Source organism: Paenibacillus sp. sgz302148, from assembly GCF_056120465.1.
The window spans coordinates 1-57,671 of record NZ_JBVYOJ010000005.1 but is presented as its reverse complement, the minus strand read 5'-3'; the positions used below and the strand labels follow the sequence as shown (position 1 = coordinate 57,671).

The 57,671-nt window shown below is 53.1% G+C and carries 44 protein-coding genes and 3 riboswitches (1 of these 47 running past the window's edge); of the genes, 30 read left to right on the top strand and 14 right to left on the bottom strand.

The features are described from left to right. The 8 genes from AC0LWM_RS09030 to AC0LWM_RS08995 all read left to right on the top strand — a co-directional run. On the top strand, positions 1 to 125 hold the final stretch of the coding sequence (locus AC0LWM_RS09030) for an aminotransferase class I/II-fold pyridoxal phosphate-dependent enzyme (RefSeq protein ID WP_474674839.1). It extends 1,072 nt beyond the left edge of the window; 125 of the gene's 1,197 nt are visible here — the last part of the coding sequence; the start codon falls outside the window, past its left edge; the stop codon is at positions 123 to 125. A gap of 60 nt (positions 126 to 185) precedes the next feature. Continuing rightward, positions 186 to 1,322: a DNA sulfur modification protein DndB gene (locus AC0LWM_RS09025; protein ID WP_474674591.1), complete on the top strand. Its 1,137-nt coding sequence runs from the start codon at positions 186 to 188 to the stop codon at positions 1,320 to 1,322. Further along, entirely contained in the window at positions 1,322 to 2,488 is a 1,167-nt protein-coding gene (locus tag AC0LWM_RS09020; protein WP_474674590.1) for a DNA sulfur modification protein DndB, read from the top strand. The genes AC0LWM_RS09025 and AC0LWM_RS09020 overlap by 1 nt, the downstream gene beginning before the upstream one ends. A 259-nt stretch (positions 2,489 to 2,747) precedes the next feature. Then, entirely contained in the window at positions 2,748 to 3,647 is a 900-nt protein-coding gene (locus AC0LWM_RS09015; protein ID WP_474674589.1) for a 5'-3' exonuclease, read from the top strand. A gap of 84 nt (positions 3,648 to 3,731) precedes the next feature. Then, positions 3,732 to 4,787: a helix-turn-helix domain-containing protein gene (locus AC0LWM_RS09010; protein WP_474674588.1), complete on the top strand. Its 1,056-nt coding sequence runs from the start codon at positions 3,732 to 3,734 to the stop codon at positions 4,785 to 4,787. A gap of 259 nt (positions 4,788 to 5,046) precedes the next feature. Then, positions 5,047 to 9,708 carry a phosphodiester glycosidase family protein gene (locus AC0LWM_RS09005; protein ID WP_474674587.1) on the top strand — a complete coding sequence of 1,554 codons (4,662 nt, stop codon included), beginning with the start codon at positions 5,047 to 5,049 and terminating at the stop codon, positions 9,706 to 9,708. Positions 9,709 to 9,923: 215 nt separating this feature from the next. Next, positions 9,924 to 12,326: a phosphodiester glycosidase family protein gene (locus AC0LWM_RS09000; protein WP_474674586.1), complete on the top strand. Its 2,403-nt coding sequence runs from the start codon at positions 9,924 to 9,926 to the stop codon at positions 12,324 to 12,326. 108 nt (positions 12,327 to 12,434) lie between these two features. After that, positions 12,435 to 13,706 carry a methyl-accepting chemotaxis protein gene (locus AC0LWM_RS08995; protein ID WP_474674585.1) on the top strand — a complete coding sequence of 424 codons (1,272 nt, stop codon included), beginning with the start codon at positions 12,435 to 12,437 and terminating at the stop codon, positions 13,704 to 13,706. A gap of 343 nt (positions 13,707 to 14,049) precedes the next feature. Here AC0LWM_RS08995 and ilvD read toward each other — a convergent pair whose 3' ends face one another. The 3 genes from ilvD to AC0LWM_RS08980 form a co-directional block, all read right to left on the bottom strand. Then, positions 14,050 to 15,735, bottom strand: coding sequence for a dihydroxy-acid dehydratase (gene ilvD, locus AC0LWM_RS08990; RefSeq protein ID WP_474674584.1), 1,686 nt, complete (start codon positions 15,733 to 15,735; stop codon positions 14,050 to 14,052). A 348-nt stretch (positions 15,736 to 16,083) separates the two neighbouring features. Next, on the bottom strand, positions 16,084 to 16,356 hold the full coding sequence (locus AC0LWM_RS08985) for a hypothetical protein (RefSeq protein WP_474674583.1): 273 nt from the start codon (positions 16,354 to 16,356) through the stop codon (positions 16,084 to 16,086). 71 nt (positions 16,357 to 16,427) lie between these two features. After that, on the bottom strand, positions 16,428 to 16,724 hold the full coding sequence (locus AC0LWM_RS08980; protein ID WP_474674582.1) for a DUF3055 domain-containing protein: 297 nt from the start codon (positions 16,722 to 16,724) through the stop codon (positions 16,428 to 16,430). Positions 16,725 to 16,987: 263 nt separating this feature from the next. Here AC0LWM_RS08980 and AC0LWM_RS08975 point away from each other — a divergent pair, with 263 nt between their 5' ends. Continuing rightward, entirely contained in the window at positions 16,988 to 18,004 is a 1,017-nt protein-coding gene (locus AC0LWM_RS08975; RefSeq protein ID WP_474674581.1) for an HRDC domain-containing protein, read from the top strand. Between the two features lie 111 nt (positions 18,005 to 18,115). Here AC0LWM_RS08975 and corA read toward each other — a convergent pair whose 3' ends face one another. Beyond that, positions 18,116 to 19,051: a magnesium/cobalt transporter CorA gene (gene corA / locus AC0LWM_RS08970; protein ID WP_474674580.1), complete on the bottom strand. Its 936-nt coding sequence runs from the start codon at positions 19,049 to 19,051 to the stop codon at positions 18,116 to 18,118. A 429-nt stretch (positions 19,052 to 19,480) separates the two neighbouring features. Further along, positions 19,481 to 19,598: riboswitch (SAM riboswitch) on the top strand. 121 nt (positions 19,599 to 19,719) lie between these two features. On the opposite strand from corA, the gene metA reads away from it, so the two are divergent. The 4 genes from metA to AC0LWM_RS08950 all read left to right on the top strand — a co-directional run bounded on the left by metA (position 19,720) and on the right by AC0LWM_RS08950 (position 24,314). Then, positions 19,720 to 20,637, top strand: a complete 918-nt coding sequence (metA, locus tag AC0LWM_RS08965) for a homoserine O-acetyltransferase MetA (RefSeq protein ID WP_474674579.1) — start codon at positions 19,720 to 19,722, stop codon at positions 20,635 to 20,637. Positions 20,638 to 20,744: 107 nt separating this feature from the next. Then, on the top strand, positions 20,745 to 21,902 hold the full coding sequence (locus tag AC0LWM_RS08960; protein WP_474674578.1) for a PLP-dependent transferase: 1,158 nt from the start codon (positions 20,745 to 20,747) through the stop codon (positions 21,900 to 21,902). 700 nt (positions 21,903 to 22,602) lie between these two features. Further along, positions 22,603 to 23,736 carry a cyclic dehypoxanthinyl futalosine synthase gene (gene mqnC / locus AC0LWM_RS08955; RefSeq protein ID WP_474674577.1) on the top strand — a complete coding sequence of 378 codons (1,134 nt, stop codon included), beginning with the start codon at positions 22,603 to 22,605 and terminating at the stop codon, positions 23,734 to 23,736. Positions 23,737 to 23,951: 215 nt separating this feature from the next. Next, the gene (locus tag AC0LWM_RS08950) at positions 23,952 to 24,314 is read left to right on the top strand and encodes a hypothetical protein (RefSeq protein ID WP_474674576.1); all 363 of its coding nucleotides are present in this window, start codon (positions 23,952 to 23,954) and stop codon (positions 24,312 to 24,314) included. 31 nt (positions 24,315 to 24,345) lie between these two features. Here AC0LWM_RS08950 and AC0LWM_RS08945 read toward each other — a convergent pair whose 3' ends face one another. The 3 genes from AC0LWM_RS08945 to AC0LWM_RS08935 are packed head-to-tail and all read right to left on the bottom strand — an operon-like array spanning position 24,346 to position 25,413. After that, on the bottom strand, positions 24,346 to 24,594 hold the full coding sequence (locus AC0LWM_RS08945; RefSeq protein WP_474674575.1) for a hypothetical protein: 249 nt from the start codon (positions 24,592 to 24,594) through the stop codon (positions 24,346 to 24,348). Between the two features lie 2 nt (positions 24,595 to 24,596). Then, positions 24,597 to 24,935, bottom strand: coding sequence for a hypothetical protein (locus tag AC0LWM_RS08940; protein WP_474674574.1), 339 nt, complete (start codon positions 24,933 to 24,935; stop codon positions 24,597 to 24,599). A gap of 1 nt (position 24,936) precedes the next feature. Further along, positions 24,937 to 25,413 (bottom strand): RNA polymerase sigma factor, encoded by a 477-nt coding sequence (locus AC0LWM_RS08935; protein ID WP_474674573.1) that lies wholly within the window; start codon positions 25,411 to 25,413, stop codon positions 24,937 to 24,939. Positions 25,414 to 25,787: 374 nt separating this feature from the next. Further along, positions 25,788 to 25,976, top strand: a riboswitch (cyclic di-AMP (ydaO/yuaA leader). Positions 25,977 to 26,063: 87 nt separating this feature from the next. Next, positions 26,064 to 26,248, top strand: a riboswitch (cyclic di-AMP (ydaO/yuaA leader). A gap of 130 nt (positions 26,249 to 26,378) precedes the next feature. Between AC0LWM_RS08935 and AC0LWM_RS08930 the strand changes: the two genes are divergently transcribed. The 8 genes from AC0LWM_RS08930 to AC0LWM_RS08895 all read left to right on the top strand — a co-directional run bounded on the left by AC0LWM_RS08930 (position 26,379) and on the right by AC0LWM_RS08895 (position 36,463). Next, positions 26,379 to 26,819: a hypothetical protein gene (locus AC0LWM_RS08930; protein ID WP_474674572.1), complete on the top strand. Its 441-nt coding sequence runs from the start codon at positions 26,379 to 26,381 to the stop codon at positions 26,817 to 26,819. A gap of 117 nt (positions 26,820 to 26,936) precedes the next feature. Then, complete coding sequence (locus AC0LWM_RS08925) at positions 26,937 to 27,014, top strand: potassium-transporting ATPase subunit F (protein ID WP_474674838.1); 78 nt, start codon at positions 26,937 to 26,939, stop codon at positions 27,012 to 27,014. 25 nt (positions 27,015 to 27,039) lie between these two features. Beyond that, positions 27,040 to 28,719, top strand: a complete 1,680-nt coding sequence (gene kdpA, locus AC0LWM_RS08920; RefSeq protein ID WP_474674571.1) for a potassium-transporting ATPase subunit KdpA — start codon at positions 27,040 to 27,042, stop codon at positions 28,717 to 28,719. Positions 28,720 to 28,738: 19 nt separating this feature from the next. Next, complete coding sequence (gene kdpB / locus AC0LWM_RS08915) at positions 28,739 to 30,775, top strand: potassium-transporting ATPase subunit KdpB (RefSeq protein WP_474674837.1); 2,037 nt, start codon at positions 28,739 to 28,741, stop codon at positions 30,773 to 30,775. Between the two features lie 30 nt (positions 30,776 to 30,805). Beyond that, entirely contained in the window at positions 30,806 to 31,411 is a 606-nt protein-coding gene (gene kdpC / locus AC0LWM_RS08910) for a potassium-transporting ATPase subunit KdpC (protein ID WP_474674570.1), read from the top strand. Positions 31,412 to 31,583: 172 nt separating this feature from the next. Beyond that, positions 31,584 to 33,908, top strand: coding sequence for a universal stress protein (locus AC0LWM_RS08905; RefSeq protein ID WP_474674569.1), 2,325 nt, complete (start codon positions 31,584 to 31,586; stop codon positions 33,906 to 33,908). 255 nt (positions 33,909 to 34,163) lie between these two features. Further along, positions 34,164 to 35,234 carry a F510_1955 family glycosylhydrolase gene (locus AC0LWM_RS08900; RefSeq protein ID WP_474674568.1) on the top strand — a complete coding sequence of 357 codons (1,071 nt, stop codon included), beginning with the start codon at positions 34,164 to 34,166 and terminating at the stop codon, positions 35,232 to 35,234. An 11-nt stretch (positions 35,235 to 35,245) separates the two neighbouring features. After that, positions 35,246 to 36,463, top strand: a complete 1,218-nt coding sequence (locus AC0LWM_RS08895) for a GNAT family N-acetyltransferase (RefSeq protein WP_474674567.1) — start codon at positions 35,246 to 35,248, stop codon at positions 36,461 to 36,463. A 65-nt stretch (positions 36,464 to 36,528) separates the two neighbouring features. Here the strand turns inward: AC0LWM_RS08895 and AC0LWM_RS08890 are convergent, their stop codons facing one another. Genes AC0LWM_RS08890 through AC0LWM_RS08880 form a run of 3 tightly spaced genes read right to left on the bottom strand, consistent with a single transcriptional unit; the run spans position 36,529 to position 39,944 of the window. Continuing rightward, positions 36,529 to 38,112: an extracellular solute-binding protein gene (locus AC0LWM_RS08890; protein WP_474674566.1), complete on the bottom strand. Its 1,584-nt coding sequence runs from the start codon at positions 38,110 to 38,112 to the stop codon at positions 36,529 to 36,531. A 55-nt stretch (positions 38,113 to 38,167) separates the two neighbouring features. Further along, a complete protein-coding gene (locus AC0LWM_RS08885; protein ID WP_474674565.1) occupies positions 38,168 to 39,046 on the bottom strand; it encodes a carbohydrate ABC transporter permease in 879 nt (292 codons plus the stop codon). A 1-nt stretch (position 39,047) separates the two neighbouring features. After that, on the bottom strand, positions 39,048 to 39,944 hold the full coding sequence (locus AC0LWM_RS08880) for an ABC transporter permease (protein ID WP_474674564.1): 897 nt from the start codon (positions 39,942 to 39,944) through the stop codon (positions 39,048 to 39,050). Positions 39,945 to 40,122: 178 nt separating this feature from the next. On the opposite strand from AC0LWM_RS08880, the gene AC0LWM_RS08875 reads away from it, so the two are divergent. Then, entirely contained in the window at positions 40,123 to 42,390 is a 2,268-nt protein-coding gene (locus AC0LWM_RS08875; RefSeq protein WP_474674563.1) for a helix-turn-helix domain-containing protein, read from the top strand. Positions 42,391 to 42,443: 53 nt separating this feature from the next. On the opposite strand, the gene AC0LWM_RS08870 is transcribed toward AC0LWM_RS08875, so the two are convergent. Both AC0LWM_RS08870 and AC0LWM_RS08865 read right to left on the bottom strand, forming a co-directional pair. Continuing rightward, entirely contained in the window at positions 42,444 to 43,277 is an 834-nt protein-coding gene (locus AC0LWM_RS08870; RefSeq protein WP_474674562.1) for a metallophosphoesterase family protein, read from the bottom strand. A gap of 45 nt (positions 43,278 to 43,322) precedes the next feature. After that, on the bottom strand, positions 43,323 to 44,249 hold the full coding sequence (locus tag AC0LWM_RS08865; protein WP_474674561.1) for a metallophosphoesterase family protein: 927 nt from the start codon (positions 44,247 to 44,249) through the stop codon (positions 43,323 to 43,325). Positions 44,250 to 44,438: 189 nt separating this feature from the next. Here AC0LWM_RS08865 and AC0LWM_RS08860 point away from each other — a divergent pair, with 189 nt between their 5' ends. The 5 genes from AC0LWM_RS08860 (at position 44,439) to AC0LWM_RS08840 (ending at position 51,266) form a co-directional block, all read left to right on the top strand. Continuing rightward, complete coding sequence (locus AC0LWM_RS08860; protein ID WP_474674560.1) at positions 44,439 to 46,229, top strand: cache domain-containing sensor histidine kinase; 1,791 nt, start codon at positions 44,439 to 44,441, stop codon at positions 46,227 to 46,229. A 128-nt stretch (positions 46,230 to 46,357) separates the two neighbouring features. Beyond that, positions 46,358 to 47,668: an ABC transporter substrate-binding protein gene (locus tag AC0LWM_RS08855; protein WP_474674559.1), complete on the top strand. Its 1,311-nt coding sequence runs from the start codon at positions 46,358 to 46,360 to the stop codon at positions 47,666 to 47,668. A gap of 82 nt (positions 47,669 to 47,750) precedes the next feature. After that, positions 47,751 to 48,632, top strand: a complete 882-nt coding sequence (locus tag AC0LWM_RS08850) for a carbohydrate ABC transporter permease (RefSeq protein WP_474674558.1) — start codon at positions 47,751 to 47,753, stop codon at positions 48,630 to 48,632. Position 48,633: 1 nt separating this feature from the next. Next, complete coding sequence (locus AC0LWM_RS08845; protein WP_474674557.1) at positions 48,634 to 49,518, top strand: carbohydrate ABC transporter permease; 885 nt, start codon at positions 48,634 to 48,636, stop codon at positions 49,516 to 49,518. Positions 49,519 to 49,589: 71 nt separating this feature from the next. Continuing rightward, complete coding sequence (locus AC0LWM_RS08840; RefSeq protein ID WP_474674556.1) at positions 49,590 to 51,266, top strand: response regulator; 1,677 nt, start codon at positions 49,590 to 49,592, stop codon at positions 51,264 to 51,266. A gap of 17 nt (positions 51,267 to 51,283) precedes the next feature. On the opposite strand, the gene AC0LWM_RS08835 is transcribed toward AC0LWM_RS08840, so the two are convergent. Next, positions 51,284 to 52,204, bottom strand: a complete 921-nt coding sequence (locus AC0LWM_RS08835; RefSeq protein WP_474674555.1) for a response regulator — start codon at positions 52,202 to 52,204, stop codon at positions 51,284 to 51,286. Between the two features lie 5 nt (positions 52,205 to 52,209). Then, positions 52,210 to 53,490 (bottom strand): sensor histidine kinase, encoded by a 1,281-nt coding sequence (locus tag AC0LWM_RS08830; RefSeq protein ID WP_474674554.1) that lies wholly within the window; start codon positions 53,488 to 53,490, stop codon positions 52,210 to 52,212. Positions 53,491 to 53,655: 165 nt separating this feature from the next. On the opposite strand from AC0LWM_RS08830, the gene AC0LWM_RS08825 reads away from it, so the two are divergent. From AC0LWM_RS08825 to AC0LWM_RS08815, 3 genes are read left to right on the top strand one after another with little or no spacing between them, the layout of a single operon-like run. Beyond that, on the top strand, positions 53,656 to 54,930 hold the full coding sequence (locus AC0LWM_RS08825) for a cation:dicarboxylate symporter family transporter (RefSeq protein WP_474674553.1): 1,275 nt from the start codon (positions 53,656 to 53,658) through the stop codon (positions 54,928 to 54,930). 47 nt (positions 54,931 to 54,977) lie between these two features. Then, the gene (gene aspA, locus AC0LWM_RS08820; protein ID WP_474674552.1) at positions 54,978 to 56,396 is read left to right on the top strand and encodes an aspartate ammonia-lyase; all 1,419 of its coding nucleotides are present in this window, start codon (positions 54,978 to 54,980) and stop codon (positions 56,394 to 56,396) included. Between the two features lie 53 nt (positions 56,397 to 56,449). Then, positions 56,450 to 57,214: a TSUP family transporter gene (locus tag AC0LWM_RS08815; RefSeq protein ID WP_474674551.1), complete on the top strand. Its 765-nt coding sequence runs from the start codon at positions 56,450 to 56,452 to the stop codon at positions 57,212 to 57,214. Positions 57,215 to 57,671: the final 457 nt, after the last annotated feature.

Below are 57,671 nucleotides of genomic sequence, written 5' to 3'. Positions count from 1 at the left end.
GCCAAGAGGGGGAAGGTTACGTACGCATAGCGCTAGTTCAGGAAGAAGAAAGGCTGGTAGAGGCGGTTCGGCGGATCGGAAGCTTTCTCAGGAAAATCGCGGCTGGATATGAAAATACAATTTAATAATTGTTACAATTCCTATATAATTTGAAATAACCAGATCAGGTTGAAAGGAGCTAACAAATGGATACGGTTTCATCGTTATCGGAATTGATGGATGCCCATAAATCGGCGTCCTACCTCGAAATCCCGGGAGCGGCGGCGAATACGTTCGGTCAGCGGACATTGTCTACGACGCTGCCTATGAGCAAGCTATTTTCGCTTTACGAGGTCGATTTGGAAGTACAGCGGGCGATCATTCCGCAAAATTTATCGAAACTGATCGATTACGTCATGCTTTATCTCGAAAATTTGCAGGCGATTTATTTCCCGGGCATCATTTTGTCCGCAAGAGGCGCAGGCGAATATGACGAGGAGAAGAAAGTTTACCGATTGTCGGCGATCGAGAAGTTGTACGTCGTAGACGGCCAGCATCGTCTGGCCGCATTCCGTCGATTGATGGAAACTTTGCAAAGCTCGATGACTCGCGCGAAGGACCGCCGGGAATACGACCGTATGGAGGAAATTACGGAGAAGCTTCGCAAAATCTACGAGTTCCCGATGTCGGTCATGATTTATTTGGACATCAACGCGCGCCAGGAGCGGCAATTGTTCTCCGACATCAACAAGCTGCCTCGCAAAATCGGCGGCAATTTGGCCGTATTGCGCGACCAGCGGCGTTTCTACCATGTCGTGGCGACGCAGGTGGCGGCTAACGAACCGGGCATTGAGGCGTTTTCGGTCGACATGTTCTCGGAACGGGGCAAGGATCCCGACTATTTGTTTTCGTACCATTTGCTGATTGAAATATTGGCGGCCTTGTTCGAAGGTCGTCTGAAATCGGCGGCCCGCAACAACGGGTATGCCTTTGAGGAAAGCGAAGTGGCCGAACGCGTCGGGCAGGCGAACGCCTATATCGAGCGGATGTTCCACTACTTGCCGCACCCTGGCAACAACCGGACTTGCTGGACGGAGAACGTTCAAATCGCACTCGCATTGTTCATGCACGAGGAAGCGACAAGAACCGGCACGTTCAACCGGTATACGCTGGAGCACGCGATGAAAATTTTGCCGCATATTCGCTGGGACGATATTTACCAAGGCGACGAAAGCCACCGGTTGCCGCGTCGTTCGAGAATTATGAAAGCTTACCAGTTTATTAAAGACTTCTATGAGCAAAATCACTTGTTCCTGATCAGCGATAAGGAGGATGCCGGATAATGGACGGATTGCGTTTACAGATGACGATACACCCGCTGTGCGGACAATTCGGGCTCTCGACGATTTCGCTGCGGGTGCAGGATTTGCTAAATTACACGACGATCGACCCGATGGTCCAGCGCAAACTGAGCGCGATGCAGCGCCGTAAAATATCGAACTACTTGCAGGAGCGCGAGCTGGACCATGTGTTCTTCGGCCCGGTGACGCTATCGCTTCGCGATGTCAGCCAATTGATGAAGGTACAGAACGAGCTGTACCTGCGCCATGGCTCCAAGCTGAGCATTTTGGACGGCCAGCACCGTATTCTGGCGTTAGGTTACGTCAACGAGCAGATGCTGAAGGAAGTGCGGCGTTATGAACGCAAGGCGGCTTCGCTAAAAGTGAAACAGCGCCGTCAGCCGGAAGATCAGGCGCTCGCCGAGGAACTGACCCAGCTTGAGGGACTGGTCGAGCAAATGGAGGCAAGACGCCTCGACTTGATGGAAACCGAGCTGTCGGTCCAAATCTATATCGGGTTGTCCGAGGAAGGCGAACGCCAGCTGTTCGGCGACATTAACTCGAAGATCATGCTCGTCAGCAAGGAGCTCGGGCACTCGTTCGACTCGACCGATCCGCTCAATATCGTCATCCAGCAGATTGCGGACCACAACGTATTCCTAAAAGGTGCCGGCGTGGAGCGCCGCAACAACTTGACGGCGTTCAACCAGAATTTCACCTGCTTCAGCTGGATGTATTCGGCGGCGACGATGCTGTTCTCCGGCAGAATGCAGCCGTCCTACGAGCTCGCGCGCAAAATTCGGCGCGACCCGTCGTCGTACATTGAAATATTGCACCAATTTTATAACGCGATACTGCCGTTCATGCCGGAGCAGCCGGGGCAGTCGCAGTTTACGTCCGCCAATCGCGCCGTTCAGGAGAGCATCGCTTTGTACGCGCATGATTACTTGTTTGCGGGCGGGGAATACAACAAAGGCTGGACGGCTTGCCTGAACATCTTCGAAGGGTTCGACTGGACGCAGGACAACGAGATGCTAAGCGAGCATTTCGGCAAGCTGGATAACGGCAAGCTGAATCTGATCCACGAGAAATCGCTGAAGAAGCATACGAGAATGGTGCAGCTGTTCAAGCAAATGAACGAGGAGCTGTCGGAAGAGGAAGCGTCGTAGCTCGTTCGCGAATAGGAGCCGCCTGGACGCAATAATGAAAGATGAACGAACTCGGATGAAGAACGCAAAGTTCTGAGCCCGGGTTCGTTTTTTATGTGCTCGTTTTTTTGCGGCGGGGAAGGTTCTTGCTGCTTCGAGGTTCGACGGTTCGCAAAGTTTTTTTGGTGTTGTTTGCCATTGTCGGATCAGGGAGGGAAAGTGGCGTTTTGTGTCGAAATCATATACTAAGCACAAAAAGATAAAGGAGATCTACGTTCCCATGACATTGGAAAACAACGGAAACAACGCAAAAGAACCTTCGCTGTTGATCGTCGACAGCTTCGCTTTATTGTTCAGAGGATTTTACGCGCTGGCGCTAAGCGGCAACTATATGAAAAACTCAAAAGGCTTATATACGAGCGGGTTGTACCAATTTACCCGTTATTTGCTCGATGCGGTCAAGAAATTCGAGCCGACGCACGTCGTCTGCGCTTTCGATATGGGCAAGGAGACGTTCCGCAACACGCTGTATCCGGACTATAAGGGCAACCGCGGCGAACCGCCTATGGAACTGATTCCCCAGTTCGACCAGCTGTGGGATTTGGTAGAAGCGTTCGACATTCCTTGCATCGGCCAAGTCGGGTACGAGGCCGACGACATGATCGGCTCGATGGCGAAGCATTATTCGGCTTCGGGGATGAAGGTACGCATCTTGACCGGCGACGGCGATTCGCTCCAGCTGCTGAACGATACTACCGAGGTCATCATGTTCAAGAAAGGGTTCGGCAACTACGAGGTTGTTACCGTAGACAATCTGTTCGAGATCAAAGGCGTCCAAAGCCCCTATCATATTATCGAAATGAAGGGACTCATGGGCGACACGTCCGACAACATTCCGGGCTGCCCGAACGTCGGACCGAAGACGGCGATTAAGCTGCTCGAAGAATTCGATACGATTGACGGCGTGTACGAGCGGATCGATGAAGTGAAAGGTAAGCTGAAGGAGAGATTGCTGGAGCATAAAGAGCTGGTCTATCTATCCCGCGACTTGGCGACGATCCGAACCGACGTGGCGTTTGAGTGCGAGCTGGATCAATGCTTGTGGCAATGGGACCGGACGAAGCTGATGAACAAGCTGGAGGAGCTGGAGTTCCGGGCTATTATTCGAACGATCGCATAATGTAAAAATATTGATAAGTTTTTCGCGCAAGGATACTTTTCACTCCTGATTTATGCTACGTTCGAGGCATGGAGGAGAGGTTTTATGCTTTATATTTTGACAGCATGCGAAGACATCATGGTAAGGAATACGATTGCGCGGACAGCTGAAGCATGCGGACATGCCATTGTCGGAGTAGCAGAAAGCCCGGAAGAAATATGGACGGAAATCGAAAGAGGCTGGCCGACCGTTCTCCTATCCGATATCGGTTCGGTCCAAGTGGACGGATTGTCGTTGATCCGGCAAATCGATGAACAGCTTCTGCCGATCGTTACGATCGCCGTGAGCGGCAAGAGCTGTCCCGAGCTGATCCGGCAAGCGATGCGAGGCGGTGCGGTCGATTTTCTGACCCTGCCGATTGAAGAGGAAGAACTTGCATGCGCGTTTCAACGAGCTGCCAAGCGTTCCGAGGAGTTCCGCCGCTCTAGCGGCTTGTTTCAGCGGGTCGAGCTTTTTTTTGACCGCTTGAACGACCTGAGCCCGGCTGCGATGGTACGAGAACAGGCCGAAATCGTCCAGAGCATGCTTTCCCCATCGGTCTGGCCAAAAAGCGCGAGCTTCGGCATGCTGCGTATGTTTGCCGCCAAATGGCATGATTGGCTCATTGTGCACGGTCTTGTGCAAGAACCGCCTGCCCGGGGAGCGGACGAAGCCGTCGAAGACTATTTTCAGCGGATAGCGGAGCTGTGGATTGCCCGCTCGACAGCGCCGGTTGACCATAACGGGAAGCTCGTGATCAAGATGGCTTGCGATTACATTCAGCAGCACTATATGGAGTCGTTCACGTTGTCGGAAATAAGCGAGCGGTTCGGGATGAGCGTTTCGTACTTCAGCGCCCAATTCAAACGTTCGACGGGCCGTTCTTTTGTTGAATACGTCAATTCGGTTCGAATACGGAAGTCGCGCGAGCTTCTGCTTCTGCCGAACGTGATGATTTATGAAGTCGCGCATGAGGTCGGCTTCGCCACCGTGCAATATTTTAATAAAATGTTCAAGAACGCGGTCGGCATGACCCCAAACGAATTTCGCAAAAAACTAGGCGTATACTGCTACATTCCTTTATATACGCTGACCTTTTTATATGACTCCGGCTTCGGATGAAGCCGATCGATCGCATAATCAACCCAATAAACGCAATGTCCTGGATCAAGGGGCACTGCGTTTTTTTGCGTTTTAAAGATTTGGTTAAGAAGAAAATCAGCGAATAAAAAGTCGATTCGTTTCATTACTTCGCGCTCTTCTGATTTTATACTGGTAGTTGTTACGGGAGGTGGTAGGCCTACTTTTTCACATTGCAGAATAGAATGGAGAGATCGTTAAGAAGGAAATTCGAGAAAATAGAAGGAGGCAAGAGAGAAAGATGAGTAGATTACGCCGCGTGATGGCATTATCCTTTGCTTTATTGATGGTTTTTACGGTTGCAGCTCCATTCGGGAAGGCGCGGGCGGAAGAAACGCAACCTGCTTTCGGACAAATTTTGGACGAGCGGAAAATGGAAATTGGTCCTGGGGCCGCGTATTCCTGGTATGATATGAAACTGCCGCAAGGTTCTGAGAAGGTGCACACTGTCGAATTCGATCCGAAAAACCCGGCGCTTGATTTGCAGCCCGGGATGACGGATGGCAAAGTATATGGCATGCAGGGCGTCACGAAAATGGCAAACGATGCGGACAAAGAAGGCAATCGGGTTATCGCCGCGATCAACGGGGATTTTTACGATATGTCGACAGGCGTGCCGCTTGGCTTGTTCATGGGGGACGGCGAAATATTGACGAGTCCTCCCGCGCCGTGGGATTGGCTTGCATTCGGCTTGAAGAATGACGGAACGACCGTTTACGGATTCAGCCCAACCTTAAAAAGAACGCTGACGATCGGAAGCAAAACGGTGGAGATTTCCCACATCAACCGGATGCGGGAAAACTCGGAAGCGCTCATGCTGTATACGCCGTCTTTTTACACGTCGACGATGACGAACGACCTTGGCGACGAGGTCGTGCTGGACGTGCTCGAGGGTGAAGTCAAGAGCGGGCAAACGATGCGGCTGAAAGTTTCCGGCATTTACAAGGACAAAGGAAATACATTGCTTGAACCGGGTAAAGTCGTATTGTCCGCCTCCGGACAATATCGTGCCGAGCTTGCCGGTCTGCAGATCGGCGATGAGCTTACCGCTAGCTTTGAGCTCGAAGATAAGTGGAAAGACGTAAAAATGGCGATCGGCGGCGTGTTCATGCTCGTGAAGGACGGCGTGGCGCAAATACATGAGGACAAAACATTGCATCCGCGGGTCGGCATCGGCACAAAAGCGGACGGTTCGATCGTCATGATCGAAATCGACGGCAGGGCGCCGGGCTTCAGCGAAGGCGTATCCTATGACGATCTAGGCAAAATTATGAAGGATATGGGCGTCGTCAATGCACTTTGTCTGGACGGGGGCGGTTCCTCAACTTTCGTGGCGAAGCTTTCAGGGGAGCCGCTGCGGAAAATTTTGAACCGTCCGTCGGACGGAAGCGAGCGTAAAACGGCCAACGGCCTGTTGCTTGTTAATAAAGCGCCGGAAGGCCCGGCTGCCAAGCTTGTCGTTCGGCCGAATATGGAACGGGTGCTCGTGGGATCGTCCGTATCGTTCAAAACGGCCGCGGTCGATGCCAACGGCCATCCGACCGCTTTCGACGGAACGCCGGCATGGACGGTGGATCCGGCGATCGGCGCGTTTGACGGAGCAGACATGTTCATAGCCGGCAGCACTGCCGGGATTGCGAATATTTCCGTAACGGCAGGCGGCTTGACGGGCAGCGGCAAGGTAGAGGTTGTCGATGCGTTGACGGAGCTGAAGCTTCCCGACGCGGTCAAAACATTTTCCTCCGGCCAGTCGGTGCCGCTTTCGGTGACCGCTTTGCGCGACGGGCAAGTCATTCGCGCGGATAACGCGAAGTTCGAATGGCGGACGGAAGGCCCGATCGGCTCGATCGACGCAAACGGCGTATTTACGGCGACGATCGAAAAGGGAGTAAACGGCAAAATTTATGTCAAATATCAGAACGTCGAAACGTCGATGGACGTCAACGTTGGACTTCCTCCGGTCATCCTGGAAGATTTCGAGAATGGTGTCGGCAATTATTTGACGACTGCCGGCGCAAGATACAAATCGGTAACGCTGAGCGAAGAGACGAATGAGGATTTCGTCCGATTCGGCAACAAAGCGGCTAAGCTTGAGTACGATTTTACAGATACGATCGGCACTTCAGGAGCCTATATTGCGGCCAAGGACTTGAGCACGAATATTCAAATTCCCGGTTATCCCGAAAAAATAAGCGTATGGGTGTACGGGGACGGCAAAAAGCATTGGCTTCGCGGACAAATCCGCGACGGCAACGGCGGTGCGGTAGGCATCGATTTCGTCGATCAAACGGTCGGCGTTGATTTCACCGGCTGGCGGTATTTGGAGGCCGTTGTGCCCCAAGGCAGACCGCTGCCGCTGCGCATGGACCAGCCGATACGTTACATGGAAACGAAAAACGACAACAAAACGAGCGGAGTCCTCTACATCGACCAGATTCGGGCCGTTTATGGGCCGGTGAGCGACGACATGGATCCGCCGGTAATCAAGGATTTGTCGCCTGCCGAAGGCAGCACGGTGCATACGAATACGCCAAAAATTCAGGCGTTCGGTGAAGATTTTGGGTACGATCCAGCCACCCATCCGGGGACTACGCTGATCGATCCGGACAAAATCCGTCTTTATGTTGACGGTGCGCTCGTGCAGCATACGCTGTACCCGCCGAAAGGGCAAATTCATTATACGCCGAATGTTCCTTTGGCGGATGGGGTTCATCTGGCAAAGCTCAAGATTAGGGATCTTTCCGGCAACATAACGGAAAAAGAATGGATGTTCACGGTAGATACGGGATCGTCGAAAATCATGTACGACAGTCCGCAAGCCGTATATGCCGGCAATGCGTATACGGTCGATCTTAAAGCTTTCCAAGCTTCTAATATTAGAGACGGTCATATCGAATTCGGTTTTGACATGTCGAAGGTAGATGAGCTTCAAGTTATTAAAGGCGACAAACTTACGAATGATCAGCTTACTTCAATAGTCGATCCGGCTGCAGGAACGGTTCGTGTGCAATTCAGCAATTTGTATGAAGCAGGACTGACTGACCAGGATTTGATCGGGCAAATTCAATTCCGGGTGAAATCGGATGCGGCAGGTACGCTGAATGCCGTGTTCCGCTCCGGGGCGATTACGTTTAAGGATCAAGGAAATACGCAATTCGGGTTTTTCGGCTTGCCGGTTGCAGCCGAGATCAAGAACCATCTGAAGCTGACGTGGGACGAATTTGGCGTCGTAGAGGGCCTCACGACTACGCTTAAAGTTACGGGCGAGGACGGAGTGCCGATTGCAGATGCAAAAGTCGCGCAGGTGAACGGACCCGAGATCGGGATCACGGATGCGAACGGTTTGCTGCGAACGAATGTTTTGACCGCCGAAGTGAAGGAATATCGATTGCAAGCCATGAAAGACAGCATGTACAGCGCCGTCGAGAAGTTCAAAGTATCGAAGATGGCGGGAAGCCCTACGCCGATGAATGTCGCCGTTACAATGGGGGCGGATCCGACGACGTCTCGGGCTTTCAACTGGCATACGAATACAGCTATTGAAGGTACGGTAGTCGAAGTGGCGAAGCTGGACGGATTTGTTGACTTTGCTCAGCCGAATGTGCTCAAATTTACCGGCAGCAGCTATATGTTCAATACATGGGACACGGGCACGGTACGTGTGCACAAAGCCATTGCCGAAGGACTTGAACCGGGGACAACATATACGTACCGCGTCGGCGACGGAGCAGGCAACTATAGCAGCCAAGGAACGTTCCAAACGGCTGCGGCGAGCGGCGAACGGACGAAGTTTATTTTCCTCGGAGACTCCCAAGCGACGAATGAAGCCGGATTTAAGCTTTGGGGCGACATTTTGAAAAAAGCGATGGCCGACAATCCGGATGCCGAATTCGTCGTGCAAGGCGGAGATCTGGTGGAAGACGGCTTCAAAGAAAACGAGTGGAACATGTGGTTTGCCGCGGCGCAGGGAGAGCTGATGAAAACGACGGTCGTTCCCGTTGTCGGCAACCATGAAGTAACGGGAACAAGGAAAAACGACGATTTTCTGGCGCACTTCAATCATCCGCAGAACGGAATCGACAGCTTGAAAGGAACAAACTTCTCGTTTGATTATAAAAACGCCCATTTCGTTGTGCTGAACAGCGAATATGATTTTGAGCAGCAAAAAGAGTGGCTGCGCAACGACTTGGCCCATACGGACAAAAAGTGGAAAATCGTCGCGTTCCATCGCGGACCTTACGGCAGCATGTATGATTCCGCCCACATTCGGGACGCATGGGTACCGATTTTTGACGAGTTCCATGTCGACCTCGTCATGAACGGGCACGACCATATTTATTTGCGCACCTATCCGCTGAAAGGCGACGAGATCGTGCCCGACGGGGAAGGAACAACCTACATTGTCGGCGGCTCGAGCGGGCCGAAGTTTTATCAGGTCGTTGAACGAAGCTGGCAAAAGGTGACGGACGGCGAGCAAGTTCAAATGTATATCTCCGCTGAAATCGACGGCAATGAAATGCGATTCGTCGTGCGGACGATCAATGATCGGATCGTCGATCAGTTTACGCTCATGAAACTTCCGCCGCAATCCGTGACGATCGATCAGAAGAATGTCAGCGTGGCGGTCGGGGAAAGCGTCAAGCTGACTGCGACAGTTATGCCTGAAAGCGCCTATGACAAAAGCGTGATCTGGTCGGTTTCCGGCGAATCCAAGAAGGGAGTCGTCCATATTAACCCGGATGGTACGGTTATGGGGGATAAGCAAGGAACGGCAACGATTCGCGCGGCTAGCACGATAGATCCGTCCAAGTATGCGGAGATTACCGTCACGGTGACGAAAAAATCAAAGCCGCCGAAGCCGTCAAAGCCAGGGAAGAATGACGACGACAATCAGCAAGAATAAAACCGGAAGTAGCATGGCGTAATAACGGAGAAGCAATGTAACACAGAAAGACGGGGCTGTTCCTATGGAACAGTCTCTTTGTGTTAATAAGGCGATATTTGCAGGAATCGAGAACTAACGCTTCGACGGGATGGTATATTTTAACTATCCTGTCACGTCGAATTTTGGCATAATAGGGAGATAGAGATTTTACTAGCATACGAGGCGGGGAGTAAATGAAAAAAAAGTTTGTTTCGGCGGCTATGGCTGCTTTCGTCATGTGCAGTACGTCGATGGGAGCATTAGCCGGCGATGCGCGGGAAATGAACAGCGTTTCGAGTCCATCGAGCTATTCGGTCAATAAAGCCGAGGTTGAGCTATGGGCATTTGAAGGCAGCGGGGCCGTACGCACGCCTGTCGTTGCGGGCAACGGCACGATCTATGCGTCCACGGAAAGCGGGATGCTGTACGCGCTGGATCGTGAAGGCATTATGAAGTGGCGCGTACCGACGTATACGAACCTGACTTCGCCGGTGTTGGACGGAGGCGGAAAACTATGGTTTGGCGGAGCCAACGCCAGATTGCTGCAGTTCGATCAGGCGGGCAAAGGCGGCGAGACCCATATCGCTTTCTTCGAAGGCAAGAAAGACGGGCAGCTGCCTTCCGTGCCGGTACTGGATTCGGAGGGGAATGGTTATCTGGCCTACGGCAGCCGGTTGCTGGCGTTTGATCCGAAAGGCAAATCGATTTGGACGTTCGCGCTGCCCCATGGCGCGGAATACCGCGGCGTCTCGATCGGCGGAGATGACACGATCTACGTTAGCGCCATGACTTCCGACCGAGGATACGTCTTCGCGGTCGATACCGCCGGACGGCTCGTATGGGAGTATGAAATCGGCGGGACAAGCCCTTTGCAACCCATAAATCCCGTGATCGCCCAAAACGGAACGGTTTACATCATTACGGGAGAGAAGCTGCTCGCTTTGAAGGTCGACGGTACACTGTTATGGGAGCGGGAAGCGTCTTATGCATCCCGTACGCTTATGACGCCTGCGATCGGTAAGGACGGCACGTTGTACGTCACTGCGGCGAACGGCGGATTAACGGCGGTTCATGGCGGAGACGGGAGCGTCAAATGGTCGGCCGGCGGCAGCGGATCGCAGCAGTTCGTCGCATCCCCCGTCATCGACAGCACCGGAACGATATACATCGCAGCGTCGGGAGGCGAACTTGCCGGTTACGATGCGAACGGCAAGCTGGTATACGCTTATAAAGGAAGCGCGGGCAAAATCACCGGCAACCTTGCCATAACGGCGGATGGCAAGCTGCTGTACGGAACGGCGGACGGCAAGCTTCACGCGATCGGCCCGCGCAAGCCGGTGCAGGTTCAGCTGCCGGCGAAAGAAGAAAGCGTGGAAATCGGCGATACGTATTTCGTCACGGATAAAATGAAACTCAGCGCCGACGTACCGGTTTCATTTACTTCAAGCAATCCGAAGGTTGCCAAGGTTGATGGAAAAGGTAAAGTCACGGCGATTGCCGTAGGGAAAGCCGATATTGCGGTAAACGTGGCAGACAAGCTGTATGAGGGCTCCGGCATCTTGAAGCTGAACGTCGTGAAGCCGCAGCCGCCGGTGCTGGCCTTTCAGCCGCGAGCAGCTTCGGAGAAGGTTTCGGTCGGAGGCAGGACGTTCACCGTCCAGACGGTGCTCATTCCGAAGGGAATGCCGGTTGCGGCCGGTCTCGCCGATCGCAAGGTAGGCAAAGTCGCCGATCTGTCGTCGATCGCCAAGGCGTATAACGCGGACATTGCGATCAACGGGACGTTCTTCGAGGCATACGGCGGCATTCCCGAACCGTGGGGAACGGTCATTTCGCAAGGCCAAGTCGCGCATGTCGGCAATGTCGGGTCCGCGGTAGGGTTTACGCGCGACGGGCAAGTACTGTTCGACACGCTGCGGGTGAAGATCGAAGGCGGCGCGGGCGGCTCGTATTCGTGGCCGAACAACTGGTACGCCTACTTCGTCAACAGGACCCCGTCTCCGAACGGCAATGCCGCCATTTTGTTCACGCCGCATCGCGGAGCGAAGCTGGGCTTCGCTTACGGAACGTCGGTTGTCGTGCAAAGCGGCAAAGTGACCAAAATCGTCAAAAACGAAGATGTCGCCATCCCGGCGGACGGCTTCGTGCTCAACTTGACCGGATCGGAGCGGGTGCTTGCCGACCGGTTCAAGGTTGGCGGGGAAGCGGAGTATCGCCTTCGCTATGAGAACAAGGACCGCAAGGAGCTCGATTGGAGCAAGGTACAGACGGCGTTTGGCGCCGGGCCGCGTCTGGTCAAGGACGGCAAGAAGGCGGTTGATCCGAAGGCGGAAGGGTTCACCGAAACGAAAATCTTGTCGAGCGGAGCGGGGCGAAGCGCCATTGCGGTGAAGAAGGACGGTACGATCCTGCTCGCGACCGTATCCGGCGCTACGATCGACCAGTGGGCGCAAGTGATGCTGAAGCTGGGCGCATATCAGGCGATCAACCTCGACGGCGGCGCCTCGTCCGGGCTGTATTTCCAAGGTAAAACGCTCACGAAGCCCGGCCGGCTTATCAGCAACGCGATCATCTTCGGAACGAAGCTGAACAAATAGATTAGTTTTGACTCCAATGGGTGCTGTGACATTTGTCACAGCATTTTCTTGTTTGATGAGCTACATTGATGCTAGCCATGAGGATACATAGACGGGGGATACATAAGAATGAAGCTTAGCATCGTCAAAAAAATGGTTACCGGCATCGTTGCATTATCGATTACGACCTACGGCTGCAGCGCGTTTTTTATTTTTTTCCTTAAACCGCTGATCGCGCCGGATATGCGGGATTTGCTGTACATTCCGATCATTCTTGGGCTTGGCATCTTCTGGACGGGGTTGCTCGGATGGCTCGCCGCCCGGTGGTTCATCGGTCCGTTACTGAAGCTCGCCGTTGTTGCCGACGAAGCGGCGACGGGCAACTTGAAGGTGGAAATTCCGAGCCGCCGCTCCGACGATGAACTGCGCAAGCTGAGCCTGTCCTTCGACAAAATGATCGCAAACCTCCGCCATATGATCAAGGAAATGACGGGCAATGTCGCGCTCACCAGGCAAAATGCCTCGACGCTAAGCGCCGCGATGAATCATGCCGCATTGCGGATCGAGTCGATCGCCGAAACCGTCGATTGGATCGCAAGCGGCGCCGATGCGCAAGCCGAATCGGCCAAATCGATGCTAGCATCGGTCGAGCGTATGGCCGCGGCCGGCGAAGTTATTGACGAGAAGGGGCGCCGTACGCGCATGTTATCCGAAGAAATGGTTCGCGCCATTGAAGAAAGCGGAAGCGTCGTACGCTCGTTGTTGAATGGAATGCGGGAGCTGGCGTTGTCGAACGGCGAGTCGATGCAGCTTGTCGGCAAGCTGAACGCGAAGGCGCAGCAGATCGGCGATATTTCGCAAGCGGTGGGCGGCATTGCCGACCAGACCCACTTGCTCGCCCTTAACGCATCGATCGAAGCGGCGCGGGCCGGGGAGGCGGGCAGAGGCTTCGCCGTTGTCGCCGGCGAAATCCGCAAGCTGGCCGAGCAAAGCGCCGTAGCCGTCAAAGACATCAATGAGCTGCTGGGCCAAATCGAAACCGGCGTAACCAGCGTCGTTACGAAAATATCGGCGCAGGAAGACATCGCCGTCCGCGAGCAGGAGCACGGCGAAACGGCGAACCGCATGTTTGAGCGGTTGAACGAGGCTGTGCTGGAGACGGCGGGGGCGATCCACGAAATCGCCGATGTCGTCTCGGGGCAGAGCGGGTTGTTGAAGCAAGCGCTCGCCGAAACGAAAGAGATTTCGCAAATTGCCGATCGAATTTCCGTCGGCGCAAGAGAAGTCGCATCCGCGGTTCAAGATCAGACGGCGATCATGCAGGAAATCGCTTCTTCCTCGGACATCCTGCGCGGCGAAGCGGACCAGCTGCAATCGGAAATCGCAAGATTCCGGGTTTAGCAGCAATAGCAATACGAAATGCCCCCGATGGTAACTTCTCGTTACCGGTCGGGGGCATGTTTCATTCAAGCATTAACTGTAAAACATGTTGTTAATTTCATTGTTGTTGGTCATTTTGGGCTGATTAACTGGAAAACATGTATTTAATCCGGCGAGAAACTAGGCCTTTGGTGAAATAGAGAGAATTTAACTGCAGTATTTCCCGTTATTTTCATCCATAAGCGATTCTCACAAGTAATAACTGCATGTTTTCCCGTTATTTATCCCAGTGCGACCGTTGACGCATCAAGATGTCTAGATCACGCTGACGCTAACGGCAACGGAGCACGATTTGTTTCGTAAATTAGATTTTCATAACGCCGCCGGTGCTGGCCGACGTCACGAGCTTGGAGTAACGGGCGAGGTAGCCGGTTTTTACTTTTTGCTCGAAACCTGGCCATGCCGCTTTCCGTTTTTCCATTTCCTCGTCGCTGATTAGCAGTTCGATTTTGCGGTTCGTCAGATCAAGCTCGATGATATCGCCGTCTTGTACGAACGCGATCGGTCCGCCTTCCGCCGCTTCCGGCGAAATGTGGCCGATGCTGATGCCGCGCGATGCGCCCGAGAAACGTCCGTCGGTAATTAGGCCGACTTTGGCGCCGAGGCCCATGCCGACGATTTGCGACGTTGGCGCGAGCATTTCCGGCATACCCGGTCCGCCTTTAGGGCCTTCGTAGCGGATAACGACGACGTGGCCTTCTTTGACTTTGCCGTTCGCAATGCCATGCAGCGCATCTTCCTGCGAATCGAAGCAGATGGCAGGGCCTTTATGGTAGCCGCCAACCGATTTGTCGACCGCACCCACTTTAATGATGGAGCCGTTTGGCGCCAGGTTGCCGAACAATACGGCAAGGCCGCCTTGCTCGCTGTGCGGGTTGTCGATCGTACGGATGACGTCCTTATTTTGAATTTCGCAGCCTTCGACATTTTCGCGGAGCGTTTTGCCGGTAACGGTAATGCATTCGCTGTGCAGCGAACCCGGTTTTTTCAGCAGCTCGTTCAGGATGGCGCTCACGCCGCCCGCATTGTGCACGTCTTCGATATGGTAATCGGATGCCGGGGCGATTTTCGCCAAATGCGGCACGCGCGCAGCTACTTCATTGATCCGTTCGATTGGATATTCGAAGCCGGCCTCATAAGCGAGGGCAAGCGTATGAAGTACGGTGTTCGTCGAACCGCCCATCGCCATGTCAAGCGCGAACGCGTTGTCGATCGCTTCCAATGTCACGATGTCGCGAGGCTTCAGATCCATCTCGATCAGCTTCATCAGCTGTTTGGCCGATTGCTTCACGAAATCTCTACGTTCCGGTGCGACGGCGAGAATGGTGCCGTTGCCCGGCAAAGCGAGGCCGAGACCTTCGGCAAGACAGTTCATCGAGTTGGCCGTGAACATGCCCGAACAGGAGCCGCATGTCGGACAACCGTATTGCTCCAGCTCCTGCAGTCCTTTTTCGTCGATTTTGCCGGCTTGGTATGCGCCGACGCCTTCGAATACGGAAGACAGCGAAATCGAACGCCCGTCGGACGTTTTGCCGGCTTTCATCGGTCCGCCGCTGACGAAAACGGTCGGAATGTTGACGCGCAGGGCGCCCATCATCATGCCCGGGGTAATTTTGTCGCAGTTCGGGATGCAGACCATGCCGTCGAACCAGTGCGCGTTAACGACCGTCTCCAGGGAGTCGGCAATAATTTCGCGGCTCGGCAGCGAATAACGCATGCCGATATGGCCCATGGCGATACCGTCGTCGACGCCGATCGTGTTGAACTCGAACGGAACGCCGCCCGCTTCGCGGATCGCTTCTTTGACCAGTTTGCCGAATTCTTGCAAGTGAACGTGACCGGGTACAATGTCGATATAAGAGTTGCAGACGGCGATAAACGGTTTCCCGAAATCTTCTTCTTTGACGCCCGCGGCACGCAACAAGCTGCGGTGCGGCGCACGGTCGAAGCCTTTTTTGATCATATCGCTTCTCATTTTAGCGTTAGCCATGACAGAATCCTCCTATGAATAAGTCCATTTCATTAGATTCTATCATTTTTGTTCCAAAAATAAAATAAAAAATGCCTTGGGGCTTGATTCCAAACTTTTGCCATACGCAATCCGGAGAGAAGATGGATTCGTCGCGCAATACCGCAACTGCGATACGAGATGAAAAGGGATTCGTCGCGCAATACCGCAACTGCGATACGAGATGAAAAGGGATTCGGGGGGGAACAGGCTGCCTGGAGCAAGTTGGGAGTACGGCTTAGAGCAGCCGTTAGAACGACAAGAAGGGCCTCCCCGGGAATAGGGACTGCCCTTCAAATCACACGCGTTATGAAGCGTTCTTTGATTCCTTCACCAATGGCCCCTGAACGCATCTTCGGGCGGCCCGTCTTCATCCGGATATTCGCGAGGCATCGATTCGTGCAGCGTTTGATTCTCGTAGGAGAATGCATTGCCCGATCGCTGGTCGTCGCGCCACGGCGTGCTTTTGCCAAGCTCGGACGAGACGATGGTTGCGCCGTAAGGGCCCTCGGGAAATTCTTCGCTCGTCAAATCGTTGCGCTGCGATTCGACGGTTGCAAGGTCGGTGTATTGCTGTTTTTTTTCGCGCAAAAATTTGGGCATGGCATGGCACCTCCATCAAAAAGGACTTGATGCCATTGTTCCCTGATCCCGGAAAACTATGCGGCCGCTCGTCAGTCCGTGAAATGCACGGTGCCGACGACAAGCGACAAGAAATCGGTTAAATCAACCGCTTCTTCCTCCGTCAGCTTAAACGTATATTCCAGGTAGCCTTCTTCCTCCAGGTCGTCCGGTCCAATGATGGCCGTTTTGCCGGATTGAAGGTCGGTTACAAGCTTCTTGCCGTAGAAACGATTCGTTGTCGTAATCGCCAGGTCGAATCTCCGCATGCTATGGCCGATAAAACAGACGTAACGGGTCGACGTTTGCTCCGTGCTGTCCGATAAAAAGTCAAATTCAAATCTCGACATCCGGTTCACTCCTTCTGAAAGTCATACAGATGATTATACATGAACGGCAATGAGCGGGCAAAGCACTTCCTATACATACGTTCCGGACGCGAACGATTCGAACCGTCAATTGGATCGGAGAGAGATTGGGATTGTAAAATATGGAACCGTATGCTATGATTTCATTATATTCATCAACCCGGAGGAAGCACCTCTTCTACGACTCAGTAGGAGAGGTGCTTTTTGTCGTTGCGATGGATAAACGACCATAAGGAGGGCATGGAATGAATCTGATTTTTATGAACAGCTTGGAGAAGAGGGTGGATGAAGATCGCGTCACGACGGCGCAGGTGTCGATTTGCGAGCAGCAGGGCATATGGCACGTATTCTGGAACGAACCGCGGGAGAACGGGCAGGAGGAGCAATCAGTCTGGTTCGAGGGCGCTTATTGGGACGAAATGATCACCGTATTCCGCCACCGCATCGCATTGAAGATCGGCGAGGGCTACCGCCCGGTGCTGGAGAGCATGCTGGACGAGCCGTCGCAGAGCAATCGGGGCAAATATACGCAGGCGCTGCAATTTTACAGCGAGACGAACGGCAGCGAGGAGCTGTACGAGCAGCTTCGCGGGTGGCGCCGGACGCAAGCGGCGAAGGACAGCAAAGTGCCGTACATTCTCGCTTCCAACCGAGAGCTGCGGATGATCTGCGCGTTTCTGCCGCAGACGCCGGCGGAGCTGCAGCAAATTCCCGGCTTCGGCGACAGCAAGGTGAAGCTGTACGGCGAAGCGATCATCGAGCTGACACGCGCCTACGAGCGAACGACAACGTTCCCGCTGGATTGGGTGCGCCAGGAGGTCGATCCGCAGCAGTTTCTGCAATGGCAGCAGAAGCAGCGCGAGATGAAGTACAGAATGGAGATGGACAAGCAGGTCGACAAACGCAAAATACTCGAGGGCATGCGGCGCGGCGAAAGCTTGAACGAGCTGCAGCAAGGCGTGTCGATGCCGAGAAGGGAACTGCTGCTCTGGATCGAAGAGCTGGACAAGGAAGGCTACGACACGGAGCCGCTCGTCGAGGTTGAGCTGCAGCGCGTCCCGATGGCCGAGCAGGAAGCGGCGTGGAAGGCACTGGAGGAGGAGGGCGACCGGTACTTGAAGCCGCTCCTGAAGAAGGTGTACGGCGAAGAGGAGCTCAAGGGCAAAGATCTCGATCAGGCCTACGAATGGCTGCGTCTGATTCGTCTTCGTTACCGCCGGGAGAAAGCGCTGCACGATCAGGACGCTGCGCAAGCGGGATGAGCGATTTCCCCAAGTGAATCTGACGATACAAAAAACGTGCGCCGCACCTCGAACCGAACCGCAGATCGGATCAACGTGTTGCGCACGTTTTTTAATTAAACAGGGCCATCGTCACAACCAGTCTTTTTTGCGGAAAATATACAGCATCGCCGCGCCGAGCAGGAACATGACGGCAAGCAGGACGATGGAGCCGTATTGGTAATGCATCAGCGGAATAAAATCAAAGTTCATTCCGTAAATGCCGGTAATGAAGGTAAGCGGCATGAAAATCGTCGTCAGCGCCGTGAACACGCGCATGATTTCGTTCGCCCGGTTGGCCAGGCTGGATTGATAGGCTTCTCGTAAGTTGCCTACCAGCTCTCGGAACGTTTCGAACGTCTCGGAAATTTTGACGGCATTTTCATGGATGTCGCTAAAATATTTTTGCAGCTGATCGTCAATCAGCTTCAGATCTTTTTTGTTTAACGTAAAGATAAGCTCTTTTTGCGGGCCAAGCACTTTACGGAGCCACAAAATTTCGCTTCGCAGACCGATAATTTCGATCAGATGCGATTTTTTTGTATGCATAAGAATGTCTTCTTCAAGATTTTCGATTTTGGCTTCAATCCGGTCGCCGACCGAGAAATAATTGTCCACGACCAAGTCGACGAGGTGATACAGGAACCGGTCCGGCGTGCTGACTTCCTCTTCCCATAGGAGCGGCTTGAGCGCGCGCAGCTCGTTGATTTTCTGCTTCGTCACCGTAATGATGAAATGTTTGCCCAAGAAGATGTTCAGGGCGCGCAGGAAAATCTCTTCGTCGTCGTACCGGATGCTGTTGATCACGATAAAATAATGGCCTTCGTAAATTTCGATCTTCGGACGCTGCTCTTCGACGCTTAAGCAGTCTTCCACCGCGAGATCATGCATGTGGAATAACGGCTGCAGCACTTCCAAATCTTCAATCCCGGCATCAATCCAATAAAAGCCGCTATCCGGCGGCGTTAGCGTTGTGGCAATATCCTCGACGAGCGTGAAAATGCCGTTGTTGACCATGCGAATTTTCATCTGATATTCCTCCTTTTCGTTTGCGGGAAGCTCAAACCAGCTCCGAAAAACGGGCAGGACGATATCAGCGGCCACGGCACCCTTATGTTAGGTCATGCAGGGAGTGCGCGCCGACAGGTTACGTTCTTTAACGATGCCCTCGAAGCTAGTATTGCCTTTTCATTCCGGCGGTTACGCATGCCGCAGCATATTGCGGGCTTCGGTCGGTCGCCTTCCATACATGTTCCACCTCTTTGCACACAGTTTGCAGTACCTGTCTAGTATATAATGCAAATGAAGGCGCGGGCAAGCGGCAAAATGATCATTTATCGCGGTTTACGCGCCCTTTACAGACTATGGCTTATAGTGAAAACTGTGACTTGACGATAGAGGATTTTTCGATTAGAGTAAGGATTAAGATTGTGACAACTGCATATTAATCATGCTGTTTTCTTATCAAGAGTAGGCGGAGGGACTAGCCCAATGATGCCCGGCAACCGGCGTTTCCGAACAGGTCACGCACGGTGCTAATTCTTGCGGAAGCTTTAATGTTTCTGAGAGATGAGAGAGGCGCCCTGATGATGGATGACAAGGACACCTTTCTTTTTGTGGAGGGGTCCTTTTTTTCATGGTGCCAAGCGTCTCCTACTCCAACATGAATTTATTATTTTGTAAAAGGAGCGGTTGCTATGCCGATTAAAGTACCGGACAATTTGCCTGCCAAAGAAGTGTTAGTGAATGAAAATATTTTCGTGATGGACGAATCTGTTGCGTATCACCAAGATATCCGCCCGCTCAAAATCGTCATCCTGAACATTATGCCGACGAAAGAAACGACGGAAACGCAGCTGCTTCGCCTTATCGGCAACACGCCGCTGCAGGTTGAATTCGTGCTGCTGCATCCGAAAACCCATACATCCAAAAATACCGATCCCGAACACCTCGAGCAATTTTACAAAACGTTTGAAGAAATCGCTCACGAGCGGTTTGACGGCATGATCATTACCGGCGCTCCCGTCGAGCAGATGGATTTCGAGGAAGTGACATACTGGGAAGAGCTGAAGGACATCATGTCCTGGAGCCGCACGCACGTTACCTCGACGATGCATATTTGTTGGGCCGCGCAAGCGGGCCTGTACTATCATTTCGGCGTACCGAAATACGGGCTCGACGAAAAAATATTCGGGGTATTCCCGCACACGATCACAAAGCGCAACGTGAAGCTGCTGCGCGGGTTCGACGAAATGTTCTTCGTTCCCCAGTCCCGCCATACCGAGGTGCGCAAGGAAGACATCGAGAAGGCCGAAGGCCTCGAAATTTTGTCCGAATCGGAGGAAGCGGGCGTATATATCGCGGCTTCGACCGACGGCAAGCAAATTTTCGTGACCGGACATTCCGAATACGATCCGCTGACGCTGAAATGGGAATACGATCGGGATGTAGCCAAAGGTCTTGCGATTGCGCTGCCGAAAAATTATTTTCCGCACGACGACCCGAACCGTCTGCCGCTATCCACATGGCGCGCGCATGCCAACCTGCTGTTCTCGAATTGGCTGAACTATTACGTTTACCAAGAAACGCCGTTTGATTTAGGCGCTGGAATATAATTTTGCGATTTTGCCGAATTAAGCACATGCTTTCGAAGCGAGTTTTGTTGCGAAGCTTGTCTAAGAAGCAAATGCTTCACAAAACTTTTAGGAGGACATGACCGACCATGAAGATTGAAAGCCGTTTAGCTCAAATCGGATCGCAGGAGGAGCCCGTTACCGGAGCGGTCAGCTTCCCGGTTTACCAAGCAACCGCATTCCGCCACCCGAAGCTGGGACAAAGCACCGGGTTCGACTATTCCCGCACCAAAAGCCCGACCCGCGCCGTGCTGGAGGAAGCGTTCGCCGAACTGGAATCGGGCGACGCCGGATTCGCCTGCAGCTCCGGCATGGCCGCGCTGCAAATCGTATTCGCTTTGTTCAGCCAGGGCGATCACCTGCTCGTTTCGCTGGATTTGTACGGAGGGACGTATCGCCTGCTTGAGAAGGTGATGAGCCGCTTCGGCGTGACGGCGACCTACGTCGATACGAACGATCTGGACGCGCTCGAGGCGAACTTCCGCGACAATACGAAAGGCTTGCTGATCGAGACTCCAACGAATCCGCTCATGATGGTGACCGATCTTGAGTTGGTGTGCGGCTGGGCGAAGAAGAAGGGCATCCTCTCCATCGTCGACAATACGCTGCTGACCCCGTTCTTCCAGCGTCCGATCGAGCAGGGCGCCGATATCGTCGTGCACAGCGCGACGAAGTATCTGGGCGGACATAACGATGTGCTGGCCGGTTTGATCGTAACGAAAGGCAAGGAGCTGTCCGAGCAAGTGGCGTTCTTGCATAATTCCATCGGCGCCGTTCTCGGGCCGCAGGATTCTTGGCTGCTCATGCGCGGCATGAAGACGCTCGCGCTTCGCATGGAACGGCACCAGTACAATGCGACGCGGATGGCGGAGTTCCTGTCGGCACATCCCGACGTGGAGGAAGTGTTTTACCCGGCGCTGCCGAACCATCCTGGGCACGACATCCAGAACAAGCAGTCGAGCGGCAATACCGGCATCTTCTCGTTCAAAATGAAGGATGCCCGCTTCATCGAGCCGATTCTGCGCCATGTGAAGCTGATTGCGTTCGCGGAAAGTCTGGGCGGCGTCGAATCGCTGATGACGTATCCGGCCGTGCAGACGCATGCCGACATTCCGGAGGAAATCCGCCGCAAGGTCGGCGTTGACGACAAGCTGCTTCGTTTCTCGGTCGGCATCGAGCATATCGACGACTTGATCGCCGATTTGGGCGGCGCGATCGAAGCGGCAAAACGCGAAATATTCGGCTAGACAAACTGCCGACGGAGGGGAAGGAGGATTCCCGCTGCCGTCGGCTTTTTTATGTTCTCGACCGTCCCCCGCTTTGCGTCCTCGCGATCCCACGCCCCCACGTTCGCGCATCCACGCCCTCAAGTCGGTGCATCCACGCTCGTAAGTCCGTGCACCCACACCCTCAAGTCGGTGCATCCACGCCCTCAACTCCGTGCACCCACGTTCTCACGTCTGTGCATCCCCGCCCTCAAGTCCATGCATCCAAGTCCTCACGTCCGTGCACCCACGCTCTCACATCCGCGCATCCACGGCCTCAGATCCGTGTATCAACGTCCTCAAGTCAACGCATCCACGCCCCCACGTCCACGCATCCCCGCTTCTCTGCGTCCCTATGTCCCATAGGGAGATGGGGAATGCGGCATAGCTGCAAAAGTACAGGTATTTTCTGCGTTTGAACGCAAAAAGCAGTAAATTGCTGCAAATGTGCAACTATTTTTCGATGAACCTGCCGACTTAAGGGAACTAGATAAAAATAGATGCACAATTGCATTTATTACTAACCGCATGTAAGAGCCTGGGGAAATAGCTGCATTTTCGCAGTTATTTCTATCCAAGGGGCTTCCAAATCAGCGGAAAAAGTCCGTTATTGTTCACGATTTTGGAGGGTGACGTTGGTAGGCGAATTATGTTACGATGGAATGGATGGGAGTGAATATCGATGAGCCAAATCGATTTAATATTGAATAAAGCCGCAAGCGGCGAACGGATCAATCTGGAAGAGTGTATCGCCTTGTTCGAATCCGACGAAATCGAAAAAATGGGCCATACCGCCAATCTCATTATGCAAAAATGGCATCCGGAGCCGATCACGACGTTTGTTGTCGGACGGAACATTAACTATACGAACATTTGCGACGTGTACTGCCGGTTTTGCGCGTTCTACCGCGCGCCGGGTTCCAAGGAAGGTTACGTCCTTCCGGACAAGGTTATTTTCCAAAAAATTCAGGAGACGCTCGACGTCGGCGGAACCGAAATTTTGATGCAAGGCGGCACGAACCCGGACTTGCCGTTCAGCTATTATACCGACCTGCTGAAAGCGATCAAGCAGCGCTTCGACATTACGATGCATTCGTTCTCTCCGGCGGAGATCATGAAAATGAAGGAAGTGTCCGGCGGTTTGTCGTTGGAGGAAGTCGTTCGCCAGCTGAACGAAGCAGGCCTCGATTCGTTGCCGGGCGGCGGCGCTGAAATATTGGACGACCGCACGCGCCGCAAAATCAGCCGCCTCAAAGGCTCCTGGCGCGACTGGATGGACGTCATGCAAACGGCGCACCGTCAAGGCATGCATACGACGGGCACGATGGTCATCGGCTTCGGCGAGTCGATGGAGGAGCGCGCGCTGCATTTGCTGCGCATCCGCGACGCGCAGGACGAGTGCATTCAGCAGAAGCTGAATACGCCGGGCTTCCTGGCGTTTATTCCGTGGACGTTCCAGCCGGACAATACGAACATGAAAGTCGAAAAAGCGTCGCCCGAGGAATATCTGAAGACGCTCGCGATCAGCCGCATCATGCTCGACAACATTCCGAACTTCCAATCGTCATGGGTGACGATGGGGCCGGAGATCGGCAAGCTGACGCTCAGCTACGGCTGCAACGATTTCGGCAGCACGATGATCGAGGAGAACGTCGTATCCGCGGCAGGCACGACGCATAAGGTCAACATCAGCTCGACGCTGCAAATCATCCGCGAAGCGGGCAAAATCCCGGCGCAGCGCAACACGCGCTACGAGATCCTGCGCGTATTCGACGACAACGCGACCGTGGAGAAAGATTTTGTAATGCAGAACTAATCGTAATAAATAGCAACCTCCGCTCCACGAATTTTTTCGCGGTGCGGAGGTTTTTTGTTGGAAAGCCCAAGTTTTACGTCGCATAGTTTCGTGTGGTCGATCTAACATTGCATTTTTTATACGGATACTAGTATGGTGCCGGTACAAGTTCATTCGATTGTATTTCGTACAATCGGAATTCCAAATCATGTGATTTGAAGAGGGGGAATTCAATTTTGATTGCACATTTTGCAACGGATTTCCTTTTTTACTCGAATTCAGAGGATTTCCATTGCTCGTTATGCAATGATGATCTGACAGGGCTTGATGCGGTCGATGCTGCTGCTGTTGAACACATACGACAAAGAATGGATGTCGTCGGACGTCGAAAACATGTGTCCTTATCCCGACTTAGAAGAAATCCTACCGCGAACATAATTCAACAAGTCCCCTTGTTCTCTGTAAACACCGACCAATTGCTCGATTTGTTCGGTATTCATTCCGGCATGCCGCAACGCTTTTCGGAACGCCTTTATCCCTTGATGCCTTCGGTAAAATACCGCAGGAACAAGCAGACTCCCTTTCCCAACAACCTTTAGGATACCTGATAGCAGAACTAGCCAGCGCATATCAATGATTCGAAAAGCTGGAGGCTACCGACTTGAGCGTTCCGATATAGTCTTTGGCCATTTCCAGCGCATCTGCAGGAGGGATGCCCGCATCCACAAGCCCTTTGTAAAATTGGCCGACGGCCAGCCCCATCTGAGCGCCTGCTTGTTCTGAATACAGCGATTTGATAAGCTCATTCACTAGCTTGGGGACTTTATCCGACATGACCTCCATCAGTTCGCCGATTTCTTTTGTAGGGATATTACTCATAACTAACATCTCCTTATCAGTTGATTTAAAGTATGATATGCCAGGCTCGGCATTGTCATCTTGAAGATCCAATTCACCAAATCCAGCGGGGAATCCACAGTTTGCTCCAGCTCCGTCGCTTTGGACTTCACTTGCTTGAGCCACGCCGACTTCTGACCGGGAGGGAGCGAAGCGGAGATTTGCTGCATTTGCCGGAACAATGTCAGCTCTTCCTTCAAATATTGTCTGAACCGGGGATCTTGGCGGATCAATTCAAACACTTGCATTTTAGACTCCGCATCCAACCAGCCTGCAACATATTGCAATGCAAGCTCCCGCAGTTCTTGTTCCCGCTGATCCATGCTACCCCTCCTCCATCCAGTTCATTAGTTTTCTTTTTGCATAATAACATTTGCTCTTGATAGTCCCTTCCGATAATCCCGTAAGCTGCGCAACTTCCCGGTAGGTAAGACATTCTACGTAAATACAATACATAATCGTTCGGGAGACTTCGTCCAATCGACTCAGCATTTCGGATAAATCAGCACGCAAGATGAGCCGGTGTTCGGGGGAAGCCTCATGCGCCTGTGCCTGCTCCAGCTCGATTTCACTGCTTGTTTCCATATTTGACTTGCGAAGCCGATCGACCATTTTATGGTGTGCGATTGTTAAAATCCAAGCTTTCATGGATCTGACGCGAGGCGCTTTGTCCAGGTTCGTATAAACAGATAAGAAGGTGTCTTGAAAAATATCTTCAATCAGATGCGTGTCACGAAGCTTATATTTCAAATATGAATAGACGCGATCTGCAAATTGTTCGTAGATTCCGTCAAATTCCACATTTCCCCACCCCCTCACTACAATAGTCGTTATCAAACCGAGATTAGTTCGAATCGCCCGATGATTTTTGAAAAATATTTTTATTGGACTAGCAGAAGTTCAATAAACGCACTAAAATCATACTTTCCTCCCATTTCCTCAACTATGAACACGATTTGAGCTCTTTTCTTGCTTTTCGCAGCTTGGATCTGCAAGATTCGAGATAATCGCCGAACGACAGAGATAATCCAAGAAAACAAAAGGTTATCCGTCAAGTAAGCGCTCCACTCCTTCGCAGGTTTCCAATTCGTGCCTCATTTCGCTTGAAAGCCGCCTTTACAGTTTCAAGAGCGAGGAGTATGATTCAATTCATGATTTACCAATTCAACGAATTGCTTCAATGATCGCTGAGTTTCCGAACAGGAAAACGGGGGAACCAACCGCGATATGGCCGTCTGTGTGAGAGCGGATTGCGATGTCGCATGGGGTGAATCCTTAAGGTCAAACAAGATGACCTTGGGGTAGGGCGAACTCTCACCGCCCGAATCCGGCAGCTAACCTCGTAAGCGTGGATGGAGAGAGGAGTGACACCGTGATCGTGTAAACGACCGCAGGGGTTAAAGCCTCTGTGGTTTTTTATTGTCCAAAAACGAAATGTGATGAATCATAATGCATCTTTATCGCTGAGTCTCCGAGCAGGAGAGCGGGGGAACCAACGGCCGCGGGCCGATGTGAATAAGCATCGGGCCGAAGCCACGGGGTGAATCCTTAAGGTCAAACAAGTTGACCTTGGGGTAGGGCGACTTCCACGTCCGAATCCGACAGCTAACCTCGTAAGCGTATAGGGAGAGGCAACGATTGTCGTGCTTTCCAACTGCGATTCGAATAACGAATCGCATGATGCCGGAAGCCTGCGAGAAGAGTTCCTCATCTCGCAGGCTTCTTTGTTGTTGCTTTCTCCTTAAAGTACAAGGAGGAGAATTGGAATGGAGAATACCTATCAGCCGGAGGAATCCGACGGGGAACCGCAGTTTACGCTGGTGTACGCACCGAACAAAGCGGGAGAAAATTTTGTGAAGCTTTTGAAATATAAAAAAATTCCGTATGCCGTCTTGACGAATACCGAAGAGGCAAGAAGCTATTGGACCGGCCTCGGCGTACAGCATGTCATCTGCATCGATTCGGCGGATCACCAGACTTGGATCGTGCCTGAGGTGGCCGTCGGCAATGTTTACATTTTCGAACAAAGCCTGAATTTGTGCTGCCGTTTCATTCAGGTTTGCCGGACGTGGACGTCCAAGTCGATTTATGTCATTACGCAAGGGGCAAATCCGCGGATGATCTATCGGGGGTTAGGCGCGGATTGCGTCGTGCATTCAAGAACCGGTGAGGTTGCGTTTCTGCTGCAATCCTCCGAGAACGGGTAGGAGTTGATATTCAATGTTGGACTTATATATGATTTCGGCGCTAGCCGCCGCGTTCGGCTTGTTTTACGGATTTCTCCGTTGGTGCGACAGCGTGGTTGAGACGGGAGGCGAGCCGAAATGATCGTCGTGCTGATCGCAGCGCTGTTCGTATTCGTATATTTGGCTTATGCGCTAGTGAATCCGGAGAAGTTCTAATGTAAAGATGCGGAGGAGAGTTTAGATGGGAATGATACAAATCGCCGCGGTCATCGCGCTGCTTTTATTGCTTGTCAAACCTTTGGGGACGTACGTGTATCGCGTCTTTTCCAATGAATCGAATTGGAGCGACAAGCTGTTCGCGCCGGTCGAGAAGCTGATATATAAAGCTGTCGGCTTGCGCAACCGCTCCGGGATGACATGGAAAAAATACGCGTTAAGCTTTATTCTGACCAACATTGCGCTGGTTGCGATCAGTTATATTGTATTGCGGCTGCAAAAAGGTCTGCCGCTGAACCCAAGCGGGACCGACAACATGGAGCCGACCCTGATTTTCAATACGGTCATCAGCTTTATGACCAACACGAACCTACAGCATTACAGCGGCGAATCAGGACTTAGCTATTTCTCGCAAATGGCGGTTATCACGATGATGATGTTCACCTCGGCGGCGACCGGCTTTTCGGTGGCGATCGCGTTCGTGCGCGGCATTACGAGCAAAGGGCAGCATATCGGCAACTTCTTCGAAGATTTCATCAAGGCGCATACGCGGATTTTTTTCCCGTTCGCCGTTGTCATTACGCTGCTGCTCGTCGCCTTGCAGGTGCCTCAGACGCTGCAGCCTACGGTTACGGCGACAACGCTTGAGGGGGCCGTGCAGCAAATCGCGATGGGCCCGGTTGCTTCGCTGGAATCAATCAAGCATTTAGGCACGAACGGCGGCGGATTTTTCGGAGCGAACTCTTCGCACCCGTTTGAAAATCCGAACGCGTTAACGAACGTCATCGAAATGCTGTCGATGTGGGCGCTGCCGGCGGCATTGCCGTATACGTACGGATTGTTCGCCCGTAACAAAAAGCAAGGCTGGGTGATTTTCTCAGCGATGATGACGTTGTTCATCCTGTTTCTGTCGATTGTCTTTTATTCGGAAAGCCAAGGCAATCCAGCCATTAATGCGCTTGGCGTCGATGCTTCGCAAGGCAGCATGGAAGGCAAAGAAGTCCGCTTCGGTATCGCGCAGTCGGCCTTGTTCACGACGGTGACGACGGCGGCAACGACCGGTACGGTCAACAATATGCACGATACGCTGACGCCGCTCGGTCAGATTACGCCGCTTGCCTTGATGATGCTGAACTGCGTGTTCGGCGGCAAAGGCGTCGGACTCGTCAATATGCTGATGTACGCGATACTGGCCGTGTTCTTGTGCGGGTTGATGGTCGGGCGAACGCCGGAATTTCTAGGCAGAAAAATCGAAGCGCGCGAAATGAAGCTAATTGCAATCGCGATTCTAGCGCATCCGTTCATCATATTGGCACCTACCGCGATTGCGTTTCTCACCGATCTCGGAAAAGGCGCGATTACGAACCCGGGCTTCCACGGCATCTCGCAAGTGTTGTACGAGTATACGTCGTCCGCTGCGAATAACGGCTCCGGCTTCGAGGGACTTGCCGACAATACGCCGTTCTGGAACATCTCGACCGGACTCGTCATGCTGTTCGGCCGCTATATTTCGATGGTGGCGCTGCTGGCTGTGGCGGGATCGATGGTCCGCAAGCAATGGGTGCCTGAAACGATCGGCACGTTCCGCACGGACAACAAGCTGTTTACCGGCATTCTTGTCGGAATCGTGCTGCTCATCGGCGCATTGACCTTCCTGCCGGTGCTGGCGCTTGGACCGATCGCCGAATATTTGACGCTTCGATAATGGGAGAGGTGCAATGATCATGGGAACTCCGCGTAAAAAAATGTTGACCGCGCCGATTGTGAATCAAGCGGTTAAAGATAGCTTTAAGAAACTAAACCCGGTGCAAATGATGAAAAATCCGGTCATGTTCGTTGTTGAGGTTGGCACATTCATCGTGCTGTTGATGGTGTTGTTTCCCGGATATTTTCATACGACCGGGGACCTTGGGTTTAACATTACCGTGTTCTTGATTCTACTGTTCACGCTGCTGTTCGCGAACTTCGCCGAGTCGCTCGCGGAAGGCCGAGGCAAAGCGCAAGCGGCCACGCTCAAGCAGACGAAAAAAGAAACGATGGCGAACAAGGTGATTTCCGGCGGTTCCGGCGTCAAAGCCGTTCCGTCGACCGAGCTTCGAAAAGGCGACATTGTCATCGTCGCGCAAGGCGAGCTGATTCCGGGCGACGGCGAAGTGATTGAAGGGCTCGCTTCGGTCGACGAGTCGGCGATTACCGGCGAATCGGCCCCGGTCATTAAAGAAGCGGGCGGCGACTTCAGCTCGGTCACGGGCGGAACCCGCGTCGTTAGCGATACGATCAAGATCCGCATTACGAGCGATCCGGGCGAGTCGTTCATCGATCGGATGATTTCCCTCGTCGAAGGGGCAAAACGCCAAAAAACGCCGAACGAAATCGCGTTAAACACGCTGCTCATCAGCTTAACGCTTATTTTCCTCATCGTTGTCGTTACGCTGAATCCGATCGCCGCGTTCGTGAACGTGGATTTGAAAATCCCGGTATTGATTTCATTGCTCGTCTGTCTCATTCCGACGACGATCGGCGGTTTGTTGTCCGCAATCGGCATTGCGGGAATGGACCGCGTGACGCAGTTCAACGTGCTGGCAATGTCCGGCAAAGCGGTGGAGGCATCCGGCGACATCAATACGATGATTCTCGACAAGACGGGAACGATTACGTTCGGCAACCGGATGGCGAGCGAATTCATTGCGGTCGGCTCCCAATCGGGAAACAAGGTCGCCGAGTGGGCCGCGATCAGCTCGCTGAAGGACGAAACGCCGGAAGGACGGTCGGTGCTGGAGTTAATGAAGCGGAATGAATTGAGCTATGACGCTTCTTTGGGCAATGGCGCCGAGTTTATCGAGTTTAAGGCGGAGACGCGGATGAGCGGCCTGGATTTGACGGACGGCCGCAAAGTGCGCAAAGGCGCGGTCGATTCGATCAAGCGATGGGTCGCGGCGCAAGGAGGCGCGATACCGGCGGATTTGGACGAACGGAGCAACGGAATCGCCTCGGAGGGCGGAACGCCGCTTGCCGTTGCAGTAGACAGCGAAATCGTCGGCTTGATCTATTTGAAGGATACAGTGAAGCCGGGCATGAAGGAACGGTTCGACCAGCTTCGCAAGATGGGCATCAAAACGATCATGTGTACCGGCGACAATCCGCTGACCGCGGCAACGATCGCTCGCGAAGCGGGCGTGGACGAATTTATCGCCGAAAGCAAGCCGGAGGACAAAATCGCCGTCATTCGCCGCGAGCAGGCGGAAGGCAAGCTTGTTGCCATGACCGGCGACGGCACGAACGACGCGCCGGCGCTTGCCCAAGCCGATGTCGGCCTAGCGATGAACAGCGGCACGATCGCCGCGAAGGAAGCGGCCAACATGGTCGATCTCGACTCCGACCCGTCGAAGATCATCGAGGTCGTTGCGATCGGTAAACAGCTGCTCATGACGCGCGGCGCTTTGACGACGTTCAGCATCGCGAACGATATCGCCAAATATTTCGCCATCATCCCTGCGATGTTCATGTTAGCGATACCGGAGATGAACGCGCTCAACGTGATGGGATTAGGCTCACCGTTATCCGCAATTCTGTCGGCGCTTATTTTTAACGCGATCATCATTCCGCTGCTTATCCCGCTTGCGATGAAAGGCGTTGCCTACAAGCCGATGAGCTCGACCCAACTTCTGAGCAGGAACTTGCTGATCTACGGCCTTGGCGGCGTGATGGTGCCGTTTGTCGGCATCAAGCTGATCGACCTCGTCGTGACGATTTGGATTTAAAGACTTATACCTATTAGGAGATGAAAAGGTATGAATGATTCGATAAACGCTCCGTCGCCGTCGGCGGGATCATATTTGTTTACCATCCTGCGTATCAGTGTATTGTTCATCGTGCTGTGCGGAATCGTCTATCCGCTTGTCTGCACGGGGATCGCGCAGCTGGCGATGCCGGATCAAGCGAACGGCAGTTTGATCAAGAATGAAGCCGGACAAGTGATCGGCTCGGAGCTGATCGGGCAAACCTTCGCCGATCCGAAATTTTTCCACGGCCGCGTGTCCAGCATCGATTATAACGGCGCGGGCTCCGGCTCCAATAACTACGCGCCTTCCAACCCGGATATGCTGCAGAGGACGAAGGATTCGATCGAAGCATGGAAGCGGGAAAACCCGGACGTTCCGGTCAGTCAGTTGCCCGTCGATCTGATCACAAACTCCGGTTCCGGGCTGGACCCGCACATTTCGCCGGAATCGGCGAAGGTACAGGTGCCGCGAATCAGCAAGCTGACCGGCATCCCGGCCGAGAAGCTAAATGCACTGGTCGAGGAGCATACCGAGGGACGGGAGCTTGGCTTGTTCGGCGAGAAGCATGTGAACGTGCTGCAGCTGAATATTGCGTTGTCGGCGATGATACAATAGCCGTTCGAAAAACCTGCCTGATTGCAGAAATCAGGCGGGGTTTCGGCATGTTGTTGAGCATCGTCATGGGACCACGCACTACGCGCCGGGAGCTGCTAGCTGCGCGTGGTACGAATCACGTAATCACTGTACCGGTCGGTCATTGTGCGGTTGTTGATAAGGGGGAGTCATGGTGGAAAATTTCAAGAGAAAAACGCCGGAAGAAATATTGCTGTCGATCTACAAGCTGGGGCGCGGTCGGCTGAAAGTGTTGGTCGGAGCCGTAAGCGGATCGGGTAAAACGTATCAAATGCTGCGAGAGGGGCAGCATTTGCAGCAGCAAGGCATCGATGTCGTCATTTGCGGCGTGTCGACGCTGGGGCGGCCGGAAACGGTGGAACAAATCGGCAGTCTGGAGCGCGTGCCGAGCATCCATTGGGTGAAGGATGGTGTAGAGAAAAAGGATTTGAATCTCGAAGCGCTCGTGGCACGCAATCCGGAAGTCGTGCTCGTCGATAACTTGGCCCACCGCAACAGGGAAGGCGCCCGGTTCGCTACGAGACTGGACGACATTCATTATTTGCTGAACAAAGGAATCAGCGTCATTACGACGATTAATGTATATGAACTGGAAGGCATGCATGAAATTGCGCAGAAGCTGACCGGCATCGAAGCCGAAGAAACCGTTCCCGCAGATACGCTGGAGCTGGCGGACGAAGTCCGGCTCATCGACGTCAGTCCCGAAACGGTGCTGAAGCGGTTCGCGGAAGGCGGCCTACGGGGCGGCCGGGACGGCGAATGGCTGGAGCGGGGCAATCTCGGCGTGCTTCGTGAGCTGTCGCTGCGGCTCATGGCCGAAGACGTCAACGATTCGCTGGAGAAGCATCGCGAGAAGCTCGGCCTCGTCGGGCCGTCCGGCGCGGCGGAACGCATTCTTGTATCGGTGCAGTATCACTGGAACGGCTCGATCTATATTCGCCGCGGACAGCAAATCGCCAAACGGCTGAACGGCGAGCTCGTTGTCGCTTCCTTCGTCTCGCCGGAGAAGGAATTGTCGAAGGAGCAGGCTACGTTCCGAAGATCGATGATCAAGCTGACCGAAAAGGTCGGCGCCGCCTTCGAAGAGCTGCCGCTTCCGCCGAGACGCGCTTTGCCCGCCGCGCTCGTCCGGTATGCCCTTGAACGGCACGTGACACGGATCGTGCTGGGCCACTCCAAGCAAAAACGCTGGCAGGAGCTCATTCAAGGCTCTATTGTAAGCGGAATTTTGAAGCATACGCGCAATATCGACGTATTTATGGTCGCCGACCGCACCGAGCATGAGGGCGAGCGCATTATCCCGGCGAAACGCGAGCCGGAACGAACCGACGAGTTGTTCCGGAGGTTGAGCGACGACGAGGTGGAGGAGAAAATCGACCGGATCCGTCGCGGCAAATTTAAGGTGTATGTCGGCGCGGCGCCCGGCGTCGGCAAAACGTATACGATGCTGCGGGAAGGGAACGATTTGCGCAAAAGAGGGATCGACGTCGTCGTTGGGCTGCTGGAAACGCACGGAAGGAAGGAAACGGCCGCCCAGGTCGGCGAATTGGCGGTATTGCCGCGCAAGACGATCCATTATAAAGAAGCGAAGCTTGAGGAAATGGATGCGGACGAAATCATTCGGCGCAATCCGGAGGTGGTGCTCGTCGACGAATTGGCCCATACGAACGTGCCGGGCAGTACTTACAAAAAACGGTACGAGGATGTCATTCGGATATTGGAAGCCGGCATATCCGTGATCTCGACGGTGAACGTGCAGCATCTGGAAAGCTTAAATGATGCGGTGGAGCAAATTACCGGCGTGCGCGTACGGGAAACGGTGCCCGATTCCATCCTGCGCATGGCGGACGAGGTCGAGCTGATCGACGTGGCGCCCGAATCGCTGCGCCAGCGGATGAAGGAGGGCAAAATTTACGCGATGGCCAAGGTAGAGCAAGCGCTCGGCGCTTTTTTCAAGATAGGCAATTTGATTGCCTTGCGGGAGCTTGCGCTGCGCGAAATCGCCGACGATGTCGACGAGCGGCTGGAATCGTGGGAACGCCGGAAAACGCTGCGCGGCCCTTGGCGAAGGAAGGAGGTTATCTTCGTCTGCATCCATACGGGAGAACGCGCGGAGCGGCTGATCCGCAGAGGCTTTCGCATCGCGTACCGGCTGAAGGCGGCTTGGTTCGTCCTATATGTGCACGAAGAAGGCAAACCGGTGGATGAAGGGACGGCGAAGCGGATCGATACGCTTCGCTCGTTAACCGAACGGTTCGGCGGGACGTTCGAAATGCAGGAATCGCGCCGCCGGAAACGGATCGCGCAGGTGCTCGTGGACAAAGCGAACGAGTATCGCGCGACCCAGCTTATCATCGGTGGGTCGCGGAGACCGTTCTGGTACGAGTGGCTTCACGGCTCGATCGTCCGGAGCGTGCTTCGTTCGGCGCGGCATATCGACGTGCTCGTCGTAGCCGACCCTCAGTCGGACCGGACATGATCCGTATGTGCAGAAGACGGCTGTAACCGTTTTTGGTGCTGTCTTGCGCGTCGCGATGCAGTACAATGACCGTAACGATGAATTGAATCCAGGGTTACAATAATTGGAGCATCATCTTGTTGTCGCCATGACGGGTTACAAGCGCCCCGCGTTCATGCGATCTTCCATATGTTCATCCTTCGACAGTTGGTGTACAATGGCAGTGATATGCACGTCTGATCAGTTGCCTTCATGGAAAGGAGCAGTAGTCGGAGCATGGTTGCCGCCGTTGTCCTGAAGCAAAGCGCTTACTTTTTGTACGGCATTTTTGCGTTTTTAGTTTTGTTTATGATCTTCTTCACGCTGCATTATATCCGCAAGAGGGTCGGCGGTCCTGTCCTTTGGCTGCGATGGATTTGGATTGCGGGACTGGCGGGGGCGATGCTGTGCGGCGGGCTTTTTGCAGTGACGGAAGCCGCTCAAAAGGCGAATGCCGTTCCGCGAACGCTCGAGTTGACGGGCATTCAAGGAATCGGATTTTCGCCCGACGGCAAGCGGCTGCTCGTTTCCTCCGCGGAAGGCATACATGAATACGCGAACCGGGTGTGGAACAAGACGATAGATGGATCGCACCGGTATGCTGGGTTCAGCATAGTGGACAATGGGTATTACGCAAGTGGCCGTCCGGGTGAAGGGATTTCGCTGAAAGATCCGCTTGGCGTCGTCCGCAGCCGGGATGACGGCCGAACGTTGGACATCCTGGATCTATACGGCGAAGCCAATTTCTCTTTGCTTGCCGCCGGCTACCGCTCGCATGTGCTGTATGTCGTGAATTCGAAGCCAAATGCGCGCATGGAGCAGCCCGGTTTGTATCATTCGTTGAATGACGCGGCCACATGGAATCAAGTCGCGATGAACGGCGTGTATGGCGATCTGTACGCCATCGCGGCGCACCCTACCGCTTCCGGAACGGTGGCGATCGCAACGGAAACCGGCGTCTTCGTTTCGGACGACGCCGGCAGCCGCTTCGAGCAAATCGCCTTCAAGGTTCAAGCAACGGCCGTTGCCTTTGATTCGTCCGGGCATCTGCTTGCCGCGGGCTTCATGGACGGCAAGCCAAAGCTGTTCCGGCTGTCCCGCGAGACCGGGAAAATGGATATGATGGCTTTGCCGCAGCTCGCGGGCGGGGACGGCGTTGCCTTTATCGCGCAAAATGCCGCATCACCGAATGAATTAGCCGTCGCTACGGCGGCGAAAGACGTTTACCGATCCGCGGATAACGGGCGAACCTGGCTAAGGATCGCGGAAAAAGGACGGACTTTGGATCAAAATACCGAGAAACGATAGGAGGACTCCATATGAATCATCATGAACTGAACGATGAAATCCGGAATGTGCGGGCTGATGAGATGGATCAGCATTTCGCTCTGTCATCGTTCGCCTTTCAATACGACATTACGCCGGAAGAAATTGAGCTGCGCAAGCCATGGTTTGAGCCGGATTGGATCTGGGGATATTTTACGGAGGGCCAGCTTGCCGCCAAAGTCGTCATACTGCCTTTCGAAACGTACATCCAAGGCAAGCCGATATCGATGGGCGGCATCGCGGGCGTTGCCACTTGGCCGGAGCACCGCCGCGGTGGCAAAGTCGGAAAACTGCTGTCCGTCGCCTTGAAAGCGATGAAGGAGAAGGGCCAAATCGTTTCGTTCCTCAGTCCGTTTGACTTCCCATTCTATCGCAAATACGGCTGGGAAACGTACGTGGAGAAGAAGAGATATACGATCGAAAAAGCGCTGTTGCCGACTTCGATCGAAGCGGGCGGCCGGGTCGTCCGCAAAACGAAGCAGGAGTGGCCGCTGCTTGATCGGATCTATGACGAGTACGCACGAGCTTATAACGGGACGATCAAGCGGACGGAGCATCTCTGGTCGAATATCAACTTGCGGGCTCCGGGCCAGATCGCCGTATATTACGACGGGCAAGAGGAGCCTCGCGGTTATATTTATTATGAGGTCAAGAACAGCGCCATGACGATCCGCGAGCTTATATTCCTCGATGAATCGGCCAGGCTCGGACTGCTGAAATTTATCGCCAATCACGATTCCATGCTGGAACGCGTCACGCTGGACGCCCCGGCGGACGACCCGCTGGCGTTTCTGCTGCCGAATCCGCGTATCAAGCAGGAGGTCGTGCCGTATTTTATGGCACGTATCGTGGACTTCCCCGCATTCGTCGAATCGTATGCATTCGCTGCGAATCCATCGGCGGATGGAACGACGCGCGTTCTGCGGCTAAAGATCGCCGACAAGCATGCGCCGTGGAACGATGGCGGCTTCATGCTTTCCGTGGACGCCGATGGACGGGGGAGTGCAGAACCGCTGCGGAATGACGGTGGCGAATCGGCGACTGTGCCGCAATTGTCATGCGACATCCAGACGTTAACGGCGATGATGCTCGGCTACCGTCGTCCGGCGCTGATGAGTGTGATCGGCCGCCTGCAAGGCGATGCCGATGCGGTTCAGCTGCTGGAAAGCTTGATCCCGCACAAATTGCCTTATTTGATGGACTTTTTTTAATCCGCGCCAAAAAACATTGCCCGGTTCTTCATCGAACCGGGCTTTTCGTATACAACGTATCGCCGTTATTTCCACTCGCCTTGAATATTGTTTTTCGTAAGCTCCTGATTCACTTCATCGATCGCTTCTTTGCCGCCTTTGGCCATAAATTCCTCGACCATCTTGTCCCAATCGGATACCGGTCTTTGGCCAACGACCATCTTCGTTGTTTCATCCGTAATGTATTGGTTCAGCTCGGTTTTTTTGGCCATGTACGTCGGAGCGATAATGCGGCTTGTCGGATCAACGTAAAATTTGGTCGACTTCAGCATACCGGCAAGCGCCTTGTTAAACGCTTTGCCTTCCGGTGTTTTAGCGGTGTAGGCGAACTCGTCCAAATCGGCGTCGTTTAATGCCATGCCGAAATTCAAAATATAAGCGCTTGGCGCGACGGAGGAACGGTTTTCCGGAATGTATTGAGCGATGCCGTCCACGACTTTGTAGCCTTTGCCTTCTCCGCCGTTCATCCAGTCGTAATACGCGTTTTGCGCATTTTGTTGATCGGCCGGCACATAGGTGCGGAAATAATCGATCATTTCGAGAATGCGCTTCACTTTTTCCGGCTCGTCCTTCAGCTTGGACGAAATCATGTACATGCGATACCAGCCCGACCCCATCTTCAAGCCTTGGGAACCGTCCGGAGCCGCGAAAGGAGGAATCGGCACCACCTCGGCTTTCGGATCGTTCTGCTTTAATGTCGCAAAGTCGATTCCAGTGCCGCCGGGCTGCTCATACCAGATGCCGACTTTTCCTGCGTTAAATGCTTTGAACACATCGTTATAGTTTGTGACGGCCCAGTCTTTGTTAAGCGTCCCTGCTTTGTACAGATCGGCAAGGAACTCGATTTTTGCCTTGTTCGCTTGCGAAATGTTGCCCGGGATATATTGGCCGGCTTCGTTTTTGTGATACCAAGCCGTATTGCTGTAGTACGTGCCGAATGCCGGATCGTAATAAATGCCTTTTGCGAGGCCGAGGCCTTGCGTATCCGCTTTGTTGTTGCCGTCCGGATCGTTGTTGTTAAACGCGATAATAACCTGCTTCAGCTCGTCGTAATTGGTCGGCATTTTTAACCCGAGCTTGTCGAGCCAGTCTTTGCGGATGAGCGGTTTTTTGCCGCCTTTGGCCGAAAAATACGTCGGAATGCCGTAAACATGGCCGTCGACTTTCAGCGAATCCCAGATGTAGCCGGGTACAAGCTTGAACGTCTCATATTGGCTCAAAAACTCATCCAAAGGCAAAAATGCGCCTTCTTTTGCCCATTTGAGGTAGTTCGAGTTCACTTCCTCCATGCCGATAACGTCCGGCAAATCGCCGGAGGCCATTTTGACCGCCAATTTTTCTTCATACGTATCCCACGGGATATATTGCGATTTGAAGTCGACGTTGAATTTCTCGTTGATTTTCGTAACGGCTTCGCTTTGCGGAGCGGGCACCGGATCTTCCCAAGTACCGTCAAACCAGTTGATCGTAATTTTTTCGTTTTTCGCATCGGCAGCCGAATCCGCCGTTCCGGACGGCTCGGCCGAATCTTTGGTTTGTCCGCCGGAGCAGCCTACGATGCTGCCGATCAGCAAGACGGATAATGCAGCGGTCATCAGACGTTTTTTCAATGAAAACCCTCCCCGAGTCATTGTACAACATTTTTTCCCCTAACATGGTTTGCCGTTACCCTTTCACGGATCCGAGCATCACCCCTTTCGCAAAATGCTTTTGCAGAAACGGATAAACGATGAGTATCGGAATCGTTGCGATTAATATCGCCGCCATGCCGATCGTTTCGGCCGGAGGCGGGTTTTGCCCGAGCGCCATCTGCTTGCCTTCGGACAAGGTGTTCGTCGCCTGCTCCAAAATGACGATTTGCCGCAAAATGACCTGGACCGTCCATTTCGCCGGATCGCTAATGTAGATCAATGCCGAGAAATACGTGTTCCAGTTGTTCACCGCATAAAACAAGCCGAATGCGGCTAATGCGGGCTTGGACAACGGAAGGATGATCCGGGCGAAAATTTGCAAATCGTTCGCGCCGTCGATCCGTGCCGCTTCGGTGAGCTCTTGCGGAATGCCGAGGAAAAACTGCCGCATCACGATCAAGTTAAACGAATTGATCGCGCCCGGAATGATCAGCGCCCAATACGTATCAAGCAGGTGCGTTGCCCTTACGACCATATAAGTCGGAATAATGCCGGCCCCGAAGACGAAGGTGAACAGGACGAGAAAGAGGAAGAACCGCTGTCCCGTAATATTGCGCGAAAGAGAATAGGCCATCATGGAAGTCAGCATGAGACTGAGCAAGGTGCCTGCAGCCGTAACAAGCACGGTTACCACGATGGAGCGGGTGAACGCTTTCGAATGAAAAATGTACTCATAAGCGTCGAATACCCACTTTTGAGGAAATAACACGATTTCTTTTTGTACGTATTCCGCGTACGATGTGAATGACACGGTGACCATGTAATAGAACGGGAACAACATGACCAGTGCAATTACGGTTAGTAGGACGATGTTTACTAGATTGCCCAGTTTTTCAGGAAGTGTGTGTTGCACGTTAATAAACCCCTTCTTCGCCGAATTTTTTGGCAAGCCGGTTCGCCCCGACAATCAGCACAAGGCCAACGAAGGATTTGAATAACCCGACGGCTGTTGCGAAGCTGAAATCGGACTGCTCGATCCCTTTGTAATAAACAAAGGTGTCGAGTACGTTGCCCATTTCTTTGTTGAACGGGTTCAGCATGAGGAAGATTTGCTCGAAGCCGACGTCAAGAACGCTTCCCAAACGCAAGATGAGCAAAATAACGATCGTGCTGCGAATCGCCGGCAGCGTAATGTGCCATATTTGCCGCCACCGGTTCGCCCCGTCGACAACGGCGGCCTCGTACAAGTTCGGATTGACGCCCGACAGCGCAGCCAGGAATATAATCGTGCCCCAGCCGGATTCCTTCCAAATGACCTCGAGCACGACAAGCGGCATAAACCAGCCGGGCTCCTGCAGGAAAGAAATGGCTTCCGTGCCGAACGCCGCGTGCAGCAGCTTATTGATGATGCCTTCGCTTTTCAAGAAAACGGTTACAACACCAATAACGACAACCCAGGATAAAAAATGAGGCAAATAAACGATCGATTGGACGATCCGTTTATACCTTTCATTCCGCACCTCATTCAGCATAAGTGAAAGGATGATCGAGACCGGAAACGCAAAAACGATTTGCAGAAACGACAAGTATAGCGTGTTCCAGATGACCCGGACGACTTCGCTGTCTTCGAAAATTTTGCGAAAATGCTTCAGCCCGACCCAGTCGCTATGCATAAAGCCCTTAAAAGCGCTGAAGTCTTGAAAGGCGATGACGTTACCGGCCATCGGAACGTACCGGTATACGAGGAAATAAATAAGCCCGGGCAGAAGAAGCAAAAACAAGTAACGTTCTTTCCATAACCTTGCGGCCATCGCGCCGACCCTCCCGTAAAAAGTTTGTGTCTTGATTTGTTGCGGCATTGCTATAGTATAATAGGCAACACGGCCGAACCACCTGCAATACTGCGGTTTTCGTGCGAAATTGCGGGTTTTTCGAAGATTTGCACAGGTTTCGTAAAAATGCTCATTTCCCGGGGAGGAAGCTTGAAGGATGAAATCCATATTGCAATTAAAGCTTAACCGCCAATCCATCTTGATGAAGCTGCTCATCAGCTTTATGGCGATCATCCTGCTCTTTGTTTCGTTTAATTTGCTGTCGCTATTTATATTTCGTGATTCCGCCCACGATGAAATCATCACCTATAACGAAACGAACCTGTCCAACACGACACGCGGCTTCGAGCAATATTTTCAGCTGCTGAACGTTACGCTGGTCAATTGGTACTTAAAAGACGAAGACCTGCAAAAATTCAACAAGCCGAAGCTGGACTATGTCGCCGCCGGCAAAGTCATCGACGGATTGCAGAGCATGGCCGACAACCCGCAATTGTATTTGAACAATTTATTCGTGTATAACGTCAAGCTTGATTTTCTTCTGGAAAAATCGCGAGGAGGAAATCCGGAGGAGCTGTTCCGCAGCCACTACAACAATTCGAAATATCCGTTTGAATTTTGGCGGCGGGAGTTCGCAAAGCAATTTTATTTCAAGCTGTATCCGGCCGCGTCGTTCACGGCTTCAGATATGTCTAATAAGCCGCCGGCGCCGCAGATGGAGCTTGTCATGCCTTATATGATCAAAACCAAGCTGAATGCGGACCTTGTGCTGCTTGCGTTTATCGATGCGCGGAAGCTGTTTCTGAATTACCATCAATCGATAAACGATAACTTTTATATTCTCGATCCGCAGGGCGTTCCGGTTTTTTCTTCGGATTCGACGGGGGAACTGAAGCTTCCCGTCCTGCCGGCGGACAAAAACTGGGTAAAGGAGCACGGCAATTATTATTTCTACCAAAAGGGCGGCACAAGCGGGTATACGTACGTCAACATCGTGCCGGGAGCCGAAATTTCCGCACATCTTTACCGGCTGGTCGTTACGCTGATCGTTTTGCTTGTCATTGCCGTCGTGATCAGCATTACGGTATCGGTATTTTTCAGCATGCGGTTCAACAATCCGGTGCGGAGGATCGTCGAGTCGATTCGCCAGTTGAACGAGCTTAAGACGGGGAACGGGCCTGTCAACGAATTTGACCTGATTCATGAAAATATCGGGCGTCTCGTGGAAATGAGCAAGGATGCGGGCGCACGGCTCGAACAAAATAACAGCTTGCTGCACCATTATTCGCTCATGAACCGGCTGAAGCGAATCCGCAGCGGCTTTGCCGAGCCACGTGCAGCCGAACAGGAGCAATTGCCGTTCCGTTTCGTGTTGTTCCAGCTTGCGTTCAAGCAGCCGTTCTGGGACGAACTCGGCGGCGAGGAGGAGCGGGCCACTTATTTTATCCGCGAGTTCGTGCACCAGTCGATCGTCTCGCATATCGAGGATGCGCGGACATTTCAGGTGGAATCGGATCAGATTCTATCGATCATGTATACGAATGGGGCCGATGAACGGTGGAAGGAAGCTTTGGAAAGGCTGAAGCACGTTTTATCGGAGGACGGCCGATATTGCCTGATCACGATTTCGGTCAGCTCCCTTTACGAGCGCTCGTCCCAAATGACGGAAGCGTACGAAGAGGTGCTCATGCTGAACAAGCACCGTCCGTTTAGCGAAGAAACGGTGCTGATGGACAGGCTGCCTGGCGTCAAGGACGAGCCTCATTCCTTGTATGCGTCGATCGAGCAAGAGCTTCATGTGAACCTTCACGAAGGCAACGAAGCGCTCGTGCTGCAAACCGTCAAGCGCATGCTGGCGCACATGAACAAAAAACGGTACCCGTCGGTTTATTATCGGCAGTTTGCCGAAGAAGTGGCGAGAAAAGCGGTGCGAACGGTTCATACGCTCGGGCTTGATTCCGAGACTAGCGGATTATCCGGCTGGCTGCGGGAGATCGAACGGATTCATACGCCGGATGAGCTGGAGCAGTATTTGGAGCGGCTGGTTAGCGAGGTATGCCGGCGCGTCCGGCATAAAAAAGACGAGCGCGACCCGATTATTGACGGCGTAGCCCAATATGTGGAGACGTATTACGCGGAGGACGTCTCGCTCGATCTGCTGGCCGAACGGCTGGGCATTACCGGCGGATATTTATCGACGTATTTCAAGGAGAAAACGGGCATCAACTTCGTCGATTACGTGGGCGAATTCCGGATTCAGAAGGCGAAGGACCTGCTGCTGCATACCGATATGAAAATCCAGGACATTGCCGGCAAAACCGGATACGTCACGATGAGCTCTTTCAATCGGGCGTTCAAACGGTTTACCGGCGTAACGCCTAGCGAATATCGCAGGGGCGTGTCTAATTTAAGAGAAACCGTATAACCGCAACGGCCCGGCAGTATCGTCTGCCGGGCTACTCATTCACGGGTTATATGCTATGCGGTGGTCGCTCGAGCCGGAAACTCAATGCAATATTGGGCTTCCTTCACCCATTCCTTCTTCGCAAAATCTCTTCCCTTGATCCGAACTTTGTCGTCGTACACTTCCACGTACAGCCCTTGGCTGCTTTGTTCACGGGTTATGCTGTTCCATGATGCCATCACGCTCGCCGTATTCACCATCGTGAACCGTTCGCGGTGCATCGCATGGGGCATTTCGAGCGCCGCATGAGAATGTCCCGAAAAATAGATGACTTGCGGATACCGATTAAGCAAGCTTCTCAGCTGCTCATCCGGAACGACGCCGTGCCATTCGACCGATCCGGCAACCGTTTCCTGGAACGGCTGATGCAGAACGACGAAGATCGGTTTGGCCGGATCCGACCGCTCGGCAAGCTTTTGTTCGAGCCATTCGAACTGCATCTCGGAAATATACGAATTATCTTTTAACGTCGCCTCGTCTTTATACTCCGTTCCCAGTACGATAAAATGATAGCCGTTCAGCCAAAAATCGTATGTAATGCTCGTGCCGAGCTTTTCCTCGAAGCGCTTTCTTTTGATCTTGTAGCTTTCATGCCACCGTATATCGTGATTGCCCATCGCAAAATACGGCTGAGGATGAGGGAACTGCTCCAACACCGCCAAAAAACCGTCGTATTCTTTCTCCATCCCATTGTCGGTAATATCCCCGGCCATGACCAGCGCTGCGCTATCCGGGTCATTGTCCCGAATGTCCTCCAAAACGCGGATCAGCCTTTGGCTATGGGATGATTGCAGATCCGTCTCATTAATATGGATGTCGCTGATCACTTGAAAGCTTAATCTTTTCATTCGAATCGCCTCCCCCAATGGGTTTGATCTTGGATCGTCATATGATTATTTATAAGTGAACTTGCGGGACGATATGACCGGCGTAATTTCGTGGCCCGACTCCATGTTGCTGTGCCCCAAATCAATCGGACTCGGCCCGACAAATTCGCTTTGAACGCCCTCGATCGACAGCTCGCCCGGTTTCAGCGTAACGATCGCATACAGCGGATCTTTGTAAGGAACGGTATATTTCAACGTCGGATACTGCTTGTCGACTTCCTCGGAATACCGGATGCATTCATACCCGGAGCCGAGCCACTGGTAGGACATGCTGTTGATCTCGATATACGAAATGCCATCGAAGGTCGTGACCGCATCGAGATGGTTATGCCCGTTCAAGCAGGCAATAACCTTGGAGTAACCGGCTTCCTCGTTTGCGGAAACGAGAATCGAATGCAGTTGATCGCGATTGAGAATGCCGTCCCATTCATTTTCCAAGCTTTGATGGCTAAAAATGACCGTACGTTTATCGGTGTTCCGCAAATCTTCCTTCAGCCATTCGAGCTGTTCATCGGTCAAATAAGGGATCTCGCCGCGGTATTTGAAATAATTGCCGTGTTCATAATCCAGATACTGACCGTCATGCTTAATAAAGTTGGCATCGAGCACGACAAAATGGTAATCGCCATGATCGAAGGCGTAATAATTTCGTTCCATTCCGATAAAATTCATGACCGTCCGCTTGTCGCAGCTGTCCATGTCGTGATTGCCAAGCACATGATATTTCGGGCCTTCGAATCGATGCCATATCGCCAAAAAAGATTCGTTCTCCGGAATCGGATGGCAAAAATCGCCCATCTGAACGATAAAATCGACGTTTTCTTCGTTCATCCGGTCGATGAATGCCGTCAGCCTGTCGCGGCCGTCGTGGGCAATATCGTTGTGGACGTCTGTGCATAATCCGAAACGCAATATGCTCGGATCGCTGCTCATTTGATCACTCCTTGTCGCTGAAGTCTTATACTCTCTGCTATTTTAAAAAATAACGCTATATCTGTAAACCTTAAAAACGATTTCCAGAGTCGGTCGAACCGAAAGCAAAAGTCATGGACGCCGGAAGCGCGCCTAAGATACAATAGAGCATGCTGTAAACGCTCACAAACGAATTACGGGGGTCCCTTGATGAAACTTCGGCTACGCAATTTTGCAGGCAATCGCAGCCTCTCCACGACGCTGCGAATATTCTTTTTCCTCGTCGTCATCATTCCGATCGCGCTCATCAGCACCGTCGTGCTGCAGGTGTACAAAAACGACCTGCTCCAGCAAGCAACCGCCCGCTCGCAGCAGACGATGCAGGCTTTCGCTTATTCGACGCAGCAGGAAATCGCGCGCATGGTCGGCGTATTCGCGACGATCGGCATGGACCAGCACGTGCTGGAATATTCGACGGCGATCCAGGGTGCGCTGCAGACCGAGCGGTATTCCTACGGCAACGATCTGGATCAACTGCTTGACAGCTATACGTCCTCCGTGTCGGGAAGCGTGCTGTCAATCACCTTCTTCTATAAGACAGGAGGCTCCTATTCTTACATGGGCAACCTGAGCGAAGACGAGGCGGCTTTGCGCTCGTCCGCATGGTACCGGTCGGCGATGAAGCAGAAGGACCATGTCCATTTTCTCGGCATGGGCGCGAACCCGCTATACGGCAGCAGTCCGCATGTGATGGCCGCGGCGCTTGCGCCAAGCGACTTTCATGTTCTGCATAACGTGGAGATGATTTATTTCGTATTCGACGGCACTTCGTTCGAAAATATTTTGCGCAAAAAATACGACAGCTCGTCCGCCTTCTACATTGTCGGCGAGGACGGCAAGGTGATTGCCTCCAACAGCTTCTTGAAGCAGGGCAGCTCCCTATACCCGGAGCTGTTCGATAAGGTGCGCGGCAGCAAGCAAGGCCATTTCATCGATAAGATCGGCGGGGAGAAGAAACTGGTCGCGTACGCCTCTGTGGAAGGGACAAGCTGGAAGGTGATTCATGAGTCGCCCTACGGCGAAGTCATGGCCAATTACGAAACGATTTTCCGATTCATCATGGTTGTGGCAGTAGCCATCGGTTTTGCTTTCTTGGCGATTTCGCTTTATCTCGTATCGAACGTAACAAGGCCGATTCATCGGCTCGTCCGGCAAATGTCGCGCGTCATGGGCGGCGACCTTGATGCGAAAATCCAAACGTCGGGCAGCCGGGAGACGGTGACGCTCGGCCGTACGTTCAACCACATGCTGGATCAAATCGGACTGTTGATCGTGCAGCGGGAGGAGCAGGAGAAGGCGAAAAGCAAGGCAGAGTTCGCCGCGCTTCAATCACAGATCAATCCGCATTTTTTGATCAATACGCTGAATTCGATCAAGCTGATGGCGCTCATCAGCAATGCGGACAACATCCGCAGCATGACGCATGCGCTCACCCGGCTGCTTTCTTCCTCGTTCAACCGGGGGGGCAGCCTCACGAGGCTGTCCGACGAGATCGAAAACCTGCGCCATTATTTATACATTATGGAGATCCGCTACGGCAACAAATTAACCGTGGAGTGGGAGATCGACGACGAGGTGCAGTCCTTCTATATCTTAAAGCTGCTGCTACAGCCGATCCTCGAGAACTGCATCGTACACGGTTTGCACAATAAGGAGAACGGCGGTACGATCCGCATTCGCGCATCGGTCAGCGCAGGCGACCTGCTATTCAGCATAGCGGACGACGGCATCGGCATGCCGGAGCAACTGCTTGAGGCGTATCAGGCCGGAGGGCAGGACCGGACGTTCAGCGGCATGGGCATCGGCAACGTGCACCGGCGCATCCAGCTCCATTACGGCAACCATTATGGCCTCCGTATCGAAAACAACGAGCCTTTCGGTACGATCGTATGGATCAAGCTGCCGATCCTCCGGCAGGGCGACGAGGAAGAAGCGGTTTGATGGGTTGAATTCAGTGCAAAAAAGATCAACTCCACCTCAAAAACCGTCATTTGGATGCGCTTTCAGCCGTTGTATCATAAGAGCAGGTTGATCGTAACCGACACCAATATATATGGAGGGGTTAAGCAATGAGCAAACAAAGATGGCTGGGCACGCTGATGATCTTATGTTTTGTGATCGTGACTGCATTGACCGGCTGCGGAAAATCGGACAAGGAGCCGGAGAAAACGGCAACCGGCACCGATCATCAGAGCTCAACGACGGCGGATAGTACCGAACCGGTCAAGCTGAAATTGGCGATGTGGGAATCGAAAGGCGACGTGGAATTCTGGACGGAGAAAGTAAAAGAATATTCCAAAGTCAAGCCGAATGTCACGGTAGAAGTGGAAATGGTGCCGGACAATAACGGCCAATATTTGAAGGTTCGCCTTGCGGCCAACGACCTGCCGGACCTGTTCTACATGAAGCCGGCGCACCTGCAAATCTATAAGGAATCTTTGCTGCCGCTCGACGATCTGCAAGCGACGAGCCAAAACAAATTTCCGGCGATTATCGACGGCAAAAAGCTTGGACTTCCGTTAATCTCGTTTTCGGAATTCGTTTATTACCATCCTAGCATCTTCAAGGAAGTCGGCGTCGACGTTCCGAAGACGCTGGACGAATTCGTCGCTGTTATGGAAAAAATCAAGGCGCATGGCAAATATATCCCGCTATCGATCGGCGGCAAAGACAACTGGACGTTTTATCCGATTTCCGAATTCGGGCCGCACATCCTTTCCGGCGATCCCGATTACCTGGCGAATCTTGTGAAAACGGCCGAACCGTTCGGCGCAGGCTCGACCTTCGACAAAGTCGCGAATCTCGTGAAGAAAATTTCCGACGAAAAGCTAGCCGGACCGGATGCGCTCGCGATTACGTTCGATCAATCGACGCAGCTGTTCGAATCGAAAAAAGCGGCGATGATCGCGCTTGGCCAGTGGTATTATCCGGACTATATGAAAAGAGTGAACAGCGAGGACGATCTGGACGCGTTCGCTTTGCCTTGGAGAAACTCGGAAAGCGAAGACCTGACGAACATGACGATGGTCGACCAATATATCGGCATCAGTAAAAACTCCAAAAACGTGCAGGAAGCGAAAGCGTTTATGGAATGGGTATTCAGCAAAGACGTATATCAAACGTATATCGACGACAAGAAAAATATTTCGACGATGAATGATGTTGTCTCCAACAATCCGTTCTTCAACAAGGTCAGCGAGCAGCATCCGTTCAAACCGTTCCTGTATCAGGCGTTTGACGAGAAGTTCGCCAAAGTGAAAGCGGCGGCGCAATACGACGAGAAGAAGACAGCGCAGGATATATTTGCCGGACAATCGATTGAAGACGTGGAAAAAGCGTTAAACGGCAAGTGGAAAAAAGCGGTCGAAGCGAATCCGTAAGCGGCAAGGCAATCAAACATCTGAAGGGTACTATTCAGGTTTGCGGATTAGTACCCTTTCTTTTTCCGCGGGAGTGATGGACATGAATTATCGTATGCAGCAAAAGCTTGTCATTTTTGGATTTTTAGTGATCCCCGTATCGTTATTGCTTTTATTTCTTATTTATCCGACGTTCGAATTGTTCCGCTACAGCTTCACCAACTGGGACGGCTACAGCCAAACCTATAGCTACATCGGCTTGGACAACTTCAAGCAAGTGTTGTTCGACATGCCCGAAGTGTGGAAAACAATCGGCCATAACGGCCTTTATTTTATCATCCATGCCCTGGTCATTCCTCTTGAGCTGCTGTTGGCAGTGTTGCTGAACCGGGCCATGCGAGGCAGTTCCTTGTTTCGGTTTTCCGTGCTTATGCCGTATATCATCAACGGCGTTGCGGTCGCTTATATGTTCAGCTACATCTATTATCCGATCAACGGCCCGCTTAACGAGCTGCTGACCGCGCTTGGCCTGGAATCGTGGATTCAGGGGTGGCTGAGCGATCCGAAGGTTGTCAATTATTCGCTGATCGCTATCTCGGTATGGAGGTTCAGCGGCGTTCACGTCATCCTGTTCTTGTCGGGGCTGCAATCGATCCCGAACGACTTGTATGAAGCGGCTTCGATCGACGGCGCCGGGTTTTGGAAGCAGCAGCTGTACGTCACGATCCCGGGCATACGGCGCGTGCTGGAAATCGTCTTGTTCTTGAACGTAACGGGAGCTTTGCTGCAATTCGACATTCCGTTCGTCACGACAAGCGGCGGACCGGGCGAAGCAAGCAGCACGTTCGGCTTATTCTCGTTGTTCATGGCTTTTAAATTCAATCAGTACGGCTTGGCGTCGGCGATGGCGGTTGTTCTGATGTTTCTGATCATCGTCTTCTCATCACTGCAAAATTGGCTAATTAAAGACAGGAGTGGGAACTGACATGAAACCTGCGACAACAGCCCATTCCTTGGGCAACCGATATGCAGCCTCCTCGGTTCGCAAGAGCCGGTGGGCCCGCAACACGATTTATTATTTGTTATTCGCGCTTGTCGTGTTAGCTGTCTTCGTACCGATCCTGATCGTATTGATCGGAGCGGTGAAATCGAACAACGATATGGTGAACACGTCACCGTTCCAGCTCCCGCCAACGCTGCATTTCGAAAATTTCAAAACGGCGTTCGAGCAAGGCAATATGCTGCGCGGCTTATGGAACTCCACCTTGCTGACGGTGCTGAGCGTAGCCGGCAATGCGATTTTGGGCACGATGACGGCTTATGCATTGAATCGGTTCGACTTTAAATTGAAAAAAGCGATATTCCTGCTCTTTATCATCTCGATGATCATCCCGGCCTACACGACGGAAATCGCCCGATTCCAGCTGCTGCATTCGATAGGGCTGTACAATACGTTGTCCGCTCCATTGATCATCTACATCGGCACGGACATTATGCAAATCTACATCTATATTCAGTTTCTGGAGAAAATATCGGTGCAGTTGGACGAAAGCGCGATGCTGGACGGAGCGTCCTACGTGCGGATTTTCCGCTCGATCGTGTTCCCGCTGCTTCTGCCCGCAACGGCAACGTTAGGCATTCTAAAAAGCGTTACAATCATGAACGATATATACGTGCCTTTCTTATATATGCCGGATAAAAAGCTGGTTACGCTGTCCACGTCGCTCATGTCGTTTGTCGGAGAGCGCGGTTCGGACTTGACGCTGCTGTGCGCGGGCATTGTGCTTGTATTGATTCCGAGCACACTGCTGTACATCTTGTTCCAAAGGTATATTTTTAAAGGCTTGATGGATGGTGCAATCAAAGGATAAGCTTAAGCGTATTCAAGGTAACCGCGAGCGGGTAGCACTCGTGGAATTGCTCGGGGGGGCGAACGAACGCCATGTTGAATGTGATGATTGTCGACGACGAACCGCTCGTGCGGCTGGCGTTGCACCGGATGATCGCTTGGCAGGAGCTCGGCATGCAGATCGTGGGTGAAGCCGGCGACGGGGCGGAGGCGCTAGAAATGCTGCGCCAGGTAGAGCATGTAGACATCCTGCTGGCCGATATTCAGATGCCGGTCATGAACGGCATCGAGCTGCTTCGCGGGCTGCGCGCCGAAGGCGAACGCACCGGGCTGCGGATGCCGGTGCCTGTCATGCTGAGCGCGTACAGTGATTACAAATATGTTCGCGAGGCGTTCCTGCTCGGCGCGATCGATTATGTCGTGAAGGCGGATATGGACCAAGAGCATATCGTACCGGTGCTCCTCAAGGCAGCCGCGTCGCTTGAGCGGCGGGAAGAGAGCGGCAACAGGCCGGAGAAAGCGGCGGAATCTGCCGATGGTGAGAACGGCGCGGAGGGTGGCCGCGACGAAGCCGTATTGTGCGCGCTTTTGGCGCAAGGCGAAAGCAGTGCGAACGAGACGGAGGCTTGGACGCGGCTTGTAGCCAAGCCGGGCGAGGCGAACCAGACGTGCGCCGTCATTCGGCTGGCGAAAGCGGCGGGAACCGGCGACGACCTGCACGGCTCGATCCGGCAAACGATCCGTACCGTGGTGGATTCGCTGGCGATCGACGCCCGAATATGCCGTACCGCGCCGGATGAATATGCGCTGCTGACCGCATTCCCGCAGCTGCGGAGCGTGGCGGCGATCCGCGAGAAAATCCATGCGGCGCTCACCCTGATCCAAACCCGCCTGTCCCAATATATGAACATGAAGATCGCCATCGGCGTCAGCGGCGTCGCAAGCGGCCTGCGAGAGTGGCCCAAGCTGTACCGGCAAGCCCGGAAGCTTGCCGGGCGAAGCTACTTCGAAGGGTTCGGCAAACTATTTTACCCCGAGATGCTGATTGGGCCTGTCACCCAGGAAAGCTTGCCTTTTGCCGCGCGTCACCGTGCCCTGACGGATATTCGCAGATCGCTCGTCCATTCGGCGGGCGACCCGGATGAGGCGGCTTGGCTTGCTCCGTTCGGGCAATTGCGCAAACGGCTGCTGGAAGACTCGGCGCAAGCCGATCCAAGAGAAATCCAGTCGGCGCTGGTCGATCTGCTGTGGGAGCTGGGCGCACTGCTGTATCCGAAAGGACTGCGCTGGGATGAGCTCCAGGAGGGATTCAACAACCCGCTGGAGGAAGTCGGCAAGTTTGATACGCTGGACGAAACGCTGCACTGGCTTGAGCATTTGCTGCATGGTTTGCATGCAACGCTGCACGACCGGAACCGGGTCGTTCGGCAGCCCCACAGCGCACCGGTCACCAAGGCCAAAACGTTCATCGACGCCCATTTCCGCGAAGACGTGAATTTGACGTTGATCAGCGAACTGGTCGGCGTGACGGAAAGTTATTTGAGCAAGCAATTCGCGAAGGAAGTGGGCTGCAATTTCATCGGTTATGTGACGAAGCTGCGCATCGAGGAGTCGAAACGGTTGATGCAGAAGGGAGTCAAGATTACGGAGGCCGCGGAAAAGGTAGGCTACATGAATCCGGAGCATTTCAGCCGCATTTTCAAAAAAACGACCGGCATAAGCCCCAAGGCGTTCCGAGACAGTCTGCCCCAGGGATATGCGAATGGCTAGACGTATCCGGCATCCATCTAGCCCATGAGTTGCTTTGCTTCCAAATACAGGACTTGAACGAACTTCTTCATATTCAGGCGTACGCCTGATTTGGAAGGAGAGATATTGTTTTCGAGCTCCAGCATTTTTTTGCGAACCTCCGTAAATTCGAAAAATTTGGAGGCGTAGTTTTCGAATTTGGTATTCGAATAGTCGGTTAGACCAAGCGAAGCCAAATGATTGAGCGCCTGGACGATCGCGCGGCGCATCCGCTGCTCCGCCGCTTTCATTTCTTTGCCCAGCGCTTGCTGCCCCGCCGCGGCTCCCAATTTTTTCTCCGCAACTAGACGAAATAACAGCTGCAGCGAAGGGAACCCTTGCTCCAAGGCGTTCTCTTTGTCCTGCGCATACAGCACCTCCAGCATGTCCAGCAAGTCCTTGCAGCCGGACTCCCCGATCATGCCAAGCTCCGACAATAAATAGTTGCCGGGCGTGACGATGCTTTTGGCCGTATAGGGCTGCTCTTCCCGATTATTTTGACGAATGCCGAGCCCGGACAACGAACGCTGAATGTCTTGAATGGAATGCTCCAGCTTCATCCGCTGCGAAACTCTTTGCAATACGCCGATCACTTCAAGGCGATTGATCGGTTTCGTAATGTAGTATTCGATTCCGAGCGCATACGCGCTGCCGATCATATCTTTATCCTCCACCTGCGAGATCATGACGATTTTGCCTGCGAACGAACCGGCGAGCTGGCGTACCGTTTCAATGCCGTCGCGGATCGGCATAAGCAGATCGATAAGCAGAACGTCAACTTCTTTGGCGGCAAGAAGCTGACTGTCAACATAATAGCCGTCCTCGGCCTCTCCGACGACATGGCCAAGGTCTTCGTTCTCGATGATTTGCGCAAGCATCATCCGAATGGCCGGATCATCGTCCGTAATAAAATATCGCAATCCGTTCACTCCCCGCTAATCAAGCTTGCGATCGGCAGCCGCAGACGGAACGTTGCTCCCGTTTGCCCCGGCTTGCTCCGAACGTTGATTTCCCCTTGCAGCTGTTCCGCAATTTCCCGGACATAATACAAACCGATGCCCGTAGAAGGCTTGCCGGCCGCATCGTATTTCGTCGTAAATCCCGGCACGAATACCGTTTCGCGAATGGCGGGCGGGATACCCGGACCGTCGTCCGTAATATCGACCAAGAGCCAGTCGCCTTGACGACGGGCCATAACGTCGATTTCGCCGCGGTTTCCGATCGCCTCGACGGCATTCGCGACGAGGTTATTCAGCAGCGAAAGCAGCGTATAGAGCCGATAAGGCGGATGCTCGCCTTCAACCTGCAGCTTGAAATCGATCGACTTGCCGAGCATCGTCGCATATTTGCGGTTCGATTTTACCACGATTCCGCACAGCTCGGAAAGCGGCATCGTTTCGGCGACGCTTTCGCTGGATATGATATGAGATAAGCCGGCATGAATGCGTTGACTGTCCTTTTTGATCTCATGGACTTGCCCGGCGATGCGAAGGGCGGTCTGGGCCAGCTTTTCGTTGTCTTGCAAAGAAGCTTCGGCCTTGAGCCGCCGGTATAACGTATAGCTGTCTCGCGTAATGCTCTCGGCCTGCAGCATCGTTTTGTCCAATTGGATCACTTCCTCGTACAAGCTGGAAATGAGCAGAACCATATTTTCATATTGGCGCTGCCGTTGTTTTTCCGCTGCCTGCTGCTCCCGTTTCTGTACGATTGAATAGATACCGACGACGAAAAAGCTTCGGAAAATGGCGATGAGCACGACTTCATTGACGCCGGGCAGCGCCACGTCGCTTAGAGCCGCCGGATAACGAAACAGCAGCTCCGATGCGTTGGCGATCAATTCGACGGCTACGGCCATCAAGCCTAGGACAAGAGGGCGCTGGCGGTAGCGCCGCATTCGCAGCAAAGCGAACAGAACAACAAACGCGGCATAATAAAAAAACGACGGATAATGCACCTCGAACGATTCGGAGAACGTCTCTCGATGCCATACCAGCGTGTCCATGACGATCCGAAAGAGGATAACGGATACCGCAGTGACTGTCCCCGACACGAGCGGGTGCACGCGGCGTATCCATAACAAACAGAAGAAAAACGCGGTTGGCGCCAGACTGATGCGAAATTCGTTTTGGTACGGAAAAAACTTAAATTCACCGGCTAAACATACGATCACCGCCATGAGAGCTACGGTCATCCATCTACCGTTCAATGAATCACTTCCAGTTCGCGACATCATATGCACAGTGTATCATATAGTGTTTTCGATCTGGTAAAAAACAATTCTGTAGGATTCGGTCGAAACCGGTAGGACTGCATTTACAATTCATACAAGATTCAATTAAGAAAGCGCTTAAATCCATTGTGAGGTGATACCATGAAAAAATTCGGACTGGCTTTGCAGGTGTTTATCGGCCTGGCGTTAGGTATTGCGGTCGGAGCTATTTTTTACGGGAATCCGACGATTGCCGCCTATTTGCAGCCCGTTGGCGATATTTTTATCCGTTTGATTAAGATGATTGTCGTTCCGATTGTCGTCTCCTCGCTGATCGTTGGCGTTGCGGGCGTCGGCGATATGAAGAAGCTTGGCAAACTAGGCGGGAAAACGCTCATTTATTTTGAGCTTGTAACGACGATTGCGATCGTTGTCGGATTGCTGCTCGCCAATGTATTCCAGCCTGGTGCCGGCGTCGACATGAATCATCTGACCAAAACCGATATTACGAAATATGTGGATACGGCACACACCGTTCAAAGCCACGGCTTTGCCGATACGTTTGTGAATATCGTTCCGAGCAATATTTTCGAAGCATTAACGAGCGGGAACATGCTGGCCGTTATTTTCTTCTCCGTCCTGTTCGGACTAGGGGTTGCCGCGGTCGGCGACAAAGGGAAACCGGTAATTGGATTTTTCCAAGGCGTATCGGAAGCGATGTTCTGGGTGACGAACCAAATTATGAAATTCGCGCCGTTCGGCGTGTTTGCCTTAATCGGCGTGACGGTATCCAAATTCGGCATTTCTTCACTGCTGCCGCTCGGCAAGCTGGTTGCGACCGTATACGGCGCGATGATCTTTTTCATCATCGTCGTGTTCGGACTTATCGCAAAATTCGCCGGGACAAGCATCTTTTCGATGATCAAAATTTTGAAGGACGAGCTTGTGCTGTCTTATTCGACGGCGAGCTCCGAGACGGTGCTGCCGAAGCTGATGCAGAAGATGGAGAAGTTCGGCTGCCCCAAAGCGATTACGTCCTTTGTCATTCCGACGGGATATTCGTTTAATCTGGACGGCTCGACGCTGTACCAGGCAATCGCAGCTTTATTCATCGCCCAAATGTACGGCATTCATATGCCGATTTCGACACAAATTACGCTCGTTCTTGTTTTGATGGTCACATCTAAGGGCATTGCTGGCGTACCCGGCGTTTCCTTCGTCGTGCTGCTCGCGACGCTTGGGTCGGTCGGCATTCCGGTAGAAGGCCTCGCGATTATTGCAGGTATCGACCGTCTGCTGGACATGGCTCGCACGGTCGTCAACGTACTTGGCAACGGCCTCGCGGCGATCGTCATGTCGAAGCTGGAAGGGCAATATGATAAAAAACAAGCGGCAGAGTACTTGAATTCGATAGACGAAATGAAAAAAGCGGCGTAACATTGATGTTGATTCCAAATTCATAAACACTTGGGGTGCAGACTCAGATGGGAAAAACACGGATTGAAAAAGATTTTCTAGGCTCCAAAGAAGTGGATGAAGCAGCTTATTATGGCATTCAGACGCTGCGGGCGATCGAAAACTTTCCGATTACGGGTTATCGGATTCATCCTGAATTAATCGTTGCAATGGCCATCGTCAAAAAAGCGGCCGCGCAAGCCAATATGGCGATCAAGCAGCTGAATCCGAAGCAAGGCGACATGATCGTGCAGGCAGCCGAGGAAATTATCGCAGGCAAGTGGCACGACCAATTCATCGTTGATCCGATTCAAGGCGGCGCCGGCACTTCGATTAATATGAACATGAATGAAGTGATCGCTAATCGCGCGATCGAGCTGCTGGGCGGCAGCAAAGGCGACTACTTTACCGTAAGCCCGAACAGCCATGTCAATATGGCGCAATCGACGAACGACGCTTTTCCTACGGCGATTCATATCGCCGTTCTTTCCTTGCTGAACAAGCTGCTGGAAACGATGGAGCAGCTGCATGCGGCGTTCCAGGCTAAAGCCCAAGAGTTCGACGGCGTCATCAAGATGGGACGCACCCATCTGCAGGACGGCGTGCCGATTCGGCTCGGCCAAGAGTTCGAGGCGTACAGCCGGGTACTGGCGCGCGACATCAAGCGGATTGCCGCAACGCGCCAGCATCTGTACGAGGTCAACATGGGCGCCACGGCGGTGGGCACCGGGCTCAATGCCGACCCGCGCTATATTCGCGACGTCGTGACGCGGCTCGCTGCGCTTAGCGGCCTCCCGCTCGTGAATGCGGACCATCTGGTCGACGCGACGCAGAATACGGACGCGTATACCGAAGTTTCCGCCGCCTTGAAGGTGTGCATGATCAATATGTCCAAGATCGCCAACGACTTGCGGCTGCTCGCATCGGGTCCGCGTGCGGGGCTTGGCGAAATCAGCTTGCCTGCGCGGCAGCCGGGCTCGTCGATTATGCCGGGCAAGGTGAATCCGGTGATGTGCGAAGTCGTCAATCAGGTTGCGTTCCAGGTCATCGGCAACGACCATACGATTTGCTTGGCATCCGAAGCCGGACAGCTGGAGCTGAACGTGATGGAGCCTGTGCTCGTATTTAATCTTTTGCAATCGTTAAGCATGATGAATCAAGTGTTCAAAGCATTCCGGACGTATTGTCTCGAAGGCATTCAGGCGAATGTCGAGCAGTGCAAAGCCTACGTGGAGCGAAGCGTTGGCGTCATCACGGCGCTCAACCCGCATCTGGGCTACGAGGTCGTCGCCAGAATCGCGCGGGAAGCGATCGAAACCGGCAAGTCGGTACGCGAGCTGTGCTTGGTATATAACGTATTGTCGGAAGAAGAATTGAACCTGATTCTTGATCCTTACGAAATGACGAACCCGGGCATCGCCGGAGCGTCGCTGCTCGATCAAAAATAAATTTCGAACAACATGATGTTTTCGGCACCATAGATAGGAGTTTGGATCGCAAAATGGAGCATTTAAGCTTGGACATGCTACTCTTTCTCGCGGGCATCGGCTTTGTCGCCGCGTTTATCGATTCGGCCGTCGGCGGGGGCGGGCTGATCTCGCTGCCGGCGCTGCTGTTTGCCGGTCTTCCGCCTAGCGTGGCGCTTGGGACGAACAAGCTGGGCTCCTCGATTTCATCCTTGACGAGCGTCGTTTCGTTTATGGCGTCGGGCAAGATCGACTTTCGGCTTGTCCGCTGGCTGTTTCCGCTTGCCTTAGGCGCATCCGCGCTAGGGGCGTATACGGTCATTCATGTGCCGGCCGCGTTTTTGAAGCCGCTCGTCGTCGTATTGCTGATTGCGGTCGCCGTGTACAGCCTGCTGAAAAAAAACTGGGGAGACCGCTCGACTTATCGCGGTTTGTCCAAGTATACGGCAATCGCAGCCGCCTTTGTAGCCGCGGCGCTCGGTTATTATGACGGCTTTTTCGGACCGGGGACAGGCTCGTTTCTCATCTTTGCGTTTTTGCTGCTCGGCTTCGATTTCGTACGTGCCGCCGGCAACGCCAAGGTGCTGAACTTCGCCAGCAATATCGGCAGCCTGGTCATGTTCATGGCGCTAGGCCACGTGAATTACGTCTATGGCTTAACGATGGGGGCGGCGATGATCGGCGGGGCTTTGGCCGGTTCGCAGCTGGCGATCCGCAAAGGGACGAAATACGTCAAGCCGATGTTTCTGGTCATTACCGTTGTGCTGATCGGCAAGCAGATGTGGGATTTGTTCATATAAATGCGGCAAGCTGATGATGGAGCCCGGGCGATTGCGCGCCGGGCTTCCGCCTGTTGAGAAACCTCAACAGGTTTTTTTTGTGCATGTTGATGGATTGGCGATGTTCAGAAACGGATTTCTGAAATTCAGCCATTATTTTCTGAATATGTGGAACAAACGGGTAGCGTCAAGAAGTTTGTGTAAGTCAGTAGGGTAGTGCGTCGAGACTGTAGTGCGTCGAGACTAAGGATAATCTCTGTTACTTTGCGAATATTCAGAATACATGGTCGGTGGCAGGCGTAACCCAAGCGCAGGCGTAGGGGTGTAATATTTTACCATAAAGACCTGAGCTCAAGAGGGATATCGCTGCTCGAACATCTTTTGTAGCTCTTCTTTCACTTGGGGATTTCCGAATCCAGTAACGACTCTGTTACCCCACCTTTCGACGTAGTCCAGCGTTTCTAGGTAAATGATCTTT

What these genes read in the sequence shown, in the direction of transcription:
- AC0LWM_RS09025 (WP_474674591.1), top strand. Translation starts at nt 186, where the DNA reads ATGGATACGGTTTCATCGTTATCGGAATTGATGGATGCCCATAAATCG.
- AC0LWM_RS09020 (WP_474674590.1), top strand. Translation starts at nt 1,322, where the DNA reads ATGGACGGATTGCGTTTACAGATGACGATACACCCGCTGTGCGGACAA.
- AC0LWM_RS09015 (WP_474674589.1), top strand. Translation starts at nt 2,748, where the DNA reads ATGACATTGGAAAACAACGGAAACAACGCAAAAGAACCTTCGCTGTTG.
- AC0LWM_RS09010 (WP_474674588.1), top strand. Translation starts at nt 3,732, where the DNA reads ATGCTTTATATTTTGACAGCATGCGAAGACATCATGGTAAGGAATACG.
- AC0LWM_RS09005 (WP_474674587.1), top strand. Translation starts at nt 5,047, where the DNA reads ATGAGTAGATTACGCCGCGTGATGGCATTATCCTTTGCTTTATTGATG.
- AC0LWM_RS09000 (WP_474674586.1), top strand. Translation starts at nt 9,924, where the DNA reads ATGAAAAAAAAGTTTGTTTCGGCGGCTATGGCTGCTTTCGTCATGTGC.
- AC0LWM_RS08995 (WP_474674585.1), top strand. Translation starts at nt 12,435, where the DNA reads ATGAAGCTTAGCATCGTCAAAAAAATGGTTACCGGCATCGTTGCATTA.
- ilvD (WP_474674584.1), bottom strand. Translation starts at nt 15,735, where the DNA reads ATGGCTAACGCTAAAATGAGAAGCGATATGATCAAAAAAGGCTTCGAC.
- AC0LWM_RS08985 (WP_474674583.1), bottom strand. Translation starts at nt 16,356, where the DNA reads ATGCCCAAATTTTTGCGCGAAAAAAAACAGCAATACACCGACCTTGCA.
- AC0LWM_RS08980 (WP_474674582.1), bottom strand. Translation starts at nt 16,724, where the DNA reads ATGTCGAGATTTGAATTTGACTTTTTATCGGACAGCACGGAGCAAACG.
- AC0LWM_RS08975 (WP_474674581.1), top strand. Translation starts at nt 16,988, where the DNA reads ATGAATCTGATTTTTATGAACAGCTTGGAGAAGAGGGTGGATGAAGAT.
- corA (WP_474674580.1), bottom strand. Translation starts at nt 19,051, where the DNA reads ATGAAAATTCGCATGGTCAACAACGGCATTTTCACGCTCGTCGAGGAT.
- metA (WP_474674579.1), top strand. Translation starts at nt 19,720, where the DNA reads ATGCCGATTAAAGTACCGGACAATTTGCCTGCCAAAGAAGTGTTAGTG.
- AC0LWM_RS08960 (WP_474674578.1), top strand. Translation starts at nt 20,745, where the DNA reads ATGAAGATTGAAAGCCGTTTAGCTCAAATCGGATCGCAGGAGGAGCCC.
- mqnC (WP_474674577.1), top strand. Translation starts at nt 22,603, where the DNA reads ATGAGCCAAATCGATTTAATATTGAATAAAGCCGCAAGCGGCGAACGG.
- AC0LWM_RS08945 (WP_474674575.1), bottom strand. Translation starts at nt 24,594, where the DNA reads ATGAGTAATATCCCTACAAAAGAAATCGGCGAACTGATGGAGGTCATG.
- AC0LWM_RS08940 (WP_474674574.1), bottom strand. Translation starts at nt 24,935, where the DNA reads ATGGATCAGCGGGAACAAGAACTGCGGGAGCTTGCATTGCAATATGTT.
- AC0LWM_RS08930 (WP_474674572.1), top strand. Translation starts at nt 26,379, where the DNA reads ATGGAGAATACCTATCAGCCGGAGGAATCCGACGGGGAACCGCAGTTT.
- AC0LWM_RS08925 (WP_474674838.1), top strand. Translation starts at nt 26,937, where the DNA reads ATGATCGTCGTGCTGATCGCAGCGCTGTTCGTATTCGTATATTTGGCT.
- kdpA (WP_474674571.1), top strand. Translation starts at nt 27,040, where the DNA reads ATGGGAATGATACAAATCGCCGCGGTCATCGCGCTGCTTTTATTGCTT.
- kdpB (WP_474674837.1), top strand. Translation starts at nt 28,739, where the DNA reads ATGGGAACTCCGCGTAAAAAAATGTTGACCGCGCCGATTGTGAATCAA.
- kdpC (WP_474674570.1), top strand. Translation starts at nt 30,806, where the DNA reads ATGAATGATTCGATAAACGCTCCGTCGCCGTCGGCGGGATCATATTTG.
- AC0LWM_RS08900 (WP_474674568.1), top strand. Translation starts at nt 34,164, where the DNA reads ATGGTTGCCGCCGTTGTCCTGAAGCAAAGCGCTTACTTTTTGTACGGC.
- AC0LWM_RS08895 (WP_474674567.1), top strand. Translation starts at nt 35,246, where the DNA reads ATGAATCATCATGAACTGAACGATGAAATCCGGAATGTGCGGGCTGAT.
- AC0LWM_RS08880 (WP_474674564.1), bottom strand. Translation starts at nt 39,944, where the DNA reads ATGGCCGCAAGGTTATGGAAAGAACGTTACTTGTTTTTGCTTCTTCTG.
- AC0LWM_RS08875 (WP_474674563.1), top strand. Translation starts at nt 40,123, where the DNA reads ATGAAATCCATATTGCAATTAAAGCTTAACCGCCAATCCATCTTGATG.
- AC0LWM_RS08870 (WP_474674562.1), bottom strand. Translation starts at nt 43,277, where the DNA reads ATGAAAAGATTAAGCTTTCAAGTGATCAGCGACATCCATATTAATGAG.
- AC0LWM_RS08865 (WP_474674561.1), bottom strand. Translation starts at nt 44,249, where the DNA reads ATGAGCAGCGATCCGAGCATATTGCGTTTCGGATTATGCACAGACGTC.
- AC0LWM_RS08860 (WP_474674560.1), top strand. Translation starts at nt 44,439, where the DNA reads ATGAAACTTCGGCTACGCAATTTTGCAGGCAATCGCAGCCTCTCCACG.
- AC0LWM_RS08855 (WP_474674559.1), top strand. Translation starts at nt 46,358, where the DNA reads ATGAGCAAACAAAGATGGCTGGGCACGCTGATGATCTTATGTTTTGTG.
- AC0LWM_RS08850 (WP_474674558.1), top strand. Translation starts at nt 47,751, where the DNA reads ATGAATTATCGTATGCAGCAAAAGCTTGTCATTTTTGGATTTTTAGTG.
- AC0LWM_RS08845 (WP_474674557.1), top strand. Translation starts at nt 48,634, where the DNA reads ATGAAACCTGCGACAACAGCCCATTCCTTGGGCAACCGATATGCAGCC.
- AC0LWM_RS08840 (WP_474674556.1), top strand. Translation starts at nt 49,590, where the DNA reads ATGTTGAATGTGATGATTGTCGACGACGAACCGCTCGTGCGGCTGGCG.
- AC0LWM_RS08825 (WP_474674553.1), top strand. Translation starts at nt 53,656, where the DNA reads ATGAAAAAATTCGGACTGGCTTTGCAGGTGTTTATCGGCCTGGCGTTA.
- aspA (WP_474674552.1), top strand. Translation starts at nt 54,978, where the DNA reads ATGGGAAAAACACGGATTGAAAAAGATTTTCTAGGCTCCAAAGAAGTG.
- AC0LWM_RS08815 (WP_474674551.1), top strand. Translation starts at nt 56,450, where the DNA reads ATGGAGCATTTAAGCTTGGACATGCTACTCTTTCTCGCGGGCATCGGC.